The sequence below is a fragment of the Kolteria novifilia genome, from assembly GCA_007748055.1.
In the GTDB taxonomy this organism is placed as follows: Bacteria; Planctomycetota; Planctomycetia; order Kolteriales; family Kolteriaceae; genus Kolteria; species Kolteria novifilia.
The window spans coordinates 6,632,225-6,689,895 of sequence record CP036279.1 but is presented as its reverse complement, the minus strand read 5'-3'; the positions used below and the strand labels follow the sequence as shown (position 1 = coordinate 6,689,895).

The 57,671-nt window shown below is 62.4% G+C and carries 42 protein-coding genes (2 of these 42 running past the window's edge); 16 read left to right on the top strand and 26 right to left on the bottom strand.

The features are described from left to right. The 3 genes from Pan216_RS24590 to Pan216_RS24580 form a co-directional block, all read right to left on the bottom strand. Positions 1-213, bottom strand: the 5' end (the start) of a protein-coding gene (locus Pan216_RS24590; RefSeq protein WP_145262338.1) for a PSD1 and planctomycete cytochrome C domain-containing protein. The gene continues 2,331 nt to the left of window position 1, outside the view; only the first 213 of its 2,544 coding nucleotides appear in the window; its start codon is at positions 211-213; the stop codon falls past the left edge of the window. A gap of 767 nt (positions 214-980) precedes the next feature. Beyond that, complete coding sequence (locus Pan216_RS24585; RefSeq protein ID WP_145262336.1) at positions 981-1,289, bottom strand: hypothetical protein; 309 nt, start codon at positions 1,287-1,289, stop codon at positions 981-983. A 456-nt stretch (positions 1,290-1,745) separates the two neighbouring features. Further along, positions 1,746-2,129, bottom strand: a complete 384-nt coding sequence (locus tag Pan216_RS24580) for a hypothetical protein (RefSeq protein WP_145262334.1) — start codon at positions 2,127-2,129, stop codon at positions 1,746-1,748. Between the two features lie 319 nt (positions 2,130-2,448). Between Pan216_RS24580 and Pan216_RS24575 the strand changes: the two genes are divergently transcribed. Together Pan216_RS24575 and Pan216_RS24570 are read left to right on the top strand one after the other, a co-directional pair. Continuing rightward, positions 2,449-4,689 (top strand): redoxin domain-containing protein, encoded by a 2,241-nt coding sequence (locus Pan216_RS24575; RefSeq protein WP_145262332.1) that lies wholly within the window; start codon positions 2,449-2,451, stop codon positions 4,687-4,689. A 177-nt stretch (positions 4,690-4,866) separates the two neighbouring features. Beyond that, on the top strand, positions 4,867-5,094 hold the full coding sequence (locus Pan216_RS24570) for a hypothetical protein (RefSeq protein WP_145262330.1): 228 nt from the start codon (positions 4,867-4,869) through the stop codon (positions 5,092-5,094). 131 nt (positions 5,095-5,225) lie between these two features. Here the strand turns inward: Pan216_RS24570 and ispG are convergent, their stop codons facing one another. Beyond that, positions 5,226-6,383 carry a (E)-4-hydroxy-3-methylbut-2-enyl-diphosphate synthase gene (gene ispG, locus Pan216_RS24565; protein ID WP_145262328.1) on the bottom strand — a complete coding sequence of 386 codons (1,158 nt, stop codon included), beginning with the start codon at positions 6,381-6,383 and terminating at the stop codon, positions 5,226-5,228. A 567-nt stretch (positions 6,384-6,950) separates the two neighbouring features. On the opposite strand from ispG, the gene Pan216_RS24560 reads away from it, so the two are divergent. Then, positions 6,951-7,919: a CHAD domain-containing protein gene (locus tag Pan216_RS24560; RefSeq protein ID WP_145262326.1), complete on the top strand. Its 969-nt coding sequence runs from the start codon at positions 6,951-6,953 to the stop codon at positions 7,917-7,919. Between the two features lie 121 nt (positions 7,920-8,040). Then, on the top strand, positions 8,041-8,790 hold the full coding sequence (locus tag Pan216_RS24555) for a hypothetical protein (RefSeq protein WP_419192946.1): 750 nt from the start codon (positions 8,041-8,043) through the stop codon (positions 8,788-8,790). Between the two features lie 238 nt (positions 8,791-9,028). Here the strand turns inward: Pan216_RS24555 and Pan216_RS24550 are convergent, their stop codons facing one another. Next, positions 9,029-10,039: a DUF6065 family protein gene (locus Pan216_RS24550; protein ID WP_419192945.1), complete on the bottom strand. Its 1,011-nt coding sequence runs from the start codon at positions 10,037-10,039 to the stop codon at positions 9,029-9,031. 219 nt (positions 10,040-10,258) lie between these two features. On the opposite strand from Pan216_RS24550, the gene Pan216_RS24545 reads away from it, so the two are divergent. Then, on the top strand, positions 10,259-10,609 hold the full coding sequence (locus Pan216_RS24545; protein WP_419192944.1) for a rhodanese-like domain-containing protein: 351 nt from the start codon (positions 10,259-10,261) through the stop codon (positions 10,607-10,609). A 731-nt stretch (positions 10,610-11,340) separates the two neighbouring features. Continuing rightward, entirely contained in the window at positions 11,341-13,836 is a 2,496-nt protein-coding gene (locus Pan216_RS24540) for a peptidylprolyl isomerase (protein WP_419192943.1), read from the top strand. A gap of 57 nt (positions 13,837-13,893) precedes the next feature. Here Pan216_RS24540 and Pan216_RS24535 read toward each other — a convergent pair whose 3' ends face one another. The 7 genes from Pan216_RS24535 to Pan216_RS24505 form a co-directional block, all read right to left on the bottom strand. Continuing rightward, a complete protein-coding gene (locus Pan216_RS24535; RefSeq protein ID WP_145262321.1) occupies positions 13,894-14,526 on the bottom strand; it encodes a PilZ domain-containing protein in 633 nt (210 codons plus the stop codon). A gap of 186 nt (positions 14,527-14,712) precedes the next feature. After that, the gene (locus Pan216_RS24530; protein ID WP_145262319.1) at positions 14,713-14,904 is read right to left on the bottom strand and encodes a hypothetical protein; all 192 of its coding nucleotides are present in this window, start codon (positions 14,902-14,904) and stop codon (positions 14,713-14,715) included. Between the two features lie 60 nt (positions 14,905-14,964). Then, positions 14,965-16,260, bottom strand: coding sequence for an inorganic phosphate transporter (locus Pan216_RS24525; RefSeq protein ID WP_145262317.1), 1,296 nt, complete (start codon positions 16,258-16,260; stop codon positions 14,965-14,967). A 38-nt stretch (positions 16,261-16,298) separates the two neighbouring features. Next, on the bottom strand, positions 16,299-18,497 hold the full coding sequence (gene ppk1, locus Pan216_RS24520) for a polyphosphate kinase 1 (protein ID WP_419192942.1): 2,199 nt from the start codon (positions 18,495-18,497) through the stop codon (positions 16,299-16,301). 539 nt (positions 18,498-19,036) lie between these two features. Then, positions 19,037-19,366, bottom strand: coding sequence for a hypothetical protein (locus Pan216_RS24515; protein WP_145262315.1), 330 nt, complete (start codon positions 19,364-19,366; stop codon positions 19,037-19,039). Positions 19,367-19,509: 143 nt separating this feature from the next. Further along, entirely contained in the window at positions 19,510-20,460 is a 951-nt protein-coding gene (fmt, locus tag Pan216_RS24510; RefSeq protein WP_145262313.1) for a methionyl-tRNA formyltransferase, read from the bottom strand. 101 nt (positions 20,461-20,561) lie between these two features. Next, a complete protein-coding gene (locus Pan216_RS24505) occupies positions 20,562-20,939 on the bottom strand; it encodes a hypothetical protein (protein ID WP_145262312.1) in 378 nt (125 codons plus the stop codon). 340 nt (positions 20,940-21,279) lie between these two features. On the opposite strand from Pan216_RS24505, the gene Pan216_RS24500 reads away from it, so the two are divergent. Further along, positions 21,280-21,588, top strand: coding sequence for an Mpo1-like protein (locus Pan216_RS24500; protein ID WP_145262310.1), 309 nt, complete (start codon positions 21,280-21,282; stop codon positions 21,586-21,588). Here the strand turns inward: Pan216_RS24500 and Pan216_RS24495 are convergent. Continuing rightward, entirely contained in the window at positions 21,522-22,007 is a 486-nt protein-coding gene (locus tag Pan216_RS24495) for a hypothetical protein (RefSeq protein ID WP_145262308.1), read from the bottom strand. The two genes, Pan216_RS24500 and Pan216_RS24495, sit on opposite strands and share 67 nt — an antisense overlap. A gap of 401 nt (positions 22,008-22,408) precedes the next feature. Here Pan216_RS24495 and Pan216_RS24490 point away from each other — a divergent pair, with 401 nt between their 5' ends. Next, positions 22,409-22,855, top strand: a complete 447-nt coding sequence (locus Pan216_RS24490; protein ID WP_419192941.1) for an ACT domain-containing protein — start codon at positions 22,409-22,411, stop codon at positions 22,853-22,855. Between the two features lie 24 nt (positions 22,856-22,879). Here Pan216_RS24490 and Pan216_RS24485 read toward each other — a convergent pair whose 3' ends face one another. Genes Pan216_RS24485 through Pan216_RS24475 form a run of 3 tightly spaced genes read right to left on the bottom strand, consistent with a single transcriptional unit; the run spans position 22,880 to position 25,885 of the window. Next, positions 22,880-24,697: an ATP-binding protein gene (locus Pan216_RS24485; protein WP_145262304.1), complete on the bottom strand. Its 1,818-nt coding sequence runs from the start codon at positions 24,695-24,697 to the stop codon at positions 22,880-22,882. Continuing rightward, positions 24,694-25,548 carry an HDOD domain-containing protein gene (locus Pan216_RS24480; RefSeq protein ID WP_145262302.1) on the bottom strand — a complete coding sequence of 285 codons (855 nt, stop codon included), beginning with the start codon at positions 25,546-25,548 and terminating at the stop codon, positions 24,694-24,696. The genes Pan216_RS24485 and Pan216_RS24480 overlap by 4 nt, the downstream gene beginning before the upstream one ends. Beyond that, positions 25,538-25,885 carry a hypothetical protein gene (locus tag Pan216_RS24475; protein WP_145262300.1) on the bottom strand — a complete coding sequence of 116 codons (348 nt, stop codon included), beginning with the start codon at positions 25,883-25,885 and terminating at the stop codon, positions 25,538-25,540. Before Pan216_RS24475 ends, Pan216_RS24480 begins: the two co-directional genes overlap by 11 nt. Positions 25,886-26,301: 416 nt before the next feature. Between Pan216_RS24475 and Pan216_RS24470 the strand changes: the two genes are divergently transcribed. Further along, complete coding sequence (locus Pan216_RS24470) at positions 26,302-26,799, top strand: DUF427 domain-containing protein (RefSeq protein ID WP_419192940.1); 498 nt, start codon at positions 26,302-26,304, stop codon at positions 26,797-26,799. 14 nt (positions 26,800-26,813) lie between these two features. Here Pan216_RS24470 and Pan216_RS24465 read toward each other — a convergent pair whose 3' ends face one another. After that, positions 26,814-28,313: a sulfatase gene (locus tag Pan216_RS24465; protein WP_145262296.1), complete on the bottom strand. Its 1,500-nt coding sequence runs from the start codon at positions 28,311-28,313 to the stop codon at positions 26,814-26,816. 168 nt (positions 28,314-28,481) lie between these two features. Further along, the gene (locus Pan216_RS24460) at positions 28,482-29,984 is read right to left on the bottom strand and encodes a 30S ribosomal protein S1 (RefSeq protein WP_145262294.1); all 1,503 of its coding nucleotides are present in this window, start codon (positions 29,982-29,984) and stop codon (positions 28,482-28,484) included. A 123-nt stretch (positions 29,985-30,107) separates the two neighbouring features. On the opposite strand from Pan216_RS24460, the gene Pan216_RS28605 reads away from it, so the two are divergent. From Pan216_RS28605 to Pan216_RS24445, 4 genes are all read left to right on the top strand, one after another. Further along, entirely contained in the window at positions 30,108-30,251 is a 144-nt protein-coding gene (locus tag Pan216_RS28605) for a hypothetical protein (protein WP_419192939.1), read from the top strand. A gap of 765 nt (positions 30,252-31,016) precedes the next feature. Then, on the top strand, positions 31,017-36,602 hold the full coding sequence (locus tag Pan216_RS24455; protein WP_145262292.1) for an autotransporter-associated beta strand repeat-containing protein: 5,586 nt from the start codon (positions 31,017-31,019) through the stop codon (positions 36,600-36,602). A gap of 269 nt (positions 36,603-36,871) precedes the next feature. Then, positions 36,872-37,810 carry a YihY/virulence factor BrkB family protein gene (locus tag Pan216_RS24450; RefSeq protein ID WP_145262290.1) on the top strand — a complete coding sequence of 313 codons (939 nt, stop codon included), beginning with the start codon at positions 36,872-36,874 and terminating at the stop codon, positions 37,808-37,810. After that, a complete protein-coding gene (locus tag Pan216_RS24445) occupies positions 37,791-38,999 on the top strand; it encodes an alpha/beta hydrolase family protein (RefSeq protein ID WP_145262288.1) in 1,209 nt (402 codons plus the stop codon). The genes Pan216_RS24450 and Pan216_RS24445 overlap by 20 nt, the downstream gene beginning before the upstream one ends. A 21-nt stretch (positions 39,000-39,020) precedes the next feature. Here Pan216_RS24445 and Pan216_RS24440 read toward each other — a convergent pair whose 3' ends face one another. From Pan216_RS24440 to Pan216_RS24425, 4 genes are all read right to left on the bottom strand, one after another. Continuing rightward, positions 39,021-40,691 carry a Na/Pi cotransporter family protein gene (locus tag Pan216_RS24440; protein ID WP_145262286.1) on the bottom strand — a complete coding sequence of 557 codons (1,671 nt, stop codon included), beginning with the start codon at positions 40,689-40,691 and terminating at the stop codon, positions 39,021-39,023. Between the two features lie 173 nt (positions 40,692-40,864). After that, positions 40,865-42,187: a glucuronyl esterase domain-containing protein gene (locus Pan216_RS24435; protein ID WP_473092393.1), complete on the bottom strand. Its 1,323-nt coding sequence runs from the start codon at positions 42,185-42,187 to the stop codon at positions 40,865-40,867. 12 nt (positions 42,188-42,199) lie between these two features. Further along, entirely contained in the window at positions 42,200-45,085 is a 2,886-nt protein-coding gene (locus Pan216_RS24430) for an Npt1/Npt2 family nucleotide transporter (protein WP_145262282.1), read from the bottom strand. Between the two features lie 91 nt (positions 45,086-45,176). Beyond that, positions 45,177-45,650, bottom strand: coding sequence for a Crp/Fnr family transcriptional regulator (locus tag Pan216_RS24425; RefSeq protein ID WP_145262280.1), 474 nt, complete (start codon positions 45,648-45,650; stop codon positions 45,177-45,179). Between the two features lie 376 nt (positions 45,651-46,026). Here Pan216_RS24425 and Pan216_RS24420 point away from each other — a divergent pair, with 376 nt between their 5' ends. After that, positions 46,027-47,529 (top strand): OprO/OprP family phosphate-selective porin, encoded by a 1,503-nt coding sequence (locus tag Pan216_RS24420; RefSeq protein WP_419192938.1) that lies wholly within the window; start codon positions 46,027-46,029, stop codon positions 47,527-47,529. A gap of 130 nt (positions 47,530-47,659) precedes the next feature. On the opposite strand, the gene Pan216_RS24415 is transcribed toward Pan216_RS24420, so the two are convergent. The 3 genes from Pan216_RS24415 to Pan216_RS24405 form a co-directional block, all read right to left on the bottom strand. Further along, positions 47,660-48,793 (bottom strand): Ppx/GppA phosphatase family protein, encoded by a 1,134-nt coding sequence (locus Pan216_RS24415; protein ID WP_145262277.1) that lies wholly within the window; start codon positions 48,791-48,793, stop codon positions 47,660-47,662. Between the two features lie 493 nt (positions 48,794-49,286). Next, on the bottom strand, positions 49,287-51,812 hold the full coding sequence (locus Pan216_RS24410) for a serine/threonine protein kinase (RefSeq protein ID WP_419192937.1): 2,526 nt from the start codon (positions 51,810-51,812) through the stop codon (positions 49,287-49,289). A 261-nt stretch (positions 51,813-52,073) separates the two neighbouring features. Continuing rightward, positions 52,074-53,804, bottom strand: coding sequence for an alpha-keto acid decarboxylase family protein (locus Pan216_RS24405; protein ID WP_145262273.1), 1,731 nt, complete (start codon positions 53,802-53,804; stop codon positions 52,074-52,076). 292 nt (positions 53,805-54,096) lie between these two features. On the opposite strand from Pan216_RS24405, the gene Pan216_RS24400 reads away from it, so the two are divergent. Then, positions 54,097-55,389: a citrate synthase gene (locus tag Pan216_RS24400; RefSeq protein WP_145262271.1), complete on the top strand. Its 1,293-nt coding sequence runs from the start codon at positions 54,097-54,099 to the stop codon at positions 55,387-55,389. Positions 55,390-55,640: 251 nt separating this feature from the next. Here Pan216_RS24400 and Pan216_RS24395 read toward each other — a convergent pair whose 3' ends face one another. Continuing rightward, positions 55,641-56,690 carry a toxin-antitoxin system YwqK family antitoxin gene (locus Pan216_RS24395; RefSeq protein ID WP_145262270.1) on the bottom strand — a complete coding sequence of 350 codons (1,050 nt, stop codon included), beginning with the start codon at positions 56,688-56,690 and terminating at the stop codon, positions 55,641-55,643. A gap of 447 nt (positions 56,691-57,137) precedes the next feature. On the opposite strand from Pan216_RS24395, the gene Pan216_RS24390 reads away from it, so the two are divergent. Continuing rightward, on the top strand, positions 57,138-57,671 hold the 5' end (the start) of the coding sequence (locus Pan216_RS24390) for an LptF/LptG family permease (protein ID WP_145262268.1). The gene runs 570 nt beyond the window's last position; only the first 534 of its 1,104 coding nucleotides appear in the window; its start codon is at positions 57,138-57,140; the stop codon falls past the right edge of the window.

Here is a 57,671-nt window from a genome sequence, read left to right as displayed (position 1 = left end):
TCCTTCGGTCTTGCCATGCCCATGACACTTGAGGCAATGCTTGGTGAGAAGGGGGCGGACGTGATCCTTGAAGAAAGCGGTGTGGTCGTTGTTGCCGGCAGATGATTTCGAGGCTCTCGAGTCCGAGGTTCTCGAGTCGGCCGACGCGGGCGCGGCGAGGAATGCGGCGAGCAGAAGAGGCATCCAGGATGTCGCGTGACCAAGGGATCTCATAAGCACGGTTCCACGGCGGAGGTTCCCGAAGTAGCCGGCGTTGACTCAGACGTCGCGTCGGCGTGGCGCGGTTGGTCGCGAAGCGGTTCCCGCGGTCCGGAGGGGGAGTCTCCCCCAGCTGAGTTATTTAACAATATTAACTAACTCGAATCGGGCGCTGATGCAATCGAATTCCACCCATTTTTCGCCGCCCGGTTGGCTGCAAGCGTCCCGCATCCTCCACGCTACCCGATCGATCCGCCAACGGAAACGCCTACTCCGGACCAATCTTCTCCTCGAGTCGCTCTTAAGCCTTCGCGGACGCGGGGTGAGCATGGGGTGGAAGATGCAAGCTGTTGTTGAGGGGGCAGTACTTGTTTGTTGCGACCCTTGGCGAGTGCACTGGTCCATCGAAGTGTTCGGGTGCCACTGGCTGCTTGTCAGCCAGTGCTAAAAGGTTGGGGTTGCACAAACACCAACTTCAAGTTGGAACAGCATGCAAGGCTTCGTCAAACGTTCGATTTCGGATTGTGAACCTACGATCACTTCTCACTGGCGGACGAGACGCCAGTGCCACCCGAACGTTTGGATCTGAGAAAGCACTAGGCTTCGTCTCAAAAGTCGGCTCTGGCTTCGGCTGGCTACGTTGCCGCGGGACTTTGTCGGTCTGCATCGACGAATCCAACGGATTCGCCTGTTTCGACCTCCTCGTCCCCCACCAACTCGCTGTGCCTCGGGCCGACGATCAACTTTTGAGACGAAGCCTAGGCTTCGTCGCCGCTCCGCGGCTAGTCCAAGCCGAGATGGGTCTTGGCTTCGGTGACCAGGGCGCGACCGCGGGTCCAGTGAAGCATCGCCGCTTGTCGGTCCTCGGACAAGCGGTCGGTTCGGAAACGCTCCAGCGCCTTCCCCTGTTCGAAGAACGCGGTTTCGGCCTGGCGAAGCAGGGCGATCGTCTTCTCGTCCACGGGTACCTCGGGGCTCGCCTCGAGCATGTCCAGACGCTCGGCAAAGGCCTGCACCATCGCGTCGTGATGCCCGAGATCGAAACTACTCGCCAAGACGTCCGCGGGTCCGAACGGACGGCCCAACTTCACTAAATCAACTCGTTGGCAAGCCCCCAGAAAGAGTAGGCAAAGGGCAATCGCGGCGCCTGGGCGGCCGTGCCAGTGGGGATGGTGGTTGGTTGGCGGGGGGACGGCCTGCCGAGGTCGCTTGGGGAGACCTCGTTTGGCTTGATGTGTGTCTCCCTCGTGGAAGAGACCCCCTCTCTCTCCCCCTTGGACAAGGGGGAGCAGTCGGAGTGACCCTTGGACAAGGGGGAGCAGTCGGGATGGTCTTTGGGCAAGACGGAGCACCGGATCGGGGAGCCCGTGGAGCGGATCGTTCACGGCTCGCTTCCGGCTCGGCAAGAACGTGGTCTCCCTGATTGTCCGTCGATGACGATCGGTCGATTCGGTGGTTCCGTCAGGAAGTATACCCAATCTCTCGAACGAGGGAGCACCGAGTAAGCTGTTGAAATAGCCAGCACCGAGCCATCTAAGGGCCGACGGCTACTCAAGGCCCAGGCGAGAGCGGGTTTCGGCGACGAGGGCGCGGCCTCGAGACCAGTGGAGAATGGCGGCTTGCCGATCGTCGGTCGTTCCTTGGCTTCGATAGCGTTCGAGCGCTTCGCCCTGCTTGGAGAAGGAGGCTTGAGCTTGTCGCAACAGCACGACCGCTTCGGACTCGATCGCGGACGTGCACGAGGTTTCGAGCGCGTCCAAGTGTACGTCGAGCGCCTCGACCAACAGATCGTGCTGATAGAAGTCGAAGCGTGTGGCGAGAATGTCGGCGGGGCCCAGGACGTCGCGCACCTTCGACACGTCGATCCGCTCGCAAGCGGAGAGCGAAAGAAGGATCAACGCTGTCGCGACACGCCACGTGAGCCGCACCAAGGTAGCCTCCGGGTCGCTCTTGCGCGGGGAGAACGAGAGTGTCTCCCGAGAGAGAAGGGGCCCATCGCCCGCGCCAGCGGGCTCGGTGTCTGAGCAAGAGCCGAGTTTTGAGAGAAAAGCCTGCCGGTAGTATAAGAATCTGAACCCGCGCGGCGCTAGGATTCTCTTTGCAGGCCAGGTAGTGGGTCTTTTGGTGTTCTTTCGGGCGGAGGGCGCTGGAGCCGCTTGGCGTACCGATTCGATCGCTCGTTGAAACCTCATGGCCAACCTCGGGGTTACATCCGTGGACAAGTAAGCACGTCGAACGGGAGTGTGGAGCATGCGATCGCAAGTGACGGTTTTGGTTGCGGGACTACTCCTGCTCGTTTCCGCCAAGGTGGCGTCGGCCGTTCCGGAGCCGGCGATCGGACGAACGGTCAGCGACTTCACCCTTCGCGATGGTCAGGGGAAGGAGCACCGGCTTTCGGCACTCACTAGGAGAGGTCCTGTCGCGGTCGTCTTTCTCGGGACCGAATGTCCGCTGGTGAAGCTCTATATTCCCAAATTGGAGCAACTGCACCAGAAATTCGCCCCCAAGGGAGTCACGATTCTCGGGATCAATGCCAATGCCCAAGACTCCCCCGAGGAGATCGCCGCCTTCGCGAAGGAGCATCGGCTGAGCTTTCCGGTCCTTCGCGATCCCGACGCGCACGTCGCCGATCACTTCGCGGCGAAGCGAACGCCCGAGGCGTTCGTGCTCGATCAAGAGCGAAAGGTTCGCTACCAAGGACGGATCGACGACCAGTTCTACGTGGGGACTCTTCGCAGCGAACCGACCCGTCGCGATCTGGCCGTGGCGCTCGGAGAAATCCTCGCCGGGGAGGAAGTGACGGTCGCGTCAACACCGGTGGAGGGCTGTTTCATTGGTCGACGTCGCCAGCCGAAGGCCGATGCGGCGGTGACGTACGCGAAGGACGTTGCTCCGATCTTTAACCGACGTTGCGTCGAGTGTCACCGCGAGGGGCAAGTGGCGCCGTTCGCGATGACGTCGGCCGAGGAGGTGGCGCCGTGGGCCGAGACGATCCTCGAGGTGATCGAGGACCGTCGGATGCCGCCTTGGCACGCCAGCCCCGACCACGGCACGTTCGCCAACGAGGCTCGGATGCCCGCCGAGGAGATCGAGACCGTTCGACGATGGGTCGAAGCGGGAACACCACTCGGCGACCCGAAGGAGATGCCCGAACCGCTCCAGTTCGCGGAGGGTTGGCGGATCGAGGAGCCCGAGACGATCTTCTCGCTTCCCGAGGAGGTGACGATTCCCGCCGAGGGCGAGGTCGCGTACAAGTACTTCACCGTCGATCCGGGCTTCACGGAGGATCGCTGGATCCGGCAGGCCGAAGCGAAGCCGGGCAACCCCGCGATCGTTCACCACATCATCGTCTACGTGGTCGAGCCGAAGGGAGGGCTCTTGTGGAAACGCAAGCGTTCGATGCTCGTCGCCACGGCGCCGGGAGCGCGTCCGCTGCGGCTCGAGGAGGGGATCGCCAAGCGAATTCCGGCCGGATCGTTGCTCGTCTTTCAGATGCACTACACTCCCAATGGCTCGGTGCAGACCGACCGCAGTAGCGTCGGGTTGGTCTTCGCCGACCCCAAGACGGTCAAGCGGGAAGTGCTCACGCGCGGGGTGTCGAATCGTCGGTTTCGGATCGAGCCCGGCGCCAGCGATCACCGCGTCGAGGCAAGCCGGCACTTTGGCAGCGAGGGGAAGATCCTGTCGCTGTTCCCACACATGCACCTTCGCGGCAAGTCGTTTCGCTACGAGGCGATCCACCCCGATGGGAAGAGGGAGATCCTTCTCGACGTCCCCCGCTACGACTTCAACTGGCAGAACTCCTACATCCTGAGCACGCCCAGGAGCATGCCGAAGGGGTCGGTGCTCCAGTGCGTGGCCTACTACGACAACTCGGCAAGCAACCTGGCCAACCCCGACCCGACCAAGGTGGTCACGTGGGGCGACCAGACCGACGACGAAATGATGATCGGCTATTACGACGTGCTTCGTGACGTCTCCAGCGGGGCGCGGACGCCGCCCCCTTCAACCCCAAGCCGAGAGGTTTCGGACGCGACTCTGCTGGAGTTGGCCGAATCCTCGCTCCAAACCTCGGACGGCTTCGAGGCGTTCTCCGCCGCGCTGGAGCGTCGCGTGCCCCTGCTTGATCGGATCTGTCTGACGACGGCCGATGGGGGAACGCTCGAGATCGTCTACGCGGAGCAGAAGAGGGAGTTTTCGAAGATCCCCGGAGCGGGCTTTCGCCGGTCGATGACGTGGGGATTCGCGTTGCCGAAGTACGCTCAGCGTGAGGAGCCGATCCAGCACGATGACTTGACGCAGGCGTCGGGGTATGAGTTGAAACTGCTGAGCCGTCGGCTCGGCTCGAGCTACCACGTGCCGCTGCTCTATCAGGGCAAGCCCGCCACGCTCAACTTCTGGAGCCGCAAGCAGAAGGCCTTCTCGCCCGAAGTGACGACGCTGCTCAAGGACGTCGCGACCCGAGCGGCATCCAAGGTCGCCGTCCAGTAGGGCGGAGCATGACGCCACATCATTGAAGGCGATGATCCCCGGCAAGTGGGGGGGATCGCCTGGGCCGCGGGTGTGTCCAACTCACAATGTCAGCTTCTTCTCACCTCTCCTTGGGGGGAGGTTGGCGAGTGAAGCGAGCCGGGTAAGGGAGATTCCGGCTCGGAAAACCAAGGATCATTGGCGGATGCGAACCCCCTCACCCTAACCCCTCTCCCACAGGGAGAGGGGAACAAGAGGCTCACTCTCCCACAGGGAGAGGGGAACAAGAGGCTCACCCTCCCACAGGGAGAGGGGAACAAGAGGCTCACCCTCCCACAGGGAGAGGGGAACAAGAGGCTCACTCTTCCACAGGGAGAGGGGAACAAGAGGCTCACCCTCCCACAGGGAGAGAACCTTAGAGCCTGACGCTTCGGCCGAGCCGGCCCCGCAGGTGAGGGAACTGCCTGATCGTTCGAGCGTCGGTAGGTGTGCGTGTCAGGCAATGGCCTGACCTACGAGAAAGCGTGCGTGAACGGCTGACCTGCAAAAAGGCTCTCCTAGGTCGCGACGCCGGGCGTCTTCGCTTCGATCAGGGCGTCGAGTTCTTCCTTGAGCCGACCGAGAATCTCGTCGTAGGGATAGGCGCCGAGTTCCTGCTCCCCCTTCTTCAGATTGACGTACTTTGGGCCGCACCAGAGGCCGAGATCGGCGTCGTCCGTTTCGCCCGGACCGTTGACTCGGCAGCCCATGACCGCGATCGTGATCGCGTGATCCTTCGCGTAACGCGTCAGCTCCTTCACGTCCTGAGCGAGCACGACAAACGCCTCGTTCTCCACCCGCGAGCAACTTGGGCAACTGATGATGTTCAGGGTGTCGAGACCGAAGTCGACGACGCTGCGGACGCGGCCCGCGGCAATGTCCGCGAGGATCCCTCGACCCGCCTTGATCTCCTCGTGCTTGCGATCGTTGGGAACGGTTAGGGAGACGCGAATCGTGTCACCGATGCCGCGCCCGATCAGTTGCTCGAAGGCGATCCGCGTCTTGATGACTCCGTCGGGAGGCATGCCGGCCTCGGTGACGCCGAGATGGAGCGGAACGTCGGGGCGCTGCTCGGCGAAGCGACGGTTGACCTCGATCACTTTGCTCGGGTCGGAGTCCTTCATCGACACGCAGTAGCGGGTGAAACCGAGACCGTCGAGCAGCTCGCAGTGTTCGAGGGCACTGCTGAGCATCGGGGCGATCGAATCGTCGGGCGGGAAGAGGCTGAGCTTGTCGGGATCGACCGAGCCGCAGTTGACGCCGATGCGGATGGCGCAGTCGTTCTCCGCCGCGATGCCGACGATATAGCGGACCTTCTCCTGCCAGGGCTTTTCGCGTTCGTGGTGATAGAGGTGCCCGGGGTTGTAGCGGATCTTGTCGACGTGCGGCGCGACGTGCTCGGCGAGCCGGTAGTTCTCCTGGAGGTCGACCGAGAGGTTGGCCGCGGTGCGCTTGCGAATCTCGGCGAGCGCTTCGGCATCCTTGCGGCTGTCGACGGCGATGCGAACGACGTCGGCGCCGGCATCGAAGAGGGCGTTGGTCTGCTGGGTCGTCGCCTCGACGTCTTGCGTGTGGGTCGCGCACATGCTCTGGACGGCGATCGGGTGGCCAGCGCCGATGGTGACGTTGCCGATGGTCACCGCTCGGGTCGGATTGCGCTCGATCTCAACGGACATGCTTCTGGTTCCCTCCATAGGCAAGTCTAAGCCCGGCCTTGTGGAAACACAAAACCGAGGCGTCGACCACCCGACTTCCTCTTGAGCCGCCGCCCTCGCAACGATTTCGGGCCAGTGCGGTCGTGACCGATTGCTCGATCCTCGCAGGCCCCTCGCGGTCCATAGCGACGGGAGATCTCATTCCTCGCTCTCTATTCTCGCGAAAATGGGCGGATTCGTCTCGATGGCGGTCAAAAAGGAGTCGATTTGGTCACGCCGAGGACATGGAGTTGGCACGACGGGATCGCTGGTCATCGGGAAAGTCCCGAGGGAAACGGAAAAACTCGGATTTCTCTCAGGGTGGGGCGAGAGGGCGATCGGCAAGTCTATTGTCCGGCGAACGAGCGTTTCGCGGCATCGCCGCCGGGCCCTGCTCCGACAATCGGGCGCGCTCGTTGCATTCACCATATCTGAACATTTAAGCCAAGCCGAGATGGGGCGGGACGTCGCGTCCACGCTGATGACGCGATCGCTGGGTATCGACAGCCTCGCCATCGAGTCCCGCCTTCAGATTCAAAGGAGACTTCCATGAGCTACCACTTCAAGGCCGACGAGACGACCGACCAAGGACTTCGACGCATTGCCCACGAGCAAACGCTCAAGGCGATCGACGTGCTCGACGTCGCCCCCTTGCCGATGTCCGCGAAGATCCACGACATGCGCAAACGCTGCAAAAAGGTCCGCGGACTGCTCCGCCTGGTGCGCGGTTCCAACACGGACCTCTACGACGTTGAGAATAAGCGCTTCCGGGAGATCGCCAAGACCGTCTCGGCTCGTCGCGACGCCACCTCGATGATCGAGGCGTTCGACAAGCTCATCGAAGGCCATGAGGACAAGCTCAACGTTGCCAGCTTCGCGCCGGCCCACGCGGGTTTGGTCCGCCGCCGCGATGAAGTTCGTCAAGAGAGCGAAGACATCAACGTGGTGGTTGGAGAACTCCTCGCCGAGCTGAAGGAGGGAGCCAAGGCGATCGAGGACTGGTCGCTTCCGGAGGCGGACGAAGAGGTCGCTGGTTTCGATCTCTTCCGTGGCGGCTTTGTTAAGACCTACGCCGATGGCCAAGAGGCGATGGAGGTCGCGCTTGAGAAACCGACGCGCGGCAACATCCACGAGTGGCGCAAGCGGGCGAAGGACCACTGGTACCAGGTTCGCTTGCTTCGCGAGAGTTGGAGCGTGCCGATGAAGTCGCGCCGCCGGGCGACCAAGCGAATGGCCGATCATCTCGGGGACGATCGCGATCTGACGTTGCTGCGCGACACGCTGACCGAGCAGCCCGAACAGTTCGGTGGTGTCGACGTCGTCGAGATCGTGATCGGGTTGATTGACCGGGAGCACGAGCAATTGCGGTTGCGCGCGATGGACGTCGGTCGCCGTCTCTACGCGGAGGAACCGGAGTCGATCGCCGATCGCTTTGAACGCTACTGGATGTCGTGGCGAGAGTCGGAGAGTCGGCTTCCCGCGGAGATCGCCGAGTTCGAGGACGCCGTCTCCACGTAAGAGAATTGTTCTCGACGAGGGCTCGTCACGGCGCTGGGCCGGTCTCTCTGACATGGGAGGAGGCCGGCCCCTTTGTTTGAACGTCAACGCGCCGACGCGTCAACTGATCGGAGGCATCGTCATGGCCAAGAACTCGAAACGACTCATTGTCCTCTCCGGCCCTTCCTGCGCGGGGAAGTCACCCTTGCTCAAGGCTGTCGGAGACCTCTTCCCGAAGCTGCGCGAGCAACTGGTCCCGTGCGTCTTCTACAACTCTCGCGACGCCCGCCCTGGCGAGGAGGATGGCGTCGACTATCACTTCCGCTCCCGAGAAGAAATTGAACATTTTCGCGACAAGGACGACTTCGTCGTGATGGACGTGCGTGGTGATCTGCAAGCCGCCAACATCGTCGAGTGGCGCGACGAGGCGGAAGGTGATCTCTTCTTCGAGGGAAATCCTTTCGTCGGCCGAGCGCTGCTCGAGCATCCCGCGCTCGAGAACCTCGAGAAGGTCGGCATGTTTCTGTCCCCCATCTCCAAGGAAGAAATTCGGGCGATCGGCGTGATGGAGAATCTCGAACTCGACGACCTCGTGGTCACCATGATGCGTCGCAAGCTCTTGCGTCGGACGCAGCGTCAGAAAGGACTCCTGGGGTTACCCGAACTCGAGGACATCGAGAATCGGGCGGGGTCGGCGCCGAGGGAACTTCGCATGGCATGCCACTTCGATCATGTCATTCCCAACCACGATGGCGAGGATAGCGAGCACTGGTGGGCGTTCCCACTTCCTCTCGGCGATGCTCGACGAGCGACGCTCGCGGTGGCGACGCTTCTGCGCGGGGAAGTTCCGCCAATCGCCGAGGCGTGGGACGAGGAATTGTTTGAGAGTTAGGCTCCGTCTCAAAAGTCGGCTCTGGCTTCGGCTGGCTACGTTGCCGCGGGACTTTGTCGGTCTGCATCGACGAATCCGACGGATTCGCCTGTTTCGACCTCCTCGCCCCCCACCAACTCGCTGTGCCTCGGGCTGACGATCAACTCTTGAGACGAAGCCTAGCACCCCGTTGGCCTATTCGCTGTCGGCTACGAACGGATTCTGTGAACAATGTCGGCGCCTAAGGGAGCCATCGGCGTCACTTACCGGCGTCGTCGGGAGTCGGACGTCTGGGGATCTCCTGGCCACGCTTGTCGGCGAACTCCTTCACCGATAAGTGCGTCTGGTGTTGCGACCAACGAATCCCTTGGTCGGCGGCGCCTTGGAAGTACTCCTTTTGCCACCCTTGACGACGGGCTTCGCTCCCCTCGACTTTCAGGTCTTTCAAGAAGCTCGAGCGCGAACGCGACCAGGCGTTGAACGCCTCGAGCATTTCCGGATCGTCGGTCATCATGCGGATCTCGGGTTCGAACTGGTCGATCGTCCCCCGAGCGATCGGGAAGATGTGGCAGATCGGCTCGTCCTGGTGAAACTCGACCCAGTTGTTGGTTCGCGTCAGCTTCCAATTCATGGTGAAGGTCGCGGTGAGCCAGTCGGTCTCGACGATGCCCTCGAGCGCGTGAATGCCGTCCTTGTAGCGATTGACCGGTCCCTTGACGTAGAGATTGACACCAACGGGCGTGCGAAAGAGGAACGCGAGGCTAAAGGTGAGCACACCCTCGCCGAAATGCCCGGTGATCCAGGAGTCGGGCTTCCCCTCGGGCCACTCGAAGTGGAGGTTCTCGGGCGCTTGCCCGCCGTCCCAGTAGACCCGGAAGGGCGTCGGGTTCAGCAACTCCCAACCATGTTGATTCGCGATCGTCAGGGGCAGACAGCGGTAAGCGAAGCGGTCTCGGGTCTGGTCCATCCATTGACGCTGGGGCTGGGCCCGTTGGATGGGTTGGCTCGTGTCGCAACACTGATACGCGATGAGGGTGTTCTCGGGACATTCCGCGATCGGGCGTCCCTCGTCCCCGAGCTTGAGACTCGGTTCGAGCGATTCGGGCCGAGTCGGCTGATTCGGGGCCATCTGGGAGATGGAGACCGACGGCGTTGGCGTCGAGTTGCCAGGCTGCTGAGACGCAGTAAGCCCCGTGTGCCCGATGATGACCTGAAAGTTGCCGAAGGGACCGCCTTGGTTGGCGGGTGGGTTGTTCTGTTGGTCGGCCATCAACTTCACTCCATGATCGTCACGGGGCAACGTGCACGACGGGGTGCACCTTGCCAAGGGGTTCGGGCGCCGAATGTTCGTGGACGCTCGCGATGCTCCGCCAGCACCTTGGCGGACGACGGCGGTCCTTCAACGGGTAACCTTCGCCCTGGGTGCGAAATGGCGTCGTGCTTCGCTTATCATAACGGGGGAAAACGGTCCTGTGCAGACAAGAGGAGAATGATGAGCGACGAGCAGCGGGGGGATTGGGAGATCGAGCCTCAGTTTCTGGTCGATCTACTGGATCAGGGAGATGAGGGCATCGTCCTCCTCGACTGTCGCGAGCGGGAGGAATACGAGATTGCTCGCATCGACGGGTCACTGCTCATCCCGATGAGCGAATTGCAAGGGCGAGTCGCGGAGTTGGAGCCGTACGCGGACGCGGAGATCACGGTCGTCTGCCATTTGGGCGTGCGGAGCCTCCAAGTCGTGCAGTGGCTTCGCCAGCGTGGTTTCGCTGGATCGAGGAGCCTGCGGGGTGGGATTGACCGCTGGTCCCGGGAGATCGACTCGTCGGTGCCCACCTACTGATTTCTACTCGGGAATCTGCTGTATCTCTTTGTTGTGATTGCGGTTAGCGATTTCTGTGTTGCCGCGTCGTCGGTGGTCGCGTTCCACAGAGAGTGAATGCGTGTGACGACGGGGGTGGCTTCGGTCCATCCTCGCGCGGCCGGTTGGCGCCGACAACAATCGCTCGCGGTCGTGAAAGATTTGGCCCTTTGGGCAGTACTGAAAAAAACGACCGGAACGATTCCAACGGATCGGTGGGGGAATGCGTAGTGAGTGTCGCGAGCGACCTCTTGCGACATGGGTTGTCAACCTATTACGATAGGGGGGACTGCACGGTCTGGTGAAGCCAGTCAGCGAGCGTGGACGTTGACGATCCCTGGACGGCGCTCCTCAAGGAGCGACGAGGGGGGAATCCTCATGCCCGGTGCGGTGGAGAGAGACACCCATGACGTTTCGGGGACGTACTCGGTCGGGGGCATGCCGAGAGCGCTCGATCCTCAACGCTTCGCGGCGCTGCCCACGGTGATGGTTGGTCCAAGTGGTTCTCAAGAGAGGCGGATGACTGACGAGATGGGAGTGGGGCATGAGTTGGCCTCGCGGGTCCATCGACGGTGACCGGTCTTTCACGAGATGAACAATTCCTACGAGAGAGAAACCCTGACATGATTCGCGTTCCCACTACCTGGGCAGGAAAAGTCTGTCGAAACATTCTGGCAAGCTTTCCCCGCCCAGGCCGCGTCGAGCGGGCTCGGTTGGCCACGAGCAGCAAGCTCGGTTTCGACGCCCTGGAAGACCGCGTGGTGCTCGACGCGAGCATTTCGGTCATCTCGCCAACGGGTGAGGATATTGTCGCGGGATTCACCGGGAAGAGTTCGCTCGTCGCGGTCGCGACCGATGAGACCGACGGGCTTCCGGTCACGGTCAGCGCTTCGACCAACAACTCCAACGTGAGCGTCGAGGTCTTGGGCGACGTTCGCAATCTCGAACTCGACGTCTCCGGGGTCAACGCGGAAGGAGAGGAGTTCTCGGGCACGATCATTCTGCGGCTCTTCGAGGACCTGATGCCGGAGACGACCTCCCAGATCATCAGCCTGGTCGAATCGGGCTTTTACGATGGTTTAACGTTCCATCGGATCATCGACGACTTCGTGATCCAGGGTGGCGATCCCAATGGCGACGGCACCGGTGGTCCGGACTTCGAGTTCGCCGACGAGTTCGATCCGCGACTGACGTTCACCTCGCCCGGTCTCTTGGCGATGGCCAACTCCGGTAACGACACCAACGGGTCGCAGATCTTCATCACCGACATCGATGTCCCCTCCAGCAGCTTCCCGCAGAACCTGAACTTCAACCATTCGATCTTCGGCATCATGGTGGATGGGTTCGACATCTTCGAACAGGCCATTACCACCGAGACCAACCAGCTCGATCGTCCGGTCAATCCGGTGACGATCGACAGCGCTCGGATCGTGACCGATACCGACAACGTCGTGCTCCTGGTCTCCGCCGATCAGGACTTTGTCGGCACGGCGCAAGTCACGGTCTCGGCGAACAACGGCCAAGGGTCGATCGCAACGGATTCGTTCACGTTCAACGCCGCCCTCGACCCGGTCAACGACCCGCCCTTCCTCGATCCGGTGAGCGACTTGGTGACCGAATTGGGCGAGCCGGTTTCCTTCACCGTCGCCGCGACCGATCTCGAGGGGAACGAGCTCATCTACCAAGTCGGTAGCAACGGCAACATCGACCTTCCGCCCGCCCAGATCGACGTCGACCTCGATGCCGCGACCGGCGAGGTCACGCTGTCGCCTCAAGATGGGGTGGTCGGCGAGGTCAACCTGATCATCGGGGTTCGTGATCCCTTCTCCACGACCTTCGACACCGAGGAGTTCACGCTCACCGTGACGGCGGCAACCGATCCCTCGATCGAAATCGGACTCAGCGCCGACAGCGACGATGGCGGTAACTCGACCGTTTCGGCGACGCCGACCATCGAAGTGATCGCCGATGAGGGATCGACGGTCGAAGTGCTCATCAACAACCGCGTCGCGGCGGTGGCGACTCCGTCCGGAACGGATCCGACACGCTATGTCGCGGTGCTACCGGCCGACGCCCTCCAACTTGGAGAGAACGAGGTTCGCGCCAAGGAGACCAAGTCGGGCGGAGAGATTGTCGTCTCCGAGGTCCAGACGGTCCTCTATACCCCCTCGCAGGATGAAGCGTTCATCGCGGTGGGCGTGCCGGCCGAAGGCGACGCGACGATGACCTTCTCGGTCCTCGCCGCGGTGACGGCGTTCTCCAACGAGGTCGGTCTGTACCGGATGGACGACGCCGACGGCACCGTCGACGGCGTTAGCCCGGGCAGCGCGAACTACGCGTCGACGGTGCTCAACAGTTCCGGGCGGCAAGTCCTCTTCGCGCAGGGCTTCCAAGAGGGAGCCTCGACGACGATCGCACTGGAGGCGGGAGCCGTCTACGGCGTCTACGTCGTCGCCGACGCTACCAGCAGCGAGTTCCTAAGCCAGAACCCCAATAATGACTCCACCGGCGACGGGCCGTTTGTCTACTTCACGACCTTCTCGGCCAATCCCGACGGGATTCGCCATCACCAGACGGTCGCCGACGCCGTCGGTCAGCGGGTGAGCTACTTCTTTGAGGATCTCTTCGATGGCGGCGATCTCGACTTCAACGACCTCGTGATCGAGGCTCGGGCGTCGGGTGTCCCCTCGAGCGGCAGCACCGAGACGGTCCGCGTTCCCGGGGGCAGCACCTCGACGACGACGGTCGGGGCCTCGGTCGCCGGCGTCGCCGACGACTCCACCTTCTCCGAACTCGGCGTCTTCACCGTGGACGATGTCGACGGGACGATCGACGGGCTGTCGCCTGGCGATGAGGGTTATCTTGCCGCCGCGCTCGCGGCTGGCCGTCGCTCGACGCTCTTCTCCGATGGAGTCGCCGTCGGGGACGAAGTCAGTCAGGACTTCTCCGGCTCGGAGCTCATCGGCTTTTACGCGTTGACGGGGGGCTCCGCGGAGGAGTTCCTCAATGGCAATGCCGCGATCGAAGTCATCACGAGCTTCGCCGCCACCAACGCCAATGGCGAAGATCGCTTCACCTTCGAAAGTGGCGAAGAGGAGTCGATTCCGGCCACGCTCGAGGCCGACCAGTTCCTGGTCTACGTCAAGCGAACCGGAGGCACGGTCGGTAGCGTCAACCAGCTCTCGGTGCTGTTCGACTTGGCTCCGTAGAGCAACCTTCCCATCAACGACCGCTTCATCCCGTCACGTCCGGTGGCGGGATGAGGGTCAGCTCAGCTTGGCGACGAACTTCCCGCCCACCTCGTGGAACTTACCGGTTCGGCGACACCGCACCGTTTCGGCGAGGAGTTGCTGCGTCTCCCCCTTCATTTCGACTTCGACCAGGAAGTGCCGGACGACCACATCCTTGACGTGATAAATCGATAACCCCTTCGACGAGACGTCGCGCAGGACCGCCAGGTAGGGTCTCCCCAATGGCGTCATGTGATCGGTCAGCTCCTGGACCGGGACGGGAGCGGCGATCGAGTAGCGGGCTTCCTCGCGACGATCGTCCGTCGCTCCGGGATCGGGGCTCGCCAGGATCTCTTGCACGTGCTCGACTAGTTCGGGCGCCACGTTCGCCATGCTGTCGGCGCTGAAGGTCTTTCGCGTCGGCATGATCGCCGGACGGCCAGAGGGTGTCTTGGCGAAGACGAGGGACAAGCCCCAGCGTTTTCGATCCTCCAGGTGGACGAAGACCTGATCGTTGCCATCGAGACGGAGCCGCTGGACGACGTCGCGGTCGATACGCTGTCCCGCCGGAGCCAATGGTTCCAGGTCTCGGTTCAGAATGGGGTGGTCGACGTGATGGTCCAGAGGTAGCCGATCGACTGACAGGCCAAAGTATTGATCGTCCATCACCCAGCCCGACTCCCTTGTGTGCGTCCCTTGACGTCGCGCGGCGTGCGCGCTGACGGTTCGCGGTCCATTCTATCGCAAGCGAGGCTCGAGCGGGTTGGGATCGTGGCCGAGCTCTTCGCCGAGGCCGTGTGCCTGGCTCTGAATGGAGGTCCGCTTACCGCCGGCATCGCATCGTTCAGCGGCCCGCTACAGGGCTGGTGTCGGGTGAACCCAGAGATCCATGAGCATGAGGAAGGTGCCGAGACCGACCAAGAGCCCAAGGAGTCGTGGGCTCATGCGGGCGATAAAGGTCTGGTGGCGCGAAACCGTGGAAAGGGCGAGCAAGTAGGCGACCGCTCCCGAAATCAACCCAAGGATCGCCGCCGCGGTTGTCGCCATCGTTCGCTCTCGCAAAGGTTCTCGCTCGTGGGGACGCGCCAAGCCCCTCGACGATTCCGCCTACATCGGAGGCGTGACGGGTTCGGGCAACGCGAAGATCACGTTGAGCAATTGGAAGATGCCGACGGCGACGACCGCGGCGATTGGCAACGTCACGATCCAGGCGACAAAGATCCCGCCGAGGATGCCGAAGTTGACCGACTTGACTCCGCGATAGAGACCGACGCCGACCACCGCGCCAGTCGCGGCGTGACTCGAACTGACCGGGATACCCGCCATCGAGGCGGCGACCACCGTCGTCGCCACCGAGAAGTCGACGCTGAAACCGCGAGTGTTGGTCAGCGGTGTCAAGCGTTCGCCCAAGGTCGAGATGACGCGATGGCCTAGGATGCCGATGCCCGCCGCGATCCCGGCACCACCGAGGATGAGGATCCAGATCGGCACGGAGTAGTCACCCACTTCCGAGGGAAGTCCGTGAAGTTGCACGACTAGGAAGACCGCGAACAAGGGGCTGATCGCGTTGGCGACATCGTTGGCGCCTTGCGCGAAGGCGACATAGCTCGAGGTGCCGACCTGCAACCGTTGGAAGACTGACTCGACTCCCTCGAGGTTGTCGGAGACGCGGTTGCACCAGAAGGTGACGAGGCCCTGGGAGATCAAGACGGTGTAGGGACAGACGATCGCCAGGAGCACCACGATCTCCCAGACTTCGAACTCCTTGAAACGTCGTAGCGCTCCGGCGTTGAGGAAGAAGTAGAGCAAGATGCCCATCGTCAGGCCGATGATGTACGGGACGACGCGCTTGATGCGAACGATCGACCCCGCGCCGCCGTCACCGACGATCGATTTCTGAATGAACCAGACCAGCAAGTAGGAGAAGAGGGCCGCGATCAGCGGCGAGGCGACCCAGGTGATCGCGATACTGATCATCATTCCCCAATTGACCGAATCCCAGCCGGCGACGAAGATCGCCAAGCCGGTCAAGCTGCCGATGAGGGCGTGCGTCGTGCTGACCGGAAGGCCCAGCACCGTCGAGCAGAAGACGAAGACGGCGGCCGCGAGCAGGATCGAGATCATCGCGAGCACATACTGATCGGGACTGGCGAAGTTCCCAGGGTTGATGATTCCCGTGATGAGGGTCATCGAAACGTTGCCGCCCAGGATCACGGCCCCGAGGATGTTCATCAGGCCGGCGATCGCGACCGCTTGCTTGATGGTGATCGCCTTGGCACCGACGGCCGACGCGAAGGAGTTGGCGACATCGTTGGCACCGATGGTGAACGCCATGAAGAAACCGCCGATGCCGGTGACGATGAGCAGCATCAATCCCATTTCGGCGACGGATATCTCAAACATTTCGGTTCCCTTTTCCCAGGGCGGACTGGTCAGTCAGTTCACGAGTTCGTTTCGCGTTCGGCGCGACGTTTCTTACGGATTCCCTTGAGCAGTTTCTTGCGAGAAACCCGCTCGTCGACGATGAAAGGCAGGGCCTCGTCGACCGGCAGGAGCGGGGGATCGACCGGGTTGCGCGCCGCCGCTCGCAGTAGATACTGCTGGGCTCGGACGCGCGGCGCCGTTTCGTCGGTCACTTCACTCGGCGTGACTCGGTTCCACTGACCGGTCGCTGTCAACTCGTGGGCCTTGACGTTGTCCGAGAGATTGACGTTAAGAATCTCGATCAGTTGGGCCCGGAGCAACGGATCCTCGATCGGGACCGCGATCTCGATCCGACGCAGCAGGTTCCGGTCCATCCAGTCGGCCGACGCGAGGTAGACGCGTGGCTGGCCCTGGTTGCCGAAGTAATAGATGCGGCTGTGTTCAAGGAAGCGATCGATGATCGAGCGGACCCGAATATTGTCGCTGATCCCGGGAACTCCCGGGCGCAGGGCGCAGATGCCGCGGCAGATCAGATCGATGCGGACGCCCGCTTGGCTGGCGGCGTAGAGGGCGCGGATGACCGATGGTTCGAGCACGGCGTTGATCTTGGCCACGATGCGTCCCTCCGGCCCGAGGGCGGTCTCCGCCTGGATCATCTCGACGAGCGAGGAACGCAAGCGACTGGGAGCGACGATCAACCGTTTCCAGCTAGGGAGCTCGCCGTAGCCGGTGAGGTAGTTGAACAGAGCGCTGGCGTCGTCGGCGAACGCTTCGTCGGCGGTGAGGATGCCGACATCGGTGTAGAACTGTGCCGTCTGCGGATTGTAGTTGCCCGTCGACAAGTGAACGTAGCGATGGATCTTCGACTCGTCGCGGCGCACGACCAGGCAGACTTTGCAGTGGGTCTTGAGGCCGAGGATCCCGTAGACGACGTGGACGCCCGACTTCTCGAGTTCGCGCGCCCACGCGATGTTGCGTTCCTCGTCCATGCGAGCTTGGAGTTCGACGAGGGCGGTGACTTGCTTGCCCTGATCGGCCGCTCGCTTGAGGGCGCCGACAATCGGGGAGTCGCTGCTGGTGCGGTAGAGCGTCTGCTTGATCGCCAGCACTTTCGGATCGTCGGCGGCGGCGCTGATGAAGTCGACGACCGGCTTGAACGAGTCGTAGGGGTGGTGCAGAAGGATGTCACCCTCGCGAATCGCCGAGAAGACACTGCTCGCGTCGGCGATGATCGACGCGACTCGCGGGACGTGCGGTGGATCGCGAAGCTCTTCGTGGCCCGCGAGGTGATACACGTCGAAGAGTCCCGTCAAGCCAACCGGGGCGCTGACTTGGTAGACGTCCGATGTTTCGAGGTCGAGGGCTTCGCGCAGAAACTCCACCAGCTCGAGTGGAGCTTCCGCTTCGATCTCCAGCCGGGTCGCGGCGCCACGGCGTCGTTCGCGGATCTGCCGTTCGATCTTCTCGGCGAGATCCTTGATCTCCTCGTAGTCGTCGAGATCGAAGTCGGCATCGCGGGTCACGCGGAAGACAAAGCTGTCGATGACGACCATGCCGGGAAAGAGTGCCTCGATGTTCTCGCGGATGATTCGTTCGATCGGAACCAACTCGTCTCCATCCTCGCTACTTACCGGAACGTAGCGGGGCAGGACCGAGGGAAGCTGGACGACGGCGAGGAGTTGGCGCGACTCCTTCTTCCGGCGCAGTCGCACCGCGAGATTCGAGGAGCCGTTGAGCAGATGGGGAAAGGGATGGCTCAAATCAATCGCCAACGGCGTCAGGACCGGGAAGATCTCGCGCGTGAAGAGATCGCGCAGATGATCCCGCTGTTCCGGTGACAAGGGTTCGGCGTCGCGAATCGCGATGCCATTCTCTCGCAGTCCGGGCAGGACCGCTTCGTGCAGGCAGCGGCACAACTCGTCCACCAGTTCGTGGACCCGTTTGGTCACGGTGAGATACTGATCGCGCGGCAGCATCTTGTCGCCGCCGGAACTCGTGGTGATGCCCGAGGCGATCTTCTTCTTCAAGATCGACACCCGCACCATGAAGAACTCGTCCAGGTTCGAACTGAAGATCGCGAGGAACTTGAGGCGTTCGAGGAGCGGGACGTCGGGGTTGAGTCCCTCCTCAAGAACGCGACTGTTGAACTCGAGCCAACTCAGCTCGCGATTGATGTAGAGCCGAGAGTCGTGCAGTTCGCTGGCGGCGTTCGGCAACGCACTCGATTCCTGCGCTGATTCGGACGGCATTTCCACCAAGGAAGACTCCGACAATGACACGTCCGTGCTCACGTGATCCTAGGGACCTTCATCAAGGGAAGTTGTTCGCGGCGAGCGGTGAACCGGGTCACCGGGTTGACGTACGTCACGTGACCAACGGCTCACTTGGAAGCCCGCTTGGGGGCAAAGGTTCCAGCTCCGCGTCGGTAGAGATACGAAAACGCTTGCGCGCGTCACCCGCTCGTTTGAGAAGGACGCCCCGTCGACGACCCGGGCCTTCCTTCGTCGATTCGCGAAGGAGCCGAGCGCCATCGGGCGGGGTGAGTGCTGCAAACCAAAGAGGATGCATCGCTCACGATAGATGGGCGTGTGGAGGGGCAAAGTGTCGTCGGATCGCTTCCGCCGACGCACGGTGATAGGGGCGGCGAAGCCATCGGGAGAGCGCGGAATTGCGGACGGCGTTGGGGATGATGAATTGGTGAAGGTGGCCAGGGAGAAGGTCGTTTGTCGTGGGCGTCGACTAGATTGATGAGCCGCTAGGTCGCGCCGACGGCTTTCTCCATCCGCGCTTGCGCGGCTGGTTCGCTTGCGGTCGCGGCGAGTTCGGGCACGTCGTTCGTCGCTGGCGCGGGGGCCTGCTGTCCGAGTAGCCGACGACGCGTCTCCTCGAACTGTTCGTAGCGCTGTTCACGCTTCTGTTTGGAACGATCGGCAGCCTGTTGACGGGATTGGAGTCGAGCGGCGTGGAACGCGGCGAGTTCCGCCTTGTACTCGAGGTATTTGCGATACTGGGCCACGAAATCCCATACCACATACCCCGCGACGAGGAATGCCAATCCGTAGATGACTAACGTCACTTCGTCCACGTTAGAGTCTTCCGGTCAGCCGCCTCCCTGCTTACCTAGTTTCTCTCCGAACACATTCTGCGTCACGATTGTGGGATTGGCAAGAATTCGATGAGGAGAATGTCGCCCTATTGTCACAATGAGAGCGCAACTTCTCGTGATCTTCACTCAAACTGGTCTCCGGGACGCACGCGATGCCCCCTGAGAAAGCTGGCCGTGTCCAATGGCTTCTTTCCCGCGGGCTGGAGCCGAGCAATCGATAGGGTTCCCGTGCCGGTGGCGATGATGAGTTTGCCACCCTCGGCTTCGACCACGGTCCCCGGCACGGCGCTCGGCGCCCCGCTCGGATCGGCGACGTCCACGCTCAAGAGCTTCATCCGAACGGGAGCTCCTTCCGGTCGAACCCAGTGAGTGAAGCATCCAGGCCACGGATCGAGAGCGCGTGTCTGATCGTGGAGTTGGCGAGCGGTCCGGTTCCAGTCGATCTTGCCATCGTCCTTGGTCAGCTTTGGTGCGAGACTGGCTTGTGAGTCATTCTGCTCGGTGGCCGAAATAGTTCCATCTTGGAGAGCGTCGGTAACTTTGCAGGCGAGGGTCGCCCCCATTTGGGCGAGCCGAACCTCCAGTTCCCCGGCCGTCTCCTCCGACGCGATCGGCGTACGCTCCATCGCCAGGATCCCGCCACTGTCCAGCCGTCGACTCATCTGAATGATTGTCACTCCGGTTTCGCTCTCGCCGTGATAGATCGCCCACGCGATCGGGGCAGCGCCCCGGTAGCTCGGAAGCAGCGAGGCGTGAATGTTGATGCCTCCCTTGGAGGCGGCGTCGAGACAACGTTGCCGAAGGATCTGGCCGAAGTCGGCGACGACCAGCAGGTCGGGAGCGAGATTCGCCAACTCCTCGACGAACGACTCGGCGTTGACGTCGTCGGGCTGGGCCAGCGACAGTCCCAGCGTCGTGGCGGTCAGCGCGACCGGGCCCGGTTCGATTCGTTGGGACTTGCCCCGCGGCCGATCGGGACGCGCGACGACTTGGACGACCTCGTGGGGAGAGGCGTGAAGTGATTCGAGGGCCGGAACCGCGAAGGGCCCGTTTCCCATGTAGGCGATGCGCATCGAAAGTCTCGTGACTGAAGTCGTGACCGGCGCCTCGGCGCGAGCGTTGTCGGTCCTGGCGATTCGGAAACCAATGTTCTATCGAGGCGGGCCGGGAGTGCTCACTTGAAGCGAAAGAAGAGGCGATAACTTCTTCCCGAGGGGACTTCGGCGAGGAACCGCGGTTCTTGCGGGTCGCTCTTGAGCCACTGAACCGATCGGTCGCGGGCGCCGCAGCAAAAGGGGACCGGGGTCAGCATGATCTCCGCGCCCCATTTATACTTCGGCCACGCCGTCACCTTGGGAACCCCGTAGACGCGGTAGCTCGTCTCGTTCTTATTGGGAACCTTCCAGTGGTAGAGGCTAACGGTGTCGGAGATCCGCTTGACTTGGGCGTCCTTGGGGATGGAGGTATCGTCGCGTTCCTCGGCGACCAGCTCGGGACGGGCGTTCGAACAAACCAGGAGCAGCACGAGAAGAGAGAGTCGAAACGTCCTCATGATCGATGGGCTCCCGAAAGACGATGCCGTTCCCATGGACCGAACATCGATGGCGCGCCCGGCGGGGACGGGCGAAGCGGTCTGCTGGTTTCGCGGTACGCGAGTATGTGATGTATCGGCTTTTCCGGCCAGACGACTTTGTTCCATCGCCAACGAGGGGAAGGGACGTCGCCGCGACCGGCCGTCAAACGCGGCGAGGCGTATAACGACTCAAGCGGCCTTGGCGCAACGAGCATCGTGACGTGACCGGGGTCGAGTCCTACGTCCCGCTTGGCCGACGAGGGCGTGTCGGCTCGACGCGTCGCCGCGCGGCCCCAACGTTTCCTCAAGGAAGGTCCCGATGAAGATCGTCAAACGCATTCTGAGCAACTGGATGGAACGTCATCAGGACCCCGTCAGCTTCGCGCTGCACATGGTGGGGATCCCGATGACGATCATCGCGGTGGGATTCCTGATCGCCGGCTGGTGGTTGACGGCGCTGATCCTCTTTGTCGGAGGCTACGCGATTCAGTTCGTCGGTCATGCCATCGAGGGCAATGACGCGGGCGAGCTGATCGTCTTCAAGAAGATGCTCGGCAAGCCCTACGTCGCGGTGGTGCCGCGCGACAAGGGAACGTCGGCATCGACCTCCGAGCCCGCCTCCCAGTAGATTGCCGGCCGCCGGGCTTCTTTGGACTCTTCCTCCTCGGGCGGTGGCTTGAGGATGACGAAGTAGACGAAGATGCCGATTCCCGCCGAAAGGAGCAGGAGGAGCCACAGGACTCCGGACCAATGCTTGATGGCGGCTTTGCGAGCTTTCTTTCGTTTCTCTTCCTGTTCGAGTCGGTGCTGGCGTCGTTCCTCGCGCCGTTCTTGTTTCTTGCGCTCTTCCTCCTCGTTGGCCGCGTCCTCGGACATGGCTTGCACGCCGTAGGGGATGTTGCCATCCTCGTCGGGGGTGACCACGTCAATCTTTCGGTCGCAGCGCGGACAGGGGATGCGCTTGCCGATCGACTTGGGACTCTTGATCTTCAGGGGAGCCTTGCAGCTCGGACAGTACATCGTGTACGGAAAGGTCAGCTTCGCCATTCGTTCCGATCCTCGTCATCGATCTGGAGGGATGCGCCATGGGGAGAACGGTCTCTGAGCGAGGCGAAGCGTGGGGCTCGCCGCGTCGCATCCGCCGCTGATCCCGCCGGACCGGTGACCCGATGTTCCCCTCGCGGGGAGCATGGGAGCACGTCGTTCGGCCACGTTCCTTCCAAGTCGAATGGCACCGCGATAGGTCATTCCCGCGTTGATCGACACGGGTGCCGCGCGTCGAACTCCATCCGAACATAATTGGCTGGAATGCCAACGGCAAGACGTTGCTGGTGGAAATGGTTGTTGAACTGTTTCGGACTCGATTTAGACTTCAAGAGGGAGTCCGTGCCGGCCTCAAGGGTGGTTTGCCGGAGGATCCCCGTAAGGTTCACTTCATAGGAGTAGTCATGGAAACGCTGCGCCAGTTTACCGCGTTCCTCGAGAACAAGCCGGGGCGACTTTCGAGTATTTGCAATGCCTTGGCCAAGGAACGCGTCAGCATCCGAGCCCTCACGGTGATGGATAGCAAGGAGCACAGCGTTTTGCGGTTGGTGGTCGACTCGGTCGAGTCGACCCGCGATGTGCTCTCCAAGCTCAATACGCCCTTCTCGGAAACCGACGTGATCGCCGTCGAAGTCAAGCACCATCCGGGTGAGTTGGCCAACGTCTGTGCGCAGCTCGCCGACGGCAAGGTCAACGTCGACTACATGTACTGCAGTGCCGGTACGAAGAACGGCAAGACGATCGCGATCCTCAAGGCGACTCCCACCCAGAAGGTGAAAGTGGTGCTCAACGGAACGCCGACGTCGAAGACCAAGAAGAAGCCTCCGCGTCGGCGCGCTCCGGTCCGGTAGCAGCCGGTTGCGAGAAGCGGGCGGTTACGATTCCCGCGCGGCCCGGCGTTGTTCGAGCTGGGCCGCGAGGATCTCGTGGAACTCCTGGCGGTCGATCGGTTTGGTGACATAGCCACTGCAGCCGGCGTCGACACACTTCTTCCAATCGTCGTCGCCGTCGGTGGTGGCCAGGCCGATGATCGAGGAGTCGATTCCCCGTTCACGTAGCAGCCGGGTCGCTTCGTAGCCATCCATGATCGGCATTTGCAGGTCGAGCAGGATGAAGTCGAAGGATTCTCCCTCCGACCGCGCCGCTTCGGCGAGCTGAATCGCTTCGGCGCCGTTGTTGACGATCGTCAGGGTCGCTCCGAACTTCTCGAGAACCGAGGCGATCAATCGCTGATGATCGTGTCCGTACTCGGCCAGCAAAACGCGGCAGTCGAGTGCTGGCAGTTCCTGCGAGGGTTCCATCTCCGCGAGGTCCTGATCTCCGTTTGGTGACGTGCCGCCAGGTTGCTTGACGGCGGCGACCTTCTGGTTGATCGGAATGTGGAGCGTGAAGATGCTCCCACGCCCCACCTCGCTCTCCGCGACGATCGAGCCTCCCAGGTCCTCGGCCAGTTGCTTGCTGATCGTGAGCCCGAGGCCCGTTCCGCCGAACTGTTCGCTGGTCCCTTCGCTGGCTTGGCTGAACGGCTCGAAGATTCCACGCAACTCTTCGGGTGTCATGCCGACCCCAGTGTCCACGACACGAAAGGCGACCGAAATGTCGTCGCTCCTACCGAGCGCGACTTGAAGCTCGACGTGACCTTCCTCGGTAAATTTGATGCCGTTGCTGATCAGGTTGACCAGAATCTGACGTAGTTTCGGCGGGTCGGTGTGGATGAGTGGTGGCGTGTCGTCGCCGACGCTGACCGTGAGGGAGATGCGCTTCTCGTTCGCCTTGATCAACATCGACTTGACGACGTCCTGGGCGATTTCCGCAGGGGAGCAGCGTTGCCGTACCGGCTCGAAGCGGCGTTCGTCGATCCGCGCCAGTTCCGTGATGTTCTCGACGATCTCGCCCAGCCACTTGCTGTTGCGCAGGACCACCCGCAGATCTTGACGACGTTCCGGCGAGATCGCCTCGAGCGAGGGGTCTTCCAGCAGGAGTTCGGTGAATCCCGTGATCGCGGTGAGCGGCATTCGCATTTCGCGGATCTTGGTGACGAGATACTCTGTCTTGGCGCGGCCGGCTTCCTCCAGTCGTTCGTTGGCCGCCCGGAGCGTGCGTGTTCGCTCCGCGACGATCGACTCGACCTCGCTGGTGGCTTGGCGCAGACTTTCCCGGATGGCGGCGTTGTCGAGAAGCTGCGCGGTTTGCCGCATCGCGATGGAAATCAGCACCTCCGATTCGCGAGGCAGCGGTGGCGCCGACTCCTCGAGGATGCCCACGAACATGCCGATGACACGTTGTTCGGTCGCGAGGACGTGAAACAACAGGGGGCCGGACGCCCGCGTCGAGGTGACCAAGACGGGATGGGCGTTGTTGACGGCCCACCCAAAGGTTCCCGACTCGATTTGTCTGTCAATCTCGAGTTGAAGCTCCTTGCGGCAATCCTCCGGTTCGCATTGATCCAGGAGGAAATCGAACGATTCCTCGTCGACGAGAAAGAGCGCGATCGTTTCGAGCGGTAGCAGTTGGCCGAGGGCGTCGCGTGTGGCGCGCAGGATCCGGCGACGCTGTCCGGGGTAGTCGAGGTTCGCGGAAGGGGCTTGGCTAAGTTCCGCGATCCGTTCGAGAGACTCCGCGTGTCGCCGATGCATCTCGGCGATGGACATTCCAGGGATGCTGGGGGACGACCCCGGAGGGGGAGTATTCACGCCACTCCCTCGACGACGATTTGCATGGTGACCCAAAGTTGATCCTCGGCGGCTTGGATCAACGACGGAACTTGATCGGCGGGGATGCCCAGCGAATCCCACGCCTCGGGAACGAAGTGAGGGACGAGTCCCTCGCCGCTGCTGCCGAACCGCAGCGCGTTGGCCATCACGTCGGCGACATGGACCGTTCGCGCTTCCTGGGAGAACTGCCGAGCGTCGAGTGGCGTGTGGTGCAGCGCGGCGACTTCCAGATGAACGGCCGGCACCTTCCAAAGTTCGAGAAGAGCCTTGCCGACATCGCCGTGGTGATAGCCGAAAGCCTCGCTCTCGGCGTCGACCAGAAGAGTCCCCGTCTCCCGACAGTGCTGGATCAGCCTCATGCACTCGGCCGGTTCCTTCATGAACAGGACGAGTCGGCCGACGTCGTGCAGGAGTCCCGCGACGAAGAGACGTTCGGGATCGGGATATCGCCCTTGTTGGCCGATCACGCGGGCCAACAGGGCGCACGCGAAGCTGTGTTTCCAGAACGATTCCATCTCGATCAAGTTCGGCGGCACGTCCTTGAAGGCGCGGACCACGGAGATGGCGAGCGTTAGTTGCTGAAGTTGTCCCATGCCGACGATCGCGACCGCGTGGGTGATCGTGTCGATGCGTCGCGGAAAGCCGTAGAAGGCGCTATTGGCCAGCTTTAAGAGCTTCCCGGCCAGAGCGGTATCTTCGCTGACGATCTGAGCCAAGTCGGTCGCGGAGCTTCCGGGGTTGGAGATCTCCTCACTCAAGCGAGCGAAGATATCCGGGAGCGTGCTTAGGGAGTTGACTCCGCGTGCTAGTTCACCTGGACTAGCAACCATCAAGTGTCTCCTCCAAGAGTTGGTCCGTGACGCGAGCGGTGGCCTCGGCGCGAAGCACGACGATGAGCGGATGATCGCTCGGGACGTGCTGGAAGGCCCACTCGGTGAGTTTCGCCGCGTGGGCCGCGATCTCCGGCGTTACCGCGAGACAGTGTTGGTCGACGTCATCGGAGTCGCCGCCGATCTCGACTTCGAGCACACCCCACTTGCGGAGAATGCTGAGGTGGTTCGACGTCAGCGACGTCCCGGCGGGGACCAGGAGCCTCCCCGTGGCGTCACAGACATCGATCCGGGCGTGCATTCCTTCGCAAACATTTTCGAGAGCGAGTTTGGGCATTCGTTCTTCTACTCCGTCCTTCCGGCACGAATGGGTCGATGGGATCAAACGTTCTGCCGGGAGCATCCTGCGTGCGTTTTAGTCTACATCCTATCGAGGGAAAGTGCGCGCGATCGGATGGGCCAATCTTGAACGAATTCTTTTGAAGTCTTCGTGTTTCTCTGAGTTGTTCTCCCTCGTCGCCGGCGCGTCATGGAGCGGTCGCACGAGGACGCTCGGACCATTGTCACCGTGGAAAGTGCCGACCGCATGGCTTGATGATGGCGTTGCCGAGGAGGCCTCCCTTTGACGAGTGGTCAACCGCTACGTCTCCCAGCATCGTCGACTCATCCTGGGATTGCTTCTCGACAGCCTCGCTAGAGTAAGGCGATATGGTGGTGGATGAGCGTGCGGTTTTCGAAGGAGTGACAATCAACGTGTCGCGAGCGGAACGAATCGAGCCTGGTCCCGGCCAAGAGTCGGTATGGGACTACCCCCGTCCTCCCGCGATGGAGAGGATGAGCAAGAGAGTCCGTATCGTCTTTGGCGGTGTCGTTCTCGCGGACTCGACCCGAGCCCTGCGCGTGTTGGAAACGAGTCATCCGCCGAATATCTACCTTCCCCCGGAGGATATCCGCGTCGATCATCTGGTCGCCAGCACTCACCAAACTCACTGCGAGTGGAAAGGGGAGGCCCGCTACTACGACGTCGCGGTCGGAAGCCGGATCGCGGCACAGGCGGCGTGGGCCTATCCGAAGCCGGTGGAACGCTACGCCGATCTCAAGGACCACATCGCGTTCTATCCAGGGCCCATGGACCAATGCACCATCGACGGCGAGGTTGTTCGCGTCCAGGAAGGAAACTTCTACGGCGGATGGATCACCGACGACATCGTCGGCCCCTTCAAGGGCGCGCCTGGAACCTGGGGTTGGTAGCGAGCCGAGCCGGGTCAACGCGGAGGCGTCGGGTTGGAGTTTGGCGACGTCGCTGACTTGCCGGCTTTGGCTTTCCGCGGCCGTTTCTCACCATAACGTCGCGACCACTGCGACGCCCGCTCGGGATCGTGGTTCGGGTTGGCGGTTGGCAACTTCGCGCCGACTTTCTTCCTCCACTGATCGAGCTGGGCGGCTAGTTCGGTCGTCTTCTGAGGTTTCGCGCTGGCCAGGTCGTTGGATTCGCCGATGTCGCTCTTGAGGTTGTAGAGTTCGCGGTGGCCGTCCTCGAAGAACTCCAGGAGCTTGTAGTCCCCGGCGCGGATCGCGCTGGCGGGAGTCGAGTGGTGGTAGTGCGGGTAGTGCCAATAGATCGCCGCGCGATCGAGCGACTTGCCGCCTTCGAGAATCGGGACGAGACTAACTCCATCGACGTGGGGACGCTCCGGTTTCGGAACCCCGGCCAAGTCGACGATCGTCGGCAACAGATCGACGGTCGAGACCGGAACGCGACTCTCGCTCCCGGCGGGAATGTGCCCCTTCCAATCGACGAGTAGTGGGACGCGAATCCCCCCTTCGTAGAGCGAGCCCTTCTCGTCGCGAAGGGGAGCATTAGTGGTGACGGCCTCGCCGCCCCCGTCAAAGCGACGCGTCAGACCGCCATTGTCGGAAGTGAAGATGACGACCGTGTTTTCCGAAAGTCCCAGTTCTTTGAGTTTGCCAAGGATGCGTCCGAAGCTCTCGTCAACCTCTTGGACCATCGCGGCGTAGACCGGGTGGTTGATTCCTTCGGGCGGCTTCGGTTTCGCTTCATACTTGGAGATGTTCTCGGCTCTCGCTTCGAGAGGAATGTGTACCAGGTAGTGCGCCACGAAGAGGAAGAAGGGTTTCTCGCGATTCTTCTCCATGAACCCTTCGCTCTTCTCGGTCAGGAATTCCGCCAGCGATGCGTTCTTTGGAACGTCGACCTTCGGCGCGGTGCGAAACTTCGGGGCGAAGTGACGACCGCTGGTGACGATCGACTCGTCGAACCCCTGTTGAGGAGGATAGTGCGTCGGCCCGCCGAGATGCCACTTGCCGAAGTAGCCCGTGGTGTAGCCGACCGTCTTGAGAGCTTCGGCGATCGTGACTTCTTCCAACGGAAGGTTGGGAGCGTTGGGCGGGACGTTGAGCTTCGCCCAGGGACGCTGATGACCCGGGATGAAGTCCGTCAGGCCGAGGGTCGCCGGGTACTTGCCCGACATGATGCTCGCCCGGGTCGGCGAACAAACCGGGCACGCGGCGTAGGCATCCCAGAACTGCATGCCCGCCTTGGCGAAGCGGTCGATGTTGGGCGATTCGTGGAACTTGCTGCCGTAGCAACCGACATCGGACCAGCCGAGATCATCGACGAGAAAGAGGACGACATTGGGGCGTTTGAGCGGAGGCTCCTTCGCGTCCGCAGTGGCGAAAGACGCCAACGACACGCCGACAAGTAGAGTGATGCCCCAGCGTTCTTTCGAGTGGTTGCTCGTCACGTTTCCCTCCCCCGTTTGCCTAATGCGCTCGAGACGAGAAGTCTCAAGTTGCCCGCCTTGACCGGCAAGTATCTGCCAACCTCTAGTTCGGCAGCGCCTCTGTCAAGGATGAGGAGCGTGATTCGTGCCGATCGACGGTCGATCGATTCGGGCGAGACCCGCTCGAAGCTAGCCGAACAGGGGGCCGGAGTTGCCGCCCAAACCACCCTTGAGGGGTTCGTTCGACTTGCGGATCAGCGGTTTGACCTCTTCCTCCTCGATCGCTTCTTCCTCGTCGGCCTCCGCCTTGACCTGCTTGATCGAGAGGGAGATGCGTCGGTTCTCGGCATCGACATCGAGGATCTTCACCTCGACTTCTTGCCCTTCGCCAACGATGTCGGCGACGCGGCGCACGCGATTGGGCGAGAGTTCGGAGATATGGATCAACCCCTCGATCCCCGGCTCGAGTTCCACGAACGCGCCGAACTCCATTAGACGCGTGACCCGCCCCGCAACAGTGCTTCCCGGGAAGTAGTTCGTCGAGACGTGATTCCAGGGATTGTCGGTGAGCTGCTTGAGTCCCAAGCCGATGCGGCGGGTTTCTGGATCGATGCTCAGCACGACCACTTTGACTTCCTGGCCGGCGATGACGAGCTCGGAGGGGTGCTTGATCTTCTTCCAGCTCATCTCGCTGATGTGAGCGAGGCCCTCGATGCCGCCAATGTCGACGAAGGCGCCGAACTCCATGATGCGTTTGACGATGCCGGAGACCTTCTGCCCGACCTCGAGGGTCGCGAGGAGTTCCCGAGCCTTCTCCTCCCGCTCCTTGAGCTGAAAGGCCTTGTGGCTGACGACGAGGTTCTTTTCCCCGCGGTTGGCATCGGTGATCAGGCACCGCAAACTTCGTCCGACGAGAGTCGAGAAGTCCTCAATGTGATCGATGTCGACTTGGCCGGCGGGCATGAAGCCGCGAATTCCCCCGGCGCTGATTTCGAGGCCGCCCTTGTTGACCTTCTTGACGAGGACATCGAGGATCGATCCCCGTTCGATTTGGCTCCAATCGGCTTCCTGGATCGAACCGGGCAGGCGAACGCTGACCGATTCGGTCCCCAGGTCATCGACGAGGACCTCGATCAAGTCGCCTTCGTTCGGGACTTTGTCTTGAAACTGAATGGTCGGGATCACGCCCTCGCTCTTTTGCCCGATGTCGACGAAGACACTCTCGCCGCGCACGGAGAGGACGCGGACGGTCCGCTTTCCGGAGCTACCGCTGGCGTCGTCGTCCGAGGCGTCGGCGCCGGCGGGCGGCTCGGAGGTCATGATCGCGTCGGGGTTGAAGGAGGAGAAGGCCTCGTCGAGCTCGTCGTCGATATCCTCGTCGAGCAGGCGGACGAGTTTGCGGCCTCGGGCGGCTTTGAGTTCCTTGCCGCGGGCCTTGGCGACGTCGTCGGCGAGCTCCTCCTTCTCGGGCTCGGCATTGTAGCTTTGAAGGTACTTGGCCTCGTCCTCGGCCTTGGCGGCTTCGTCGTTGGGATCGGCCTGTTCCTTGCGCTTCTCGCGGCGTTCGAAGAAGCGCTTCGCGGCGCCTCCCCGGAACTCGTTCTTGCCCGGTGGCGGCGTCGAGGGTTCGTTGGCCGGCGACCGCGCGCCTTGGTCGGCATTCGACGGCGTTTGATCGTCAACACCGCTCATCGTTCACTTCTCCCGAGAAGACTGGTAACTCGTTTGGGCCGAAGAGGTTTATGTTACAAAAGAGGAGAGAGGGAGACAGCCATTCGAAAGGCGGATGGTGTCTTTCCTCCCACGGAGGTTCCGATGAACGTCGACTTGAGCAAGGAGAGCGCCGAGCGGATCGAACACCTGATCGCCCTAGGAGCGTATCGGACCCCTCAGGAGGTGATCGAAGCGGGGATCCAGAACCTTGCCTTGTCCCGCCCAGCAAGCTGTCGCCGGAGATGATCGAGAAACTTCGCGAAGCCTGGCGGTCGAGTCAAGCTGGCGACGTGGCGCCGATCGAGTCCTGGACCGAATTGCTGAGCGATGCACGTTTCTCGCATCATCTCCGCTGAGTGCTCCGTGTGAGTGAACATTCCGAAGGAGTTGCCAGAGGAACGTCGGCAAAGTTTGGTGGGATCCTACCTCCTGTTCCCAACGGGATCGAGCGGTCGCGGGTGATTCATGGGGCACGCGACCTGCCGGGCACACTCGGTGATGCTTCAGTCGATGACGGAATTGCTTCAGGCAGCCCCGCTGGCCCAAATTGCCTCGATCAAGGAGTCTCCGCGTGCATCAAGTGAATCGGACAACTTGAACGATTTTCCGAAGTTGAGTTGTCCGGTTCATGAGGGAGAATCGTATTAAGCGTGCGGTCGTCGGAGCTTCGAGACGTTGCGACGATAGTGTATACTTGGAACAAGGGACCGGGTTCGTTCCCTCCAGGACCAGCGGCGGGGATTTCCCTTTCGCGGTGCCCCGCGGACTCGGCACGACTCGAAACAAGGCTTTGCCGACAGGGATTTCGGCGGCAGATCCGACGACCTTACGCGCGGGAAGGATCCCCAGACGCGGGGGAGATGAGGGTTCGTCCCTCCATTCCATCCTTCGCGCCAGCGGCGATACGGATCACTCGCACCGAAAAGAAGCCGCCCGGAGTTCCCGCTTTCGCGAGAACTTCCTGGTGCCGTATCTTTCCGGACGTCGCCGATACGACATGGGAGTGGCAACGTGGTGATCCCTCTGAGCATCGTTCCGGACGCCTCACGGCGGCTGAGCCATCGCGTGAGTGATGACCATGTCGTCGCCCACGTGGCCAGCTTCGAGATCCTCGAGCAACGGATCGTTCCGGCGATCGTCGCCAATCCCAACGAGGTGTTCTGGAGAGGGAACGTCAGTTCCGACTTCTTCCATCCCGGTAACTGGTCCGGCGGAACCACTCCCGGCGCGGCCGATGTGGCGGTGTTCGACGAGACGGCCTGGAGCTTCGTGGTCGACATCGGTTCCTCGAGTCTCAACATCGGCGGGATGCGCTTCCGCAACGACTCCACCAACACCTATCAGATCACCGGCGACGCCCTCGGGTATGGTGGCTCGATCGATTTCGCCGACTGTCACGGGATCGAACTGACCTCGGCCAATCGCGGCGACGTTGTCTTCGAATCCTCCCTGGATCTAAATGCGTCCGTCGCGGGGACGATGGTCGTGAACAACAGTCAACCCGATGGTGACCTGTTCGTTCGTGGCGACGTCCATCTCGACACCGATCTCTACATCACCGCGAATCGTCCCGTCGACATCGACGGGGCCATCCTTGACGGCAGTGGGTCCGGGGGATTGGTCAAGGATGGCGATGATCGACTGGAACTCGACGGAATCAACACTTTCTCGGGCGCGATCAACGTGCTCGACGGAGTGCTGGAAGGAGATGTCGACAGCATCGCCACCGATGTGGTCCTCCAAAGTGATTCGGAAACCAACCGATACGCCTTCTTGGTCTTCGACTTCGACGGCAGCCTCGAGGAATCGTTCAGCCACGAGATCAGCGGTTCGGGGGATGTCGTCAAGACGGGGAATGGAACGCTCGTCTTCGACACGAACCACCTCTACGCCGGGGCGACGATCATTGCCGAAGGCACGCTCGTCGTCGATGCCGGGGATGCGATCGGCGATGTCGGCACGGTCATCGTCCACCAGGACGGGAATTTGGTCGTACGGACGAGCGAGACGATCGGTTCGCTTCACGGATCGCTCGACAGCGTGGTCACCCTCGAGTTGGGGACGATGCTGACGGTCGACGTTAGTCTCTACAACAACGCCACCTTCGCTGGCGACCTCGATGCCACCGCGACCGAAACGCTCCGTAAGATCGGTGACGGGACCCTCACTCTTTCACCTTCGACCAACAGCGTCGGTACGATTCAGGTCGGCGCCGGCGTGCTTCAACTTGATCGAACGCACACGGGAAACGTGACGGTTAACCTGGGCGCGGCTCTCACCGGCGACGGGACGGTCTCCGGAGCGACGAGCATCGTCGGAGGGTATCTCTCCCCCGGAGAGGCCAGCGCCGCTTCGCCGCTCGGAACGCATACGACCGACGTCCTCAATCTTGCCGTCGGCGTGCTGAAGGTCGATCTCCATGGGCCGACCCCCGTGGACCACGATCTCTTGGTCGCCTCGACCAGTGTCAACCTCGTCGGCGCGAGCCTCATTCCCCAACTGGGATTCACGCCCTCGCAACCGGAAACGCTGATTTTCATCCAGAACACGGGCTCGAGTCCCGTCATCGGCCAGTTCAACGGATACCTTCAAGGGGTTCCGGTGGTCGATCCGTTGGGACTCTACAAGTACACGCTCGACTACCAAGCCGGCGATGGCAACGACGTCGCGATCATCATCGATCCGCTTGTCGTGCTCCCCCCGCCACCGACGGTCAGTTCGATCGTCAACAGTAGCCGGACACTCAACTCCAGCTCGGCTCGCGCCGTGGTCAACTTCTCGGCGCCGGTGGTTGGTGTCGACGTGAGCGACTTTTCGCTGGTTCGAACGGGAACCGCGACGGGACGCATCGCCAGCGTCACCTCCAACGATCCTTCGGGCATGAGCTACGTGGTCGAACTCGCCGACCTCGCGGGGACGGGAGAGCTTCGCTTGCGCCTGAACGACAACGACTCGATCGTCGACAGTTTCTCCCAAGCTCTCGCGGGAGCCCTCAATGGCAGCCTGACCGGCCCGCGAATTCTCGTCGACTTGACTCCGCCGACGTTGGAGTCCATCACCCGTCGCTCCTCGAACGCCGATGGCGAAACGCTCGACTTCGTCGTCCAGTTCTCCAAGGAAGTCACCGGAGTCGACGCCCGAGCTTTCGAGGTGGTTTCGACGGGATCGGCGATCGCGTCGATCGTGGGCGTCACCGCCGTCGATCAAGATACCTACCGCGTCACGATCGGGAACATTGGTGGAGTCGGGACGTTGGGCCTGCGGCCGGCATCGGCGACGACGCGGATCAAGGATCTCGCAGGAAACCTCATGGCTCCGGCAAGTGGCCTGCTTCCCGACGCCTACACGATCAATCGCTTGGCGCTCCAAGTCGCCTCGTTCGAGTTGTTGGCGAGTGACGGACCGATGACCGACGATGGCCGCCCCTTGATCAATGACGCGACGCCGACCTTCCGGCTCGTCCTTTCCGCCGGGGCCCTCGCCAGCGGCGACGTGAGGGTGCAACTCGACACCGATGGCGACGGCGGTTTCGCCAATGGCGCCGCGACGGTCTCCCTGGCGGGAACGCGAACGGTGATCGATGTCACCGCGACGCAGCCATTGACCGATGGTCCGGCGCGCGTCCGGGCCCGGATCGTCGATCCGGTCGGCAATGAACTGCTGACCGGCGAGGTCCTCCTGGAGATCGACCAATCCGGACCGGAGGTAGTGGAGCAGCGAGCCGAACAACTCGTCGAGGATGGAGTCGCGGCCGGCATTCGCTACTTCCTCACGTTCGACGAAGTGGTGTCGCCGCCCGACTTTGGTTCGCTGAACCTCGTCGGGACCGACGCGTCGGGCAACGAGTTTGACGCGAGCGTCGCTCTTTCCGTCGCCATGGTTGACGCCGATCAGTGGGTCGTCGAGGCCTTTCTGGGCGAGAACGGGTTCCCGAGCGGATCCTACCGCTTGGAGGTCGAGCCAAGCATGGTGACCGACCGTGCGGGCAATCCGCTGGGATCCCCATCGAGCATTTCGTTCTTCTTCGAGAAAGCGACGATCGGCATCGAGTCGGTACTAATCGCCGGGCCTCGGCTCGATCAGTTGCCCACCCACCTCTACGTCAACTTTGACGATGCCCTCGGCATCAAGGACAGCGACGGCAATTACTCGCGGGACGGGGACCTCGAAGTCTCCTTCCCGTCACTTTCCGGGGGGAGCGTTTCCGCGACGATCGGCGTCGAGCAGGAGGGGATGAGTCCCGATGGCCCGGCCCTCGTCGAGGCTCAAGCGAGCGCTGTCGACGGCGAAGTTCTCTTCACGCTCCACTTCGATCGTTCGCTCGACGAGGATGAGGCGCTTCGGGCACTCAACTACGAGCTGACCAGATCCAATGGTGAACGGGTCGCCCTGCGAAACGATCAGTTCCGATACGACGCGGCGACGAACGTGGTGACGCTCCGCGTTTCCGATCGAGGGAACGTCGGCTACACGCTCGCGATCGATGGCCGGGGCGATCTCGATATTGATCCCGCGACCGCGACCGACCTTTCGAACTATCTTCTCGAGCGACTCGTCGAGCAACCGGGGGGCGGCAGCCAGTGGGTTCCCGTCGAGCTGTCGTCGCCGCTCTACAGCCAGGATGGCGATCGCGTCATTCTCGTTCCCGCGGCGGGGACCGAGTTCGCGCTGGGACGCTATCGGTTGACCATCACCGGAATCGAGACGTTCGACGGGGCGGGCCTTGAGAATGGGAGCTACCTCGCGGAGTTGGACGTCGCTCTCACCGAGGGGGCCAGCGGCATCAACCCGGAGGTCATCGCGCGCAACTTGGCCGCTCTGGACGCCGTCGTCAGTCAGTTGACCAGTGACGTCGATCAGGCGGTGTCGAGCGTCCTGAGCAGCAATTTGGCCGACGACCTGCTCGCGGCGATGCGGAATGAGATTGCCGCCAACGCGGGAGCCGACTCGGCGGTGATCGCCAATGTCGTCAGCCAGCGACTCATCGACATCTTCCAAGGGAATCTGGCGGCGACCTTCGAGAGTCTCGGTTTCCAGGGGAGCGAATTCGTGGTCCTCTGGGGACACGATGCTCGCTTCCTCTTCGAGATTCCCTCGAACGGCCTCAAGGGGGGGCGGGTCGGCTATGAACTCGACGGCGGCGCCCAGGTGATCGAGGTCGACGGCGCGATCTTCCTCGACGATCCCGCGAGCGGACTCTCCTTGGCCATCGTTCCCTTGAGTCCCGACGGCGAATTGGTGGCGACGGGAGGGCTGACGCGCGTCGACGGCGATTCCGTCGAGCCCGATCTCGACTTCAAACTCCTCGTCCATGGGGCCAGCGATGCGACCAACCAGGTCGGGGCGATGCTCTTTGGGAGCGACGGTTCGGTGAGCCAAAAGGTTTTGACCGATACTCCCCTTGGGGATGCCCAATCGGTCGGCCTCGAGGCGACGGGCGCTCTCTCGGGCATCGATCCACTTCTCCAGCAGATCAACAACCTGGTGATCGCGGAAATCGAATCGATTCTCGGACCGCTCTCGGAGCTCCAGGGACAGTTCCTGATCGTCTGGTTCGACCCCGTGGGGGCGACGCTCACCGACAGCAACGGTCGGCGGATCGGCGCCGCGGACGGCCAATCCTTCAACGAGATTCCCGGAGCCTACTACTCCGGCGACGGGGAGAACGAACTTTGGGTCATCCCCAACTCCTTGGCGGGTGACTATCAGTTGACATTGGTCGGCGACGGAACCTCCTATCGGGGCGGGATCAATCTCGTCAGCGACGGGACGGTCTCGACGACCTTGCTCGGTGGATCGCTTCCCAACGGCACCTTCGGCGCGAGCAATCAGCTCGCCCTGGTGATCGACTTCGACGACGTTCTGCCGACGCCCAGCCCGAGCAACCCCGCCCCGGCGAACCCACAGGGCGATGGCGGTTTCGTCTCCAGCGGTGGGGGGCCGTTCAGTCTCCTCTTCGGTGGGCTCTCTCTACTGAGGACGACTAGCGAGTTCGCCAGCACGCTGTTGCTCAACACGACCAGTGTCTCCGGCTTCGGGACGCTCGAGTCGGGACCATCGACGGCGGGAGCCGACATTGGGCGCAACCGAACCGACTTCCCGACGTTCGGCGGACTACTCGGCGAGGATTCGATCGTCGACGAGGTCTTCAGCAGCATCCAACGTGGCTCGTTGATCGACGCCACCCTGGGGAGGATCGGGCTGGAGAGTCTACCCGCGACCCGCGACGGGATCGGTCAGTTGGCGGCCTCGGTGGGGGCGATCTACTCGCCGAAGACCCATGGGATCGCGACGGTTCTTCAGGGACTCGCCGGCTTGATCGGCGACGCGAGCGATGAAGAGGCCGACGGAACGTCCGGGGAGGCCGCGACGGCGCCGGAAGCGAACGATTCGACGTCGCTCGACGGTTCCGGGACTTCCTTCGACGCCGAGATCGAGGCCATTGCCCGAGCGATCGCGCCGGTGGACCAAGACGATGCCGATCCCCAGGTCGCGATGCTCGCGGCGGGGATGCTGGCGGGAACGGTCGCGGCCGAGCGAAGCGATCGCAAGTCGCCGCGTCCACCGTTCCGGCAACGCCCGGAGCGGAGTGTCTGACCACGAAGAGGCGGCTTCCCTTGCCCGCATCAAGACCCAGTCGCGGGGTCGGGGTTTACCCCCCAGGCGGACGTGTCGGAAGTTCAATCAAGACGCGTCGTTCCCGACGCATCACCCCGGCAGTGTCCCGCTCCGATGCTCCTTCTTTCCCATGGCTCACCCACGAATGATTCTCGTCTGAATTGCTCGCGCCTCGATGCCGCGTGAGTCTTCCCTAAGATGCCTGCGAAGTCTCTTTGCGTACGACCGCCTGACGAGTCGAGAGGTCCATGAGCATGCGGCAGTGGTTGAAGGATGAGTTGTTGGTGCGCCTTTGGCGGACGGTCAACAAATGGATGGACGACTACGGCAGCATGATGGCGGCGAGCATGGCCTACTGGATCGCATTCTCCTTCTTTCCATTGCTGATCATCGTGATCGCGATGTTCGGTTTGATTGTCAGCTTCTCCGACTCGGCTTCGGATCAGTACCAACTGGTCATTTCCTCGCTCTCGGACTACTTCGCCAAGGGCTTGTCCGAGCAGATTGCGAACCTGCTCGGTCAGGTGCGAGCCAACGCGGGCGTGGGAGGGCTCCTCGGATTGGGGATCCTGCTGTTGAATATCATCGGGATGTTCCTCCATTTGCAGTCCTCGTTCGACCGAATCTGGGACGTCAAACGCCCCACCGACATGGGGATGATCCGGATGGTTCGCGAATTCATCGTCTCGCGCGGGCTGCGGTTCCTGTTGCTCATCGCCGGACTTTGGATGCTCGTCGTGACGATGTTCGCCATGGGACTGGTGATGTCCGCGTTTCGGACGTGGGTGTCGGGATGGATCGTGCACGCGTACTTGCCGCAGTTGGCGCAAACGTTGGTGACGTTCGGCATCTACGTCGGCATCTTTGGGACTCTTTATCGCACCATGCCGCGGGTCTCGGTACCTTGGCGTGACGTCTGGCTCGGGGCGATCATGGCGGCGTTGACCTGGGAACTCGGTCGCGAGGTCCTGGCTTGGTTCGTCATCGGCGACAAGTACAGTGCCTACGGCGTTGTTGGGGCCTTCATCGCCATGATGGTATGGGCCTACTACGCGAGCACGATTTTCTTCTTCTTCGCGGAGTTCGTCTGCGTGACCCATCTCGATCGTCGAGTGGGGACCGCCGAGGAACACGCCACGGAATCAAACCTGGACGTGAGGGAAAACCATGGGGGAAGTGACACGTAGTGCCTGCCGGATTCGTGGATTCGAGCACGGCGAGTTCGATTTTCAATTGCTGCGCACCATGGGGATCTCTTCCTACGGTGGTGCCACGGTGGGGGAGTGTCTCGCGGCGACGCTGACGATCGAGGAGCCCGATCCCGAGAGCTGGGTCGTTTCGTGGGAGCAACTCGCCGACAACACGCTGCGAGTGGCGCGCGAATGCTTTGACAGGGGGCATCACGTCAGCGCCCGCGACCAGTTGATGCGGGCCTCGAACTATTACCGAACCGCCGAGTACTACGCCCCGATCGCGTCTCCGAAACAACGCGACCTCGGGTTGGCGGCACGCGAGGTCTTCGGGCAGGCGTTGCCACTCTTGCCGCTCGAGGCGGAAGTGATCGAGATCCCGTTCGAGACGCCCCTGTGCGGCTACTTCATTCAGCCGGCCGGAGACCCGGCGCCGCGCAAGACGATCGTGACGTTCAGCGGCTACGACGGGACCTCCGAAGAGCTCTACTTCATGAACGGCCTCGCGGGCGTCGAGCGCGGCTACAACGTGTTGCTGTTCGACGGGCCGGGACAGACGGGATTGCGCCGGCTCCATCCCGACACCGCGTTTCGCCACGACTACGAAGTCCCGATCAGGGCGGTGATCGATTGGACGCTCGCGCGACCCGAGGTCGACGCCGATCGACTGGCCCTCTACGGGATCAGTTTCGGAGGGCATCTCTGTGCTCGCGCGGCCTGTTTCGAGAAGCGGATCAAGGCCCTGGTCGCCAACTCGCCCATCGTCGACTGGGCGACCTACTTGGGAAGCTGGACCAAGCCCGAGGAAGGGGAAGACGAGGACATTCGCGTCGCGGAGGTGCCGGAGGTTCCCGACGACATTCTCCCGCCTCACGAGAAGTGGGCGTTGCTCTCGCTTTGCAAGAAGTACGGCGCGGAGACCTATTTCGAGGCGCTCGAGAAGCTCAACGCCTACCGCGTGGAGGAACACCTCGGTGCCATCGACGTTCCCTGTCTTGCGATGATCGGCGAGGGGGAAGGGGAGGAGGCGTTGCGGCAGGCCGATCTCTTCTGCGATCGGGTGTCCGGCGATGTCTCCAAACGGCTGTTCACCGTCGCGGAGGGAGCCGACGCTCATTGCCAACAGAACAACGTCGCGCTCGCGTGCCAAGTCCTCTACGATTGGCTCGATGAGCTGTTCGCTTGAGCCCGACGGTCGTGATGGGAGCTACGGACTCTTGCCGGGCGTGGTCGAACCGCCGAAGGCGCTTGAGATGGTCTGGAGGAAGGTCGCTTCCATGGTCGAACTACGGCTTTCGCGGGCGATGAGCTTGGCGTAGCGCTGCGCCGACCAAATCAGCCGTTCGAAGTTGGTGGCCAGGTTGAAGAATTGGGCGCGGATCTCCTCGTTCTCGCCCGAGACCGCTTCGGCGAAGGCGCGTTTGATCTGTCGCATCAGCGGCCCCCGATCGGCGGTCAGCTCCAGGAGTCGCTGATTGGCGTCCGACTCGAGATCCATTGTGGCGTTGGTCATGACGGTGATCAGACGCTTGAGCGAGTCGCGGATGTGGTCGACCACCGGCTCGAGTTCCGCGACCTCGGCATCCTTCGAGAGTTCCTCGATCAAGATCCGCGCCGTTTCCTCGATGCTGTTGATGGCGACCATCTTGTTCTGGGCGAGCGAGAATCGTCGCATGTCGGCCGGGGTGAACTGGTGGTGATCGATCGAGTTCAGGAAGGTCTCAATCTGCTCGGTGAGGTCGCGAATGATGACGTAGCGCTCGACGACCTTCATGTGACGCCCGTTGCGGTCCTCGTTGAGGATGTCCGCGTAGGCGCTGATGGTGTCGAGCAGACGTCCCTGCTCCAATCGCAACAAGTCGAGGGCCGCCGGAGGATCCGAAAGCGCGTTCCACTGTAGGTACTTGGGAGCCGCCGCCTCTTCCTCTTCGGTGGTGGGGCAGAGTTTCTCGACGAGTAGCGCCATCGGGACGACTAGGACGAACGAGACGAGCGCGGTGCTGAGGTTGATGATCAGATTGACGAGCGAAAGAATCGTCTCGACATCGGGTGTGAAGTCGATCAGGGTCGCCAACAAGAGTGGGATTCCGGCGACTTGTTCGACGTAAAAGAGGACGAAGAAGACGAAGGCTCCGGCGCCGCAGAGAATGTCTTGGAAGAGCAACAGCCGTCGCGCCGATCCCTTGACGGTCGCGCCGGTGATGCGACGCGTCAGGCTCGATCCGATCTGCACCCCGCAAACGACGAACGCGGCGGGGCCCACCTCGACCAATCCCGCGGCGGCGAAGGTCATCGTGATCATCACTCCGGCCGACTTCGACTGCGTGATGAACGAGAGCGCGGCGCCGAGGACGAAGGCGAAGAGCGGATACGACGCGAACTGCTGAATCAGCTCGCGGACACTGTCGGACTTGCCGAGTGGTTCGGCGCCGGTTTCCATGACGTAGAGGCCGTAGAGGACCAGTCCGACCCCCAGGACGACGCCGAGACCGGTCGTGTAGCGGTCCTTCTTGATGAAGGCTCTCAGGATGCCGGCGACGCCGATGACGAAGAAGATTTCCGTCTCGATGTCCAAGGCGACGACGAAGGGGAGGACCGTCGCCCCGACATTGCTCCAGGCGATGATCGGCAAAGCGCCGCGGACGGCGATCAGTCCCGCCGCTTGCATGTTGGCCATGATCAGGACGATGGCCGAACTCGACTGAAGCAGGGCGCCCGCGAAGAGGCCGGCGAGTGATGACGCCCAGATGTTGCCGGTCAACTTCGCCAGGAACTCGCGGAACCGTTGCCCACTCGCCTTCTTCAGATTGTCGCCGATCAGGCGCATCCCAAGAAAGAAGAGCCCGAGTCCGGCAAGTATCATTCCCGCGGTGTGCATCTACTCTTCCGTCGCGAACATTCGTCGTCACGGCACGGCCGGGGAAGAGACGTCCCGACAACCGCACCGAGAGGTTCTACGGCACTCGCCACGGCGAACCAAACGTGGGATGCTTCGGCGACGGGGGCTCTCCGGTGAGTGTCACCCCGATAAGGAGTGACCGGAAAGGCGGGCTACTTCGCCGGGGTCGCCGAGCCCTGGAAGATGGTATCGGCCCGATCGAGGTACTGCCCCCAGTCGAACGCGGTCAGATCGTGCTTGCCCGTGCGCACGTGGTAGGAGATCGCCGAATGGCTCGGTTGATCGACCTTCGGCATCTCCTTGGTCGCGATGCCGTCGGTGCCCAGCAACCGATAGACCGGATCGGCGTGGAGTCCGGAGAGGAACTCGCCACGTGGATCGGCCCACTGGTCCTCCGCCGCGCTGGCGATGTAGACCGGGCGGGGCGCGATCAGCGCGATGAGCATGTGTTGATCGACCGGTAGAGCGGCTTCGTTGTCGTTGTACTTGTCGAAGTTGCCACAGAACCAATGCGGGAACGACGTGTTGATGCGTTTGACCTTCTCGCCGAAGCGTCGCCGACTGAGCGCCGCGCCGCCGCAACCGGAGTCATTGGAGATCACCAGCGCGAAGCGCGGGTCGGTCGCTCCCGCCCAGAGGGAGGTCTTTCCCAATCGGGAGTGGCCGAGCACGGCGACCTTCTTCTGGTCGACGTCGTCGTCGCGTTCGAAGTAGTCCATCGCGCGACTGAGTCCCCAGGCCCACGCCGCGATCGATCCCCACGCGTCGGCAGGCCGTTCGGCGCTCTCGTGCTTGTCGTGATGAGGATGAACGCCGTTCTTGAAGCCGTCATGGAAATCGGGATCGATGTCGCCGTAATAGATCGTTCCGAGTCCGTAGCCTCGGTCGATGATCGTCTCGACCGGCCAGCGAGAAGCGCTGGTGCCGCGCGACTTTTCGCTGCCTCGCTTCTTCTCGCCGGCGCGGCCCTTCGAAGGACGCGACCAAACTTCCGAGAGGGTGATCCCGGGATCCGAATGGATGGTGTGATTGCCCTTGAAGTTGAGGCCGAGGAAAACCGGCACCGGCTTGGAGACGTCATTGGGGAGGTAGAGCAACAGGTTCATACTCGGGGCGTTGGGAGCGTCTCCCAGTTTGATGGCGATCTCCTTGCGGGTCGCCTTTCCACCCAGGGCTTGGCGGTCGATGGAGGTGAGTTCGTACTGAAGCCTCTTGGGCGCGTCGGGCGAACGGCCGTAGACGTGGGTTTTGAAGAGTTCGAGAATTTCCGGCCGTCGCTTGGAGATCCATTCGGCCGGGTCGTCGACGCTCGCGCCGTCGGCCGCGACCAGCGGATCGGGCAGCGTGTACTCGGGAACCTTCGCCTCGTCGTAGTTGGCGTCGGGCGGAGCGGAGATCGCGGTGCTCAAGGAGAGGTGAAGTAGACAGTAGCTCAGTCCCACGATCGTGAGCGTGCGGTTCATGGTGGCTCTCATTTCCATTCCGTTCTAAGTTGGTTCGTCGTTTCCCTCGCCGGGCGTGGCCGGTGCTGGGCATGGCTCGGGCTCGCTCGCGGAGCCCGACTCGAGGAACGCCAGGAGCTTGGTGTCCCCATTGTTCTTCAGAATCGTCCGAATGTCTTTGTTTTTAGGTCGGTTTCTCATGATCAGCAATGCTTGCAGCGCCGCCTGACGCACCATCAACGACGCATCGGCCAGTGACGCGACAATGTCATCGAGGAGCCGGGAGGACCGGCCTTGCCGAAGGTGATAGAGCGTCGCGGCGCGGATCCATTCGTTGGGGGAGTGGAGCAGCGAGTGCAAGAGCAGTTCGACCGACTTCTCCTCGAGCCGGAAGTAGTCGCGACCGACAAGGAGCTTCTCCTCGCAGCGAAGATCCGAGAGCATCGTCAGCACCGGGAGCCTGTTTTCGTCGTCGACGGTGTGATCCAGTAGCTCGCGTCCCATTGCTCGCAGTCGAGACGAGGGACTGCGAAGGCTTAGTGCGATCGTCTCGAAGTCGCCCTCGGGGTGACGAATGGCGAGCAGGTGCAGGACCCGATCGACGGACTTGGTCGCCGCGTGTCGAAGGGCTTCGGAGAGGAGTCCCGGATCGTCGAACGACTCGATCGTGTGGATGTCGAGCAACTGCTGAAAGTAGGAGTGAATCTCCTGGTGATAGAGTTTCGCGAGCCGGTCGCTGACTGGTTGGGCGAGCGTGATCTGCCTGACGGCGAAGATACGTCGCGTCGCCGAGATGGCTTCATCGCGGACCTCCTCACTCTCATCTTCGATCGCGCCGAGCAGCGCCGCGAGACTCTGCTTGCAGGGGATGCGTTTGAGGACGCGGCATGTCTCCGCCCGAATCGTGGCCGGATAGCGCGGGTCGCTCAAACGGCGGGTCAGGTGGGGAATGACCTTCTTCCCATAGCAGGCCAACGCATGCACGGCGGGCGTCGCGGTGGTCGGTTGACGAAGCAAGTCGATGAGGTGATCGACAAAGGTCTCGTTGCGAAGGTGGCCGACGACGTCGATCGCGCGACGAACGACCCGAAAGCTCTCGTCGTGTAGCGCTTCGGTCAGCAGCGTTTCCATTGAGGGCTGGTAGATCTCCTCAATGACGTTGAGCCCGACCAGTTTGGTGCGCTCGTCCTTGGCGCGGACCAACTTGCGTAGGTCCTTGATGCTGAACTGGCTCTTCTTCCAGCCGACCGCCTTGACCAAATTGGCCATCACTTCGCCCCGGACCTCGACATCGGGATCGTTGGTCATCTTGCGAAGTTCTTTCTGAGCGTGCTGTCCCATCATCCGGCGGTAGGCCTTGACCGCGGCCGCGCGAACCGACACGTCGGGATCCTTTAGCAGAGGACGTACGTTGTCGGCGTGGCGCTTGCTCCGCGTGAGCCCCAGGAGATTGACCGCTCGCCGCCGCAGGTCGGGATTCGCGCGCCCGAGGACCGCGATCAGGGTCGGTTCGAAGTCGGTGACCTTTCCTTCCTCGAGTAGATCGAGGCAGGCGTGGATATCGGCGTCCTGGTCGCTTCCCATCCGTTCGCGAACTTGGGAGAGCATCGAGGCGCTTAGCAGGAATTCCTGACCGTCCAACTCGAGGCGATGGGCGCGAATCGATCGGCTCAAGGTTTCGAGGTAGAGCTTGCGGCAACGCGTCGCTTGGTAGATCCAGTACGCCAACAGACCGAACGCGACGTAGGAGAGATCACGGGCGCTGATGATGTTCGTCAGTCCGAGGATCATCATGCCCGAGGTCGCCTCGGCCAACGGCTTGACGATGCCCCCGACCAGGGAGATCGTCTGGCGACGCACGACCGAAGGCAGTGGCCAATAGAGGAGCTGGATGGCGGGTTCGTTGACGGTCCGTTTGAGGACGTCGCAGCCGCGGGCCAGCGTCGCCGCCCAAAGCAGGACGACCTCGCGCGAGGAGATCAGGATGGTCGCCATGGCGCCGACCAGGGCCGAGGGAAACAAGAGTAGCGAGACGATGAGGTGGAATCGCCGCAATACCCGTCCGCTGAAGAAGAGCTGCGTCAGCCCGGTGAGGACGCCGACCACGCCGTAGTAGATCCCGAAGTACGTCGTCAGCTCGTTGGCGTCGTCGTCGAAGTAGTACGCCGCCGAAGTCTTCCATTGGAACTGAACGATGACGCCGACCATGACCGTCGCGGCGATCAGGAAGGCCATGCTTCGGGCGTAGCGCGTGCGCATCACGGTGAGGATGTCGGCCACCATCGAGGCCGACGCCGACTTCCTCGGACCGGGGCTGACCCGCGGTGACGGGCCGGTTTGCTTTCCAAGCAGGGCCAGCGGGATGAGCATCGTCAGCTCGATGCCCGCGATGACGAAGAGAAGGTTGATCGAACCGAAGGTGTCGACCATGCCTTCGATGCTTGAGCCGATGATGATGCCGGCGAGCGTCGCCCCGAGCGGAATGAAGCCAAAGACGCGTTTCGGCTCGCCGCTGTCGAAGACCTCGTTGACCAGGGTCGCGAACTGGACCGAACTCAACGCGCCGCGAATCTCGGCGGCGATGTAGACGAGACTGACCACGAGGAGGCCGCCGCTGCCGCTTACCAACAGCTCGCGCAGCGCCACCGACGAGATCGCCATCAGCACGAGCGTCACCCGGATGACACTGATCAGTCGGCATGAAGCGACGCAGCGGGTGTTGAATAGGGCGGCCGCGACGACGACGAACGAGGAGAGAACGATCAGCTCGGGCAGCCACTCCGGACCGGCCTCGCTCAGGAAGAGACTGTCACCGATCGTCCGGCCGACGATGTAGGCGCCGGTCGACCCGAAGGCGAACCACTGTAGCAGCAGGACCTTGAGGACGTCGCGTTGCCGGATTTGAAAGAGACGCTCGAGAAAGCGGGTCATCGATCAGTATCCCGACGGCCTGCCCCTTTGGGTTTCCCTAGTCCCATCGCGCATCGGGCGGACGACGATGGGCGTGGCGGAGCGAGCCCCGTCACGACTCGGTAACGCCCACGACCGATCCGGGGAGAATCTCTCCGGTCGTCTGAAACTGCCGGTAGGTCACCCGGAGTCGGCGCACCAGGGTGACGATAAGCCCGCGCGCGATCTCGAAGCGGTCCTCGAGCAAGTTGAGGAAGATTTCCCGGCTCAAGCGTAGGATCACGACCTCGGTTTCGGCGATGATCGTGGCGCTGCGCGGTTCGGAGTCGATGAGGCTCAACTCGCCGAAACAGTCGCCGCGATGCAGCCGGGAGACCCGGCGACCATCGACTTGGACAAGCACCTCGCCCTGGATGATGCAGTCGAGGCGGCAATCGTCGGTCGATCCCTGTTCGAGAATCACCGCTTCGGGCGGGTAGCGGATCTCCTCGGCGATCTCGGCGATCCGCGCCACTTCCTCGCCCGGCAAGTCGCGAAACAGCTCGACGCGTTTGAGCAACAATACCTTGTCGACGATCGAAAGCATGGTTCCTCGGGTGGCGTTGCCGTCGCGATCAACGCGGAGGAGACTCCCAACCGCTCCTGCCGCGACACCTCACCGGCGGGTGGACGGGGACGTGTGCCCACCACACCGCATTGGCAAGACTAGTTGATTGGTTCCCGACTGGACACCGTCGGCCCGCGATTTCCCCGATAAAGAGTCTGCATCGCTGGCGCCACGGGCCTTCGGTCGAACTCCTACAACCGTCAGGACCACCACAATCGGCAGCGTGACGCGTCCGATTCTCCGTCGGCAGCCCCTCGGTCTTCCCGAAGTGATGGCGCCGCGACGATCAAGAGTAGGACGCGGCCTGCCCGGAGGTCGGCGAATTCGCGAACGCCATGAGGAAGGAGGAGGCGGCTTGAGATCCACGTTGCTCCTCGGCGCCATGCTTGTCCTCGGCGTATCTCCCGTTGCCCTTGCTTCGGAGGAGGCGGTCACTCGCGACGAGATGAAGGTCCTTCTCGAGCGACTCGAGGCGGCCGAGCGGACCGTCAGCGAGTTGCGGCAACGTCTCGAGGAGCGCGATCGCCAAGAGGATGCCGAGGAGACGTTCCAGGAGCGTCCCGAGCCCCTGCGTCCCGATCCGCGTTGGAACCAGCGCATTGACGAGTTGGTCGCGAAGTGGAGCGCCGAACAAGCCGATGCCCCGGCCGCCGAGCCACCGCAAGAGAAGCCACGCGTGGAGCTGATCGCGCGAACGCAAATCGACTGGCTCGGGTTTCCCCAATCGACGCGGGGTGTCGACTTCATCGACAACCCGACAACGGGCAACGCGCCCCCTGACCGGTGGTTGTTCCGTCGCCTATGGCTCGGCGCGAAGGGGCAACTCACCCAGACCAGCCGGTTCGCCGTCGAGATCGACTTCGCCGACCCGTCCCACGTGCTGCTGCGCGACGCCTACCTCGCCCGAGACTCGTTGCCGGTCCTTTCGACGGTCATCGTGGGCAATCAGAAACGCCCGCTGGGGCTCGCGGCCCTCAACAGCAGCCGTGACGAGATCTTCATGGAGCGTCCCACCGTCGTCGATGCCTTCAACGAGAACCTGCGACGTTCCGGAATCGTCTCCTACGGCGTCCACGACGATGAGCGTTCGACCCACGCGCTGGGAGTCTACCTCACCGACGACATCGCCGGCGATGGGGAGTACACCGGTGACTTCTTCACCAACTGGAGCCTGAACTCCCGCTTGACGCGACTGCTCTGGTACGACGAGGCGTCGCACGGTCGCGGCTATTGGCACCTGGGGATCGCGAACATGGCCGCCAACAACAGCCAGCAAGCGGCCGGTCCTCCGCTCAATCAGGCGCGTTTCTTCACCTGGCCCGAGTTGCGGACGCGTCAGCCTTGGCTCGACACCGGCTCGATCGCGGACGTGCCCGGCTGGGACACCCTCGGCGGTGAGTTCTGGCTCAACCTCGGATCGCTCACGATCATGTCGGAGTACTTGAAGACCTGGGTCTTTCGGTCCTCCGACCGCAATCTCTCGTTCGACGGCTGGTACGTGCTCGTGGCGTACCTCATCACGGGCGAGCACCATCCCTATGACAAACAGCGTGCCGTCCTCGCGCCGCTGGAGCCCTACGAGCGGTTTTTCCTGGTACGCGGGGAAGGGGGACGACCATGCTTCGGCCAGGGGGCATGGGAAGTGGCGGTTCGCTATTCCCACGTCGATCTCAGCGATCGCGGCGTTCTCGGCGGGGTCGAAGACAATGTCACGCTCGCGGCCAACTGGTACCTCAACGAGCACTCGCGCCTGCAAGTCAACTATGTCCTCGGCAGCATTCGAGACCGCGCCGACGTTGGCGGCTACACGGCCGGACAGTTTGTCGGCTGGGGGACGCGCTTCTCGCTCGATTACTGAATGACGAAGGGATCATGCCAAATCAAAGGCGGTTCCCACATGCCCACTCAAGAGTGTTTCCGACACGCCCACGCGAGCGTGAGCATGGCACCCAGAAGCGTTCTGTCGAAGGAGCCAAGCATTCATGACGCTAGGGAGCGGCGGAAGCGGTGCTAGGGCAGGGATCGGTCGCGGAGGTCCCGGTTGTCGAAGAGGTCGCGGCGAGCTGGTCGGTTTCGTGAATCTGGGACCATAGCCGGTTGTCGAGAGCGACCCCGAGTCCGACGTGGGCTTTACTTGGAACGACCTGGCGAATGCGGAGTTTCTCCATGAAGCCCGCCACCAGGATCAAGTTCGAGACTTGGGTGTTCGCGAAGGGGCTGTCGATTTGCCCATCGCTCATGCCCTCGACCTTTTGCAGGGCTCGCTCCACCATCCCGAGATTGTATGCCTTGTCTTCCGGCTTCATGGCTTGAAGACGTACGCAGAAGCGATGGACGCCGCCGGAACCGAGCACGACGGTGTTCGGATCGGCGAGCTTGTCGAGAAACGCCTCGGGAACCTTGCTCGCGAGTTCCTCCACCCAGTCAATTGACTGATCGATCTCCTCCCCGTTGAGCGGGTTGGGCGTGTCTCCCGGCTTGCCGAGCCGCTTGATCAACTTGCGTTTGAACGCGATCGCTCCCAGTTCCAATTCGTCGACGAGGACATCCTCGAGCGTTTGGTGGCCGGGCTTGAGCATGTTGAACTGCATGTCGAGGCTGCCGATGTCCCAGGTGACGACTCGATCGGCGCTCGCGCAGGAGTCCTTGATCGCCGCGATGAACTCGAGCTTGCCCTCCTTGGCGAAGGAAATGAGTTCGAGGGGAACGTCGGTCCGCCGGCTCAACTCCTTGATGACCTTCGGCCCCAGTGGGCCGACCTCGCGGAACGAGGCAGTGCCGACACCGACGTACCCCACGGGATTGAAGGGGGTCGCGAACTCCTTGAGCTTGTTGATCGCGGCGACCCCACGATCGATGATGTCACAAACGTCCCGGTTCTCCATGTTTCGATTCGCGCGAAGCACTTCGTTGTAGGGGACGGGGATTTGCCCATCCTCCTTCCCGTTGGGGTAGAGGACTTCGAGGATCTCCATCCGAGCCGGGTCGACGCGCACCACGACAAGTTTCGTGTTCTGCGAACCGATGTCGAAGGCTGCCCGAACGACCCCTTGTTCCTCGCCCAGTCCGAGACTTGGGCAAAGACACACGAGTAGTAGCGGGAGAGAGAAGTAGCGTCCCATTCGGATTCTCCATCACTCCATTGAGTAGGGGCCCAGGGGCCGCCGCCCCATGCAAAGGGCGCTGATCACGCTTGGTTTGACGGGAACAGCCGTTGCTCGCGCTCGGCTTGTGAAACGGAGAGGCGAATCCCTTCGTCCCGAGCAAGACGATCGGACAGGTGCGATAAGATTGGCGAAGTGTAGTGATCTGTGGTGTGGGCCGACAAGGCTAGCGCTCGGATCTAAATGGATTCTTCACATTCGAGGTAGGCATTTGGTCGCTCCGACGACGCTCGGGCGTTTCCTTGAGTCGCCACGGCGGTTGCTCGTGCTCCGTGATCGAGTGAAAGTCCAGCGAAATGTCCACGATGGTGGCGATCGCCCGAGGCATGAAGAGAAGGCGAAAAGAGTCAAATAAGTGTCGAAGGAGCGTTCCACGTCAGCGGGACGACGAGGCTTGGCAGCCCGTTGAAGAGGGCCGTTTGTAGCTGGCAGCGAACCGATCAACCGGCGGCTAGCGTTCCGGCGACGAGAGGAGTTGACGCGGCAGGTCCGGGAGCGAAGAGGGAGAGACGACCATCGGCGTCTTGCCGTCATCGACGATCCCCGCCTGTAGGAGCATCTGCTCGGTCGGAACCGTCACCTCCCAGGGCATCGCCGACCAGTTGTCGAAGGGGGCGTATTCCTTGATCTGGTGGCTATCGGCACTCAGTTCGAAGTAGCGTTTCCAGTCGTCCCCGCTCAGTTGGGTCGGCGGCGTTTCCATTTGGCCGACGTTGGTTCCGCCCGATCGGAAGAGAGTCGTGAAGCCCGCGATTAGGTTGGATGTCCCACTCCAGCGAATCGATTCACGTTGCGACATCGGCGAGTGGTTTCCGCTCGACTTGAGGAAGGGCTCGTCCATATTGCCGATGAAGATGCAGTCGTTGGAGGTCACCTCGATTTGCCGTGGGGGCAACGGCTGTTCGCCGAAGGCGGTGACACTGATCAGCGATCCCCACAGACGAAAAGAAGTCTTCGAGAAGTCGACGTCACACGCCTTGGGCCCCGGACCCTTCCAGTCCTCGGACCAGCCCTCGACGAGGATCGCCGCCTCGGCGGTGGCGATAAAGGACTCCCGGACGAGGATCGACCAGAGCCCTTCCGGACTGGCGTCGAGCAGCCCTCCCGACGAGCGAATATTGCAGCGATCGAACTCGACTCGGTTGTTGGGACGCGTGTCGTCGTTGAGTCCCCGCGTCGGAGCGGTGACGTTCCGTACGACGTGGAACTGGGCGTTTCGGCTGTTCTCGCCCATCACCAGGGCGCAATCTTGGCACGCGACGCGCGAGCCGCCCATGACTTCGAAGAGCGCCACGGTGGGGTAGTCGTCCGAGTCGGGGAAGCCCTCGGCGATCAGATCGACTTCTTCCAGGTTGAGCCGACCTCGGTTCTCGATCACGAAGAGCTGATACGTCGAGGCGCTGGGATCCTTCTGGGGATCGAGTCGCAAGACGGGTGAGTATCCCTTCGCGGGACGGATCGTCAATTCCTTGCCGTCGATCAGGACGTTGGCCGCGTCGAGCACGTCGTTGGACTCGAGCTCGATCGTCATGCCCGATTCCGCCTCGTCGCACGCGGTCGCGATGCTCTTGAAGACCGACTTGAGCGTCCCTCCGGGGACGGACGGGTTGACCGTCAGCTTGTTGGTGTTGGAGGCCACCACGACGGGCTCGTCGGGAAAGACGGGGCCATCGCCGTCGCCACCCTTGCGCATCGTCTCGGTGGCGGGTCGTTCGACGACTTTGGTGGTCGTTGCCTTGCCATTGCCGTTGGGCGCGGCATTGGGGCGCTCGGTCGACGCCGTCTTGGAAGAGGGTTCGCGCCCGGCGTCATCCTTGGCGACGCCTGTCACCGCCGCCCCTTGGACGCTCGGCGTGGGCTCCGGTTGCCGGGTGAGCCGTTCCGGTAAATCAAGCGACTGGCCGCTGTTGAAGAAGCTCATCACGCTCACCGCGCCCAGCAAGAGCAACGTGGGGACGGCCCAAAAGAGATGCCGGTCCCACGAGCCCCGTTCGACGACCATCGGCGTCTGCTCGGTGAAGTCCTCGGGTACTGTCACGTGAAACATACTCGAGAGGGCGCGAAAATCGTGGATCAAGTCGGCCGGCGTCTGGTATCGATCGCGGGGATCCTTCGCCATCATCTTCATGATGACGCGGGCAATCGGTTGGGCCAACTCGGGCAAGTGTTCCCGCGGATCGGGCACCGAACTGCCCTGATGCTGAAGCAGCTTCTGCAGCGCCGTTCCCTCGGGGAATGGCGGGCGACCCGTCAATGAGTGGAAGAGGGTGCATCCAAGCGAGTAGATATCCGAACGGACGTCGGCGACGCGCGGGTCGCGGGCCTGTTCGGGAGAGATGTAGTCGAAGGTTCCCAGCGTCATTCCCGACTGGGTCAGCTCTCCCGACGCCGAGTTGCCCGAGGCCGAGAGGTAGTTTCGCGCCAGCCCCATGTCGACGAGCTTCGCGAGGCCCTTGGGCGTGAGGATGATGTTCGAGGGTTTGATGTCGCGGTGGACGACGCCGAACTCCGCCGCGTGGGCCAAGCCGCGAGCCATCTGCAAGCCGATGTTGACCGCGAGCTGGACGGGAAGTCGTCCCTGATGGGCGATCAGCCGCCGAAGGTTGTTCCCTTCGACGTACTCCATCGCGATGTAGCAAAGGCCCTTGTCGGAGCCGAAGTAGTAGACGCTCGCGAAGTGGGGATTGTCGAGTCGGGCGGCCGCCTTGGCTTCCTGCTGGAAACGCCGAAGGACTTCGCCATCTTGCGAGCCGTCGGGGGAGAGGACCTTGAGCGCCACCAAGCGGTCGAGGCGGTCGTCGCGGGCGAGGAAGACCTGGCCCATGCCGCCGGCGCCGATCGAGTCGAGGAGCTCGAAATGATCGAGGGTCGTTCCGAGCAACTCCGCCGCCATGTTCGACATGCGGTCGTGCCGATCGGTGACGATCGACTCTTGTGGCTTGATCTGCGTCGGCGCTTCGTCCAGACGGGAAGCCATCGCGGGACTGGAGGAGCCCCGTGGCAACCGAACCGTCTTGAAACTAGAACCTTGCGACTCAACCATGCCCGAGTAGCTCGCGCGGAACGAGGACTGTCAATGCGACGAAGCCCCGCCTGATGCTACTCGGGGCACTTCCCTCGACTATACCACGATTCGCCCGCGCCGGATACCATTTGCTCCGAAGCGGCGTCGCTGGGAACTCGCGCGGGAGCCGAATTGGCGCTCCCGTGGCATCCGATCTCCCATGGGTCTTTCGACTTATTCGTTCGCGCCGTCTTCCGGCGGAACCACCCCCAATCGTGCCCCGAGCCTGCGCGCGACCCGTTCGAGAGCGTCGCTGCGATCGTAGGGATCGAGGTGGATGTTCAGCAAACTGAAACTGTCTCGGTTCGCGAGCGCCGCGCTGACCGACTTTTCCAGATCCTTCTCGGTCCGGACGTCGAAGCCCCAGCCGCCGCCGATCAATTCCGTGATCCGGTGGTAGTTCCAGTTCCCGATATCGTTGAACGAGCCATCCTTGATGAACCGTTCGGTCGTGTATCCCTTGTTGTTGAGGACGAAGACGATCGGGTTCTGCCCGAGCCGGAAGATCGTCGAGAGTTCCGTGCCGGTCATCTGGAACGCCCCGTCGCCGACGATCACGATTGGCCGGCAATCGGGGTCGGCCGCCTTGGCGCCGAGCGCCGCGGGGATGGCGAATCCCATCGAGGTGTAGTAAGCCGGACTCAGGAACTCCGTGCGTTTGCGGACCGTCAAATCGCCCCCGGCGAAGAGGGCGTCGCCGACGTCGCAGATGACCACCATCTCCTCGCTCAAGATCGAGTCGATCTTCTCGAAGAGCCGGCGAACGCTCACCGCGGTGTCGGGTTCCGGGGTGAAGGGGGAAGCTTCCGCCTTGGCCCGTTCGGGGAGCTTGGGGGCCGCGATGGTCATCTTCCGCTCCGACAACGCGCCCACGAAGTCCTCCAGAAGAACCGAATGGTAGTGGTGGTGACTGATCCGAAGGTCTTCGCTGGTCGCGACCAGGCAGTGCCTCGGGTCGAGGTTGGCGGTGTCGATCCCCAAATTGATGTCGGTGATGAAGGTCCCGAGCATCAGCAAGCAGTCGGAGTCTTCGACGACTTGCCGCGGCGTCTCCTTTCCCAAGGCCCCTTCGTAAACGCCGACATAGAGCGGGTGATTTTCGGGGACGACCGACTTGCCGAGCAGAGTGCTGGCCATGGGGAGCTTGTGCTTCTCGGCGAAGGCGATGACGTCGTCCTGAAGCCCGAAGCGATGGATCTCGACGCCGACGAGAATGGCGGGGCTCTTCGACTGGCCCAAGCGGCGGCCCGCTTCCTCGACCGCTTCGGTCAACTCGGCCTGATCGCTGGTGGGCTTCTCGCTGGCGGTCTCGTGGTCGAAGAGCGGCGTCATCCCGACCAGATCGCGCGGCAGTTCGAGGTAGCCCGGACGTTTGTAGCGCAGAATCGCGTCGATCACGCGGTCGGTGTCGCGGAAGGCGGTCAGCGGATCGTGCAGCACGGCGCCCGCGACGGTGATCTTCTCGAAGATGTCGCGCTGCGTCTCGAAATCACGCACCTTGTGATGGAGCAGCGCGTTGCGGCCTCGTTCGTTCATCCCGGGGGAGCCGCTGATGACCAGGAGCGGCGATTTCTCCGCGTAGGCCTGGGCCACCGAGTTGACGACGCTCAGTCCGCCGACGCAGTACGTCACGCACAACGCTCCCAGTCCCGCCACCCGCGCGTACGCGTCGGCGGCATAGCCCGCGCAGTCCTCGCGAGTCGTCCCAATCACGTCGATCGAGCTGGCGCAAAGTTCCTCGTAGAAGCCGAGTACGTAGTCGCCGGGAATGCCGAAGACGTGTCGCAGTCCAAGGCCTTCAAGGCGGCCGATGAGGTGTTGCGATATGGTCTTGGCACGTTTCTTGGAGGAAGGCGTCGAGCCACGACGCCCCTTCCGCGTGCCCGCTGCCTCGGCGCGAGACATGGTGGTACCTCCTTTGACGCTGGGAGAAAGGAAGGCCGAGTCGGTGGATGAGAAGTGCCCTTCATTATACGCCGGGCGACGAAGTGTCGGGGGTCGGCGCGGGGTGAGAGTGGCCGCCGGCGAGTCGGTGAATCACCAAGCATTCCGCCTGTAACGCCTTTGCCAATCGGATGATGGAGACGCGGACGCCTTTCGACGGCGGTACGATTGGATCGGCCGCCAAATGGGATAGAATCACCTGCATCGCGACCCTGAGACAGTTTGGAAACCCTACGAGCCGAGGCCCCGCCTGATGAGCAACCCCGAAAAGGCGACGTTGACCTACGATGGGCAGTCCATGGAAATGCCGGTGTTGACCGGTACCGAAGAAGAACGCGGTGTCGATATCACGCAGCTTCGTGGCGAGATGGGGTTGGTCACGCTCGATCCCGGCTACGGCAACACCGGATCGACCACCAGCAAGATCACCTTCATCGATGGCGAGAAGGGAATCCTTCGCTATCGCGGGATTCCGATCGAGGAACTCGCCGAGAAGTCGAGTTTCCCCGAGACGGCCTATCTGCTGATCAACGGCCATCTCCCGACCCATACCGAGCTCGACGACTTCGCCAGCGAACTCTCCAATCAAGCGATGATCCACGAGGACATGAAGCGGATCATCGATGCCTGTCCGGCCACGGTGCATCCGATGGCGATTCTCGGCTCGATGTGCCTGGCTCTTTCGAGCTTCTATCCCAACTCGATCAATATCAACAACAAGGAAGAGATCGACCACACGATCACGCTGATCCTCGCGAAGATGCCGACGATCGCCGCCTTCTGCTATAAGAAGCTACTTGGCCAGCCTTACGTCTATCCCAACAGCCGACTCAGCTACGCCGAGAACCTCCTGCAGATGATGCTCGCGCGTCCCTCGGAGCCCTTCGTCGTCGATCCCGACGCGGCCCGTGCCCTCGACTTGATGCTCATTCTCCACGCCGACCACGAGCAGAACTGTAGCACCTCGACGGTTCGGCTTGTCGGCAGTGCCGAGACCAACCTCTTCGCCACCATCGCCTCGGGCATCTGTGCCCTGTGGGGCCCGCTGCACGGCGGTGCCAACGAAGCGGTCGTCAAAATGCTCCAGCGGATTCACGAGGAGGGGGGCGATGTCGAGAAGTACGTCGCCAAGGCGAAGGACAAGTCGAGCAACGTTCGGCTGATGGGCTTCGGCCATCGGGTCTACAAGAACTTCGATCCGCGCGCCCGCATCATCAAGGCGAGCTGCGACCGGGTCCTCTCGAAGATGAAAAAGGGCGACGCGCTCTTGGACATCGCCAAGCGACTCGAGGAAGTGGCGCTGGCCGACGAGTACTTCGTCGAGCGTCGCCTTTACCCGAACGTCGACTTCTACAGCGGCGTGATCTACCGCGCCCTGGGCATTCCGACGAACATGTTCACCGTCATGTTCGCGATGGGTCGGCTCCCCGGCTGGATCGCCCACTGGAAGGAGATGCTCGAGACCCCCGGTCGCCGCATCGGCCGCCCGCGCCAGATCTACACCGGCCCCGCCAAACGCCGCTACTTGCCCGTCTCGGAGCGCTAGCAAACGTTCTTCGTCATCGTGGGCTGGGAATATCTTGTAGGGTGGGTCTTGATCCACCTTCATCTCCGGGTGCCCGTTTCCGGTCACTATGCCTTGGCACCTTGGGGCCATACCCACTCTTGCGTGGGCATGCTGATGTTCCCGGACTCTCTCCAGGATGCCACGGGCTGCTTGCCAGGCCAGTGTCCTCGCGACGATTGTCAGCTTCGTCGGGTCAACCTCGACCCTCCATCACCGTTGCCGGCGGAAACTCATCTCCCCGCTCCGCGCACCAACTCCCCATCCCGGAAGTAGTCCTCCGAGACAACCTTGCCATCCGCGTCGAGCAGTCGGCGCGGGCCGTGAAGCTTGCCGCCTTGGAAGTTGCTGACCATTGACCGGCCCCCTCCGAGCCACGTCTTGATCTGGCCGCTGAAGCGGTCCCGCGAACGTCCCATCTCGGGACGCCCCTCGTCGGAACTGGTCGGGTCGGCGGCGGCCGTGGAGTTCTCCTCGGAGGTCTCGGCATAGACCGCTTCGTCGACGATCGAACCCTCCTCAAGCTTGATCCCCGTCGGGCCCCACGCGATGAATGGGCCATCGCGACGGCCCTGGCGGTAGGTGACACGATCTTGACGCACCCCGCTGTCGTACCACCGAGCCCAAACCCCGTCGGGGAGACCGTCGGCGTAGTTTCCCTCCTGCCGCTTCTCCCCGTTGGGATGCCAGAAGACCCATGGGCCGACGCGGTCGCCTTGGTCGAAATTCCCCTCGGCCTCCCGTTCACCATTCTCGTGAAAGTAGCTCCACGGCCCGTGGGGCAACCCGCTCCGGTAGCTCCCTTCCGCCTTGGTTCCCCCCTCGGCATGGTAGTATGTCGCCGATCCCTCGAGTTGATCGTCGGCGTAGGTCTCGCGGAAGAGCAGATTCCCCTCGGCGTCCCACGCGAGGACCAAGCCCTCGCGTTTGCCGGCACGCAACTCCTCGGAGAGCGCCTTTTGGCCATTGGGGTGCCAGTCGATCCAGACCCCCTCTTGCAGGCCGTCGGCGAATTCGCCCTCGCGGGCCTTGCTACCGGAGGGGTGAAAGTAGACCCAGCGGCCGGTCTGCTCGCCGCCCTCGTAGAGGCCTTCGGACTCCTTCACGCCCGAGGGGTACCAGAAGACGAAGGGGCCGGTGGCGAGGCCGTCCTTGAACTTGCCGCGCGATTTGATCTGGCCGTTGGTGTGCTTGAGGACGACTTCGCGCGTTCCCTTGGCGCAGCCGCCGCCGACGACGCCAATCGACAAGAGGATCCAAAGGTAGCGAAACGCCCAACGCACGTCGATGGCTCAGGTCCCGTGGGTTCAGTATCTATCCCCGCCGCAAGGACTCCCCAGGGGAGCGTGCCACGTTCATGCCACTCTACCACGAATCTCCATGGATCGACTGGCGTGAATGGGCATCCCCGTCCTTTCGGTGAACGGTGTGGTGGCAACATTCGATCCTGATCAACATGGGAGTTCTGGGATGGCTACTGGAAGTCTCGGGGCAAGACTCTCTTCCGGCGTTAACCCTCTGTCCCCGGAGTTCGACCACCGTCCGCGACTTCTTGCGCGCTCCGGTACCCGAGAGTGAACATTCGTCCAAAGGGAATCGGTGGTGAAGCCACTCGCACAAGTCGATACGGAGTGGGGTTGAGCCGTTCCGCCTGGGACGTTATACGGCCCCCAAACCAGACAACGTGCCCCGCGGTTTGCTCAACGATTTCTCGACGGGATCCCTTCGCCATGCGGATCATGGACCGCTATCTCTTCGCGAACTTCGTCATCGCCTACGCGATCTGTTTTTCGAGTATGGTCGGCCTCTATGTCGTGATCGACCTCTTCTCGAACGCCGACGAGTTCATTGAGGACCACGCCGGAACGATCGCGTTTGTTCGCCGGGCGACGAAGTACTACGTCCTGCACTCGTTCGAGTACTACAACCGCCTCTCGCCCATCATTACCCAGATTGCCGCGATGGTGACGTTGGCCGCGCTGCATCGCCACAACGAGATCGTCGCCCTGCTGGCGGCGGGTGTGCCGACCAAGCGGGCGCTCGTGCCGATCATCTTCGGGGCGGGCTGCATGATCGGTTTTGGCGTTATCAACCGCGAGCTCATTCTGCCACGTTATTCCGAGCCCCTACAGCGACTGCACGAGGATATCGAAGCCAACAGGGATTTGTTGCCGACGAGTCACTTCGACCGCGACCACGTGTTGATTCGAGGCGAGACCGCCCACCGCGAGGACAAGCGGATTGAGAAGTTCAACGTCACGCTC

What these genes read in the sequence shown, in the direction of transcription:
- Pan216_RS24575 (WP_145262332.1), top strand. Translation starts at nt 2,449, where the DNA reads ATGCGATCGCAAGTGACGGTTTTGGTTGCGGGACTACTCCTGCTCGTT.
- ispG (WP_145262328.1), bottom strand. Translation starts at nt 6,383, where the DNA reads ATGTCCGTTGAGATCGAGCGCAATCCGACCCGAGCGGTGACCATCGGC.
- Pan216_RS24560 (WP_145262326.1), top strand. Translation starts at nt 6,951, where the DNA reads ATGAGCTACCACTTCAAGGCCGACGAGACGACCGACCAAGGACTTCGA.
- Pan216_RS24555 (WP_419192946.1), top strand. Translation starts at nt 8,041, where the DNA reads ATGGCCAAGAACTCGAAACGACTCATTGTCCTCTCCGGCCCTTCCTGC.
- Pan216_RS24550 (WP_419192945.1), bottom strand. Translation starts at nt 10,039, where the DNA reads ATGGCCGACCAACAGAACAACCCACCCGCCAACCAAGGCGGTCCCTTC.
- Pan216_RS24545 (WP_419192944.1), top strand. Translation starts at nt 10,259, where the DNA reads ATGATGAGCGACGAGCAGCGGGGGGATTGGGAGATCGAGCCTCAGTTT.
- Pan216_RS24530 (WP_145262319.1), bottom strand. Translation starts at nt 14,904, where the DNA reads ATGGCGACAACCGCGGCGGCGATCCTTGGGTTGATTTCGGGAGCGGTC.
- Pan216_RS24525 (WP_145262317.1), bottom strand. Translation starts at nt 16,260, where the DNA reads ATGTTTGAGATATCCGTCGCCGAAATGGGATTGATGCTGCTCATCGTC.
- fmt (WP_145262313.1), bottom strand. Translation starts at nt 20,460, where the DNA reads ATGCGCATCGCCTACATGGGAAACGGGCCCTTCGCGGTTCCGGCCCTC.
- Pan216_RS24505 (WP_145262312.1), bottom strand. Translation starts at nt 20,939, where the DNA reads ATGAGGACGTTTCGACTCTCTCTTCTCGTGCTGCTCCTGGTTTGTTCG.
- Pan216_RS24500 (WP_145262310.1), top strand. Translation starts at nt 21,280, where the DNA reads ATGAAGATCGTCAAACGCATTCTGAGCAACTGGATGGAACGTCATCAG.
- Pan216_RS24495 (WP_145262308.1), bottom strand. Translation starts at nt 22,007, where the DNA reads ATGGCGAAGCTGACCTTTCCGTACACGATGTACTGTCCGAGCTGCAAG.
- Pan216_RS24490 (WP_419192941.1), top strand. Translation starts at nt 22,409, where the DNA reads ATGGAAACGCTGCGCCAGTTTACCGCGTTCCTCGAGAACAAGCCGGGG.
- Pan216_RS24480 (WP_145262302.1), bottom strand. Translation starts at nt 25,548, where the DNA reads ATGGTTGCTAGTCCAGGTGAACTAGCACGCGGAGTCAACTCCCTAAGC.
- Pan216_RS24475 (WP_145262300.1), bottom strand. Translation starts at nt 25,885, where the DNA reads ATGCCCAAACTCGCTCTCGAAAATGTTTGCGAAGGAATGCACGCCCGG.
- Pan216_RS24460 (WP_145262294.1), bottom strand. Translation starts at nt 29,984, where the DNA reads ATGAGCGGTGTTGACGATCAAACGCCGTCGAATGCCGACCAAGGCGCG.
- Pan216_RS28605 (WP_419192939.1), top strand. Translation starts at nt 30,108, where the DNA reads ATGAACGTCGACTTGAGCAAGGAGAGCGCCGAGCGGATCGAACACCTG.
- Pan216_RS24450 (WP_145262290.1), top strand. Translation starts at nt 36,872, where the DNA reads ATGAGCATGCGGCAGTGGTTGAAGGATGAGTTGTTGGTGCGCCTTTGG.
- Pan216_RS24445 (WP_145262288.1), top strand. Translation starts at nt 37,791, where the DNA reads ATGGGGGAAGTGACACGTAGTGCCTGCCGGATTCGTGGATTCGAGCAC.
- Pan216_RS24440 (WP_145262286.1), bottom strand. Translation starts at nt 40,691, where the DNA reads ATGCACACCGCGGGAATGATACTTGCCGGACTCGGGCTCTTCTTTCTT.
- Pan216_RS24435 (WP_473092393.1), bottom strand. Translation starts at nt 42,187, where the DNA reads ATGAGAGCCACCATGAACCGCACGCTCACGATCGTGGGACTGAGCTAC.
- Pan216_RS24430 (WP_145262282.1), bottom strand. Translation starts at nt 45,085, where the DNA reads ATGACCCGCTTTCTCGAGCGTCTCTTTCAAATCCGGCAACGCGACGTC.
- Pan216_RS24425 (WP_145262280.1), bottom strand. Translation starts at nt 45,650, where the DNA reads ATGCTTTCGATCGTCGACAAGGTATTGTTGCTCAAACGCGTCGAGCTG.
- Pan216_RS24415 (WP_145262277.1), bottom strand. Translation starts at nt 48,793, where the DNA reads ATGGGACGCTACTTCTCTCTCCCGCTACTACTCGTGTGTCTTTGCCCA.
- Pan216_RS24410 (WP_419192937.1), bottom strand. Translation starts at nt 51,812, where the DNA reads ATGGCTTCCCGTCTGGACGAAGCGCCGACGCAGATCAAGCCACAAGAG.
- Pan216_RS24405 (WP_145262273.1), bottom strand. Translation starts at nt 53,804, where the DNA reads ATGTCTCGCGCCGAGGCAGCGGGCACGCGGAAGGGGCGTCGTGGCTCG.
- Pan216_RS24400 (WP_145262271.1), top strand. Translation starts at nt 54,097, where the DNA reads ATGAGCAACCCCGAAAAGGCGACGTTGACCTACGATGGGCAGTCCATG.